The following is a 57,671-nucleotide window of genomic DNA, read 5'->3' as shown; positions in this document are numbered from 1 at the left end:
GCTGACCGCCTGTGCCGGAGAGTCTTTTGCTGCGCCTTAATTACGGCGTCATTAGCGTCCCGTCGGGTAATCTGGCCTGTGTCCATTCATGCATACGGTATTCCACCGGGAAGGCACCTGCCTGTTCCTCATTGAACGCCACGCCGATGCCCGGCAGATCAAGCGGATAAATATAGCCATCAATGGCGTCAATATTGTGCGAAAATACGCTGCGGGTGTTTGCTTTAATCGGAATATTCTCCTGAATCGCTGCATTATGCAGATGAATGTTGAGATGTGTATTGACGGCAATTCCAATTGGCGTAATATCGGATGGTGTATGCCAGGCGATACGAACCCCGAAAGCCTCGCATAATGCTCCAAGCTTCAGCGCAGGTGTAATTCCCCCGATTTGGGATACATGGCAGCGGATGAAATCAATCTGTCTACCCGCAATCAGGTTTCTCCATTCCAGCGGATTGTTGAACAGTTCGCCTGTGGCAATCGCCGTTGACGTTTGTGAGCGGATCTGCCCTAACCATTCATTCTGATCCGGCGGCAAAATATCCTCGATAAAGTAGGGTTTATACGGTTCGACCGCTTTGGCAAACTGCACGGCCTGATTGGGGAATAACCGCTCGTGAACATCATGAAGAATATGGAACCGGTTGTTATACTTTTCCCGCAAAAGAGCAAACATTCTGACCGTAGTCTCCATATACTCGTCCTGATCATAATAGGAGCCCGCTGTGGAAGTGGCCGGAGAGTGCAGCTGTGAAGGATTCCCTCCGTAGAAGCCAAGCTGGCAACGGATGTGCTTGTATCCTTGTTCAAGGAGTCCATCGATCTCGCTGTACAGATCTTCAATATTGTCAGCAACTGCATGAGTATATGCCGGAATGGCATCCCGTGATTTGCCGCCAAACAGCTGATACAATGGCATACCGGCGAGCTTGCCTTTAATATCCCATAGAGCCATATCAACACCGGAAACTGCATTATTCAGAATAGGTCCGTTGCGCCAGTATGAATTGACCATCATCATATGCCACAAGTCTTCAATATGGTTGGCGTCACGGCCAAGTAAAATCGGTCTGAGGTATTCCTCTATGACGAGCTGGACGGCTTTGGGCCGTTGTTGAAAAGTGGCGCAGCCATATCCAATGACTCCATTACCCGTAGTTACCCTGACAACCACCAGATTATGACGGTCAGGTTTTAGTATAAAGCTTTCCACATTAGTGATGATGGAAGGGTTCATGTTTCTCCTCTTTTCTACAATTTCTAAGAGTATTGAACCATAGTTTGAAAGGAAGAATCAATTTGGTTTGGTAAACCGGTTGAATAACGAAAGATATCAGTCCAATTATGATGAAAATTGAATAAAAACCCTTTGTTATAAAGGTTTTTTTGATAAAGGCGAACCATTTTGGACTGCTTTTATTAGAAGTTTCTTTATGATACTATTCAGTGTGTAAACGGAACCAATATCCATTAGGACAGGAGAATTCTTGATGAGCAAAGAGAAAGCGATTAAGGACATGATTGCAGGTATAGGCGGTGAGGAGAATATTGAAAACGCTTGGCATTGTATGACACGACTTAGATTTGAGCTGAAAGATAAAAATAAAGTGGATATTGCGAAAATCAAAGAGTTGGACCCAGTACTTGGTGCGCAGTTCAATCAAGACCAGTTTCAAATAATACTAGGTCCTAAAGTCGGAGAATATTACACCGTTCTGGCTAATGAGCTCAAGCTGAAGGATGCGCAGAGTCCTGAAGAGGAGAAGGGAAGCAAGCAAAAAGTAGGTTTTGTTACTCTCTTCATGAACATAGTATCTGGCGTATTCGGGCCCATTGTACCAGCAATTGCAGGTGCGGGATTAATCAAAGGACTTATTGCCGGTTTGACTGCACTTCATTACATCTCGGATAAAAGTGAGACCTTTCAAATAATAAATATGATGGCCAGCGGTGTGTTCACTTTCCTGCCATTCTTCCTGGCAGCCTCGGCGGCCAAGATTTTTAAGACCAATCAGTATTTGGCCATTGCCATAGCGGCAACTATTATGTTCCCAACGATGGTGGATGCGGCGAAAGCCGGTGAAATATCCTCCTTTCATTTCCTTAATCTGCTCCCGATTCCTGTTTTCAACTATAGCGGAACTGTCATCCCGATTATTTTTGCCGTTTGGGCGATGAGTTATATTTATGGCTGGGTTAACAAGATTGTTCCGGAAGTGCTCAGAACGGTAGTTACACCAACGTTGACTCTATTTATCTCTGGATTTATGGCTTTAGCTGTTATTGGTCCAATCGGTGTCTATTTAGGAAACGGACTGGCTTGGCTGGTTCAAGGCTTGTTTGACATCTCCCCTGTTCTGGCTGGTGTGGTTGTTGGTGCGATTCGTCCAATAGCTGTCTTTACGGGCATGCACCATGCCATGACCCCAATTGCGCTGCAGAACTTTGCAACACAAGGCTACGATATGTTAATGCCAATGATGTGTATGGCTAACTTCTCGATTGTAGGCGCAACCTTTGCCGTGTATTTTAAAGTGAAGACCCCGAAAGAAAAAACAATTATCGTCTCCGCTGCCGTCTCCGGCTTGCTGGGAATAACAGAGCCCGCTTTGTTCGGGGTGTTAGCAAAGTACAAAAAAGCCTTCTTGGCTGCCACGATTGCTAGTACGGTTGCTTCCGCCTACATTAGTTTCTTCGGTGTCCGTTTGTACGGATATGTACTGTCCAGTATTTTCAGTATTCCGGCATACATCGGCCCCTACTTTGTCTATGCAATTTCGGGAATGTTCATTGCGGTTGCGGTAGGTTTTACCGTTTGCAATCTACTTCTGAGTAAAAATGATGTTGAAAATGCCAATAAAGCCTCCCTGCAGTCTGCACAGTAATGCAGCAAATATGTTATTTGTGGGAAGCATTACAGGCCCGAACTTAATTTTCGCAGGTAGCCTTAAATTTTGCTGTATAACGTTTTCGAAAGATAATGAAAAGCCCGCACTCGGCCTAACTGGCTGACTGTGGGCTTTTGTCTTAGATAAGATCCTGTCCGACAGGAACAAGGCAAAGCAAGAAGGGAGGGGGAATTTATCCTATTGCAACGTTTGTGCCAAAATAACGTTACAGAATACCCTAAATAGGAACGCTTTTTGTGCCATAGTGAATTACAACTCACATTAGTGTCCACAAGAAGCCAAAAGACAGGGAGAAGATCGAGTCTGTCCCCGATCCAATCTCCAGCCTTTTTGTCGTTGCGGCAAATTCCCATCTTCTTACAGGGGTGACTGTTAACCTTGATTTGCAAACGGGAACCATCCTGGGGTATTGATAATTTTCTGCCATAATGGATCGGAAATCCCCAATTGTTCTTGATCATTTAAAGTTAACTCAGTACGAATTTCACTTTCCTTACCTTGAGTTATTTTTTCAACCCAATCTGGATCGATAATCAATTCTCGTCCAAGTGCTATAAAAGGGACCCCCGATTGTAACGCTCTAAGCGCATCATCAGGTGTATGGATTGAACCTACACCGATAACGGGAACTCTTTGCCCAACGAGCTCATAAATAATTTCCATTCTAGAGCGATTGTCCTCTACTCCACGTCTAGGCTTAGACCAGAAGTTCATTAAAGAGACATGCAAATAATCCAAGTTTTGGTTTGCCAGGGCATCTATCAATTTTAGCGTATCGGCCATTGTAATACCGGGTGTCATTTCTTCTTCTGGGGACAACCGATATCCCACTAGAAACGGCTGTTTGGCATGTTCAGCCACCACTTTTTTCACTTCATCTACAATAGCGAGCGGAAAAGCCATACGTTTGTCTACATTTCCTCCCCAGCGATCATCACGCCGGTTTGTGTATGGTGAGAAAAATTGTTGAATTAGAAATCGATTTGCCCCGTGAATCTCTACCCCGTCGAAACCAGCCTCGATCGCCCTACGGGTGCTAGCGCCAAACGCATGAATGATCTCTATAATTTCCTGCTCTTCGAGTGCTCGAGGGATCACACTTCCCCCTTCCTTAGCAACCGCACTCGCACTTACAATCTTACCATTGGGTACCACTTCGGGCAGACATTCGCGACCACCATGAAATATTTGTAGAATGGCTTTTGCCCCGTGTTTCTTAATTGCTGTTGCCAAACGTTGCAGGCTTGGGATCATATCATCACGATCAGCCCCCACCTCTCCACCAAACATCTTCCCATTTGGTGTCACCACGGTACTTCCAGTGACAGCTATTCCAACGCCGTTCGAACGACTTTCGTAATACGCGGTTATCTCATCAGATAGCGTACCGTCTTGCTGAGAATAAGAAATGGTCATTGGTGCAAGAACGACGCGGTTCTTTACTTCGACCCCATTCTTGAAACGAAACGGCTCCATTAAAGGTTGATATTTAGGGTTCATAGTTGTTCACTCCTGTTATCTTTTCTGTAATTACTAAACGTATTAGTGATATATTTTCACGTTGGTTCGTGTTTGTTGTAGACTTCCTCCTTCCCCGTATAACGGCTATGATATTTGTTGGAGTCGGCTTTAAGTCAAGACATAAATATAGAATTAGTTGTTCCAAGGTTAGAGACTTGACTTGGAGCCGACTCTAAGATGTATAATGCCCTAAGTTTCAATTTCCGGAGGTGCGGGATGATAACCGAGCAAACGTTCACGATAAAGCAAACTGCGGAGCTAACTGGACTTTCTGAGGACACGATCCGTTATTACGAAAAGATTAATTTGCTCCCTCAGGCGGACAGGAAGGACAATGGGCATCGAGTCTACCACCAGAAGGACATCAATACGATCCGATTGATAGTCTGTCTGAAAAAAACGGGGATTTCCCTGGAGGCAATGAAGCCATTTTTGAAGGTCTCCGCTGACGCTGATCCCGCTGAACATCTGGAGTTGGTTGAGGAATTAAGGAGCCAACGGGATAATATTGTCAGCCAAATCTCATCACTTCAGCAAATCGTTGATTTCATTGACATAAAGTTGGAAGAAGGGAGACCCCGAGGGGAATGCTCAGATCAAACTCCAGACGGCGTTCTAGAAGAATTTAAGGAGACAAAAACAAAGCCCATTTCCGTCGTAGAGATGAGTTATTTTTCCGCATCTGCGAAAACGGGCAAGTTACCAAATGCGATTAAATAAGCTTGTTAGCTCAATCAAACAGTGGCAGTCTAGGACTTTTTTCTTATCTAGGACTGCCACTTTTATGTGCCGGGGTCATTCTATATAGATTGAACTTAAAAACTTGAGATAAGGAAAAGGAGGAACGGAGGGGGATTTTGGAACTGGAGGAGCGGTGGTGTCCGCCTGAAAGCTTTCCGAAGGAAAGCTAGCATCGAAAGCATAAGCAGTCTTCGGATTTCTACCGCTAAGAGCGGTATTGATCAAGAAATTCTTACGACAACAACGCCGGAAGTCCAAATATTCACCGTAGTTGCGACTGATCCTGAACTCTAAAACCTTAAGTTCAACCTATATAATACTTTATTTTCTATAAATACTCTGAAGATATGATTGAGACTGAGCATATGAGATTTGCATGTGCCGAGCGGATTGCGGAATGTAATTAGTTCATGCGAAAGAATGCTTTCGCAGCCCAGCTGCTTGAGCAGGCCAAGGCTGCGGGGCGGGAGGTTCGTCAGGACGAAACTGTCTATCAGGGAGGATAAAAGCAGTAAAAAGGCTCCAAACGTCAATACCGCTTATCATCTACTCAATAATTCCGGCAAACTGCATGTAGTTTGCCGGAATTATTTGTGTCCCGGGCTATGCTCTCTGTGTTTTTGATCAGCGGCTGCTTGCTTGAGCAAATTAGGCGCAAGAGAAAGCTACCTGACCTCAAGCCTCACTTTCTCCATAAATTTAAATTTTAACTTTGACATTCCGGGAAATCGCATATAAGATAGCTAATATGAATAGAAATGATAATCATTATCAATATAACGATAACGATTATCATAGAAAACTTATATCTGAATATCAGGGGGATTTACAAAATGCACAAAAGGTTGTTGAGTTTAGTTCTGGTTATTGCTGTCATACTGGTTGTGGCAGGTTGTGGATCCAACAATACGAAAAGTCCGGCAGCTAACGAAAGCGCAACCGGCAATGCAACTGCAACTGCAACTGCAACGAATGCTGGCAGTGAAGCGGCGAGTGGCCCGATTGTGCTGAAGGATGCTAAAGGTGAGGTTAAGCTGGACAAGCCTGCACAAAAGGTCGTAGTGCTGGAGTGGACATTTACTGAAGATATTATTGCCCTCGGCATGCAGCCGGTAGGGAATGCCGATAACGAAAACTATAAGGTGTGGGTAACTGGCGAAGCGCCCCTGGATGCAGGCGTGACTGATGTCGGTACACGCGGTGAGCCGAATCTGGAGACGATTGCGGCGCTGAAGCCGGATTTGATTATTGCGAATACAGACAGCCATGAAGCTATCTATGAGCAATTGAAGGGCATTGCGCCAACGCTGATTTTCGGCCTGTATCCGCCTGAAGGCCAAGGCGATCAATACACGATGATGGAAGACATCTTCAAAACGATTGCAGCCGCTGTCGGCAAGACCGCGGAAGGTGATAAGGTCCTGGCAGATTTGGATGCGCATTATGCGGATGCCAAGACGAAGCTGGCCGCTGCAGGCAAGGAAGGCTTGAACTATGTACTGACGCAAGCCTACAGCTATCAGAATGCAGCGACGATGCGTCTATTTACGGATAATTCTCTGGCGGTACAGACGCTGGACCGGATCGGCTTGAAGAACGACTGGAAACCCGAAGCTTTTGAGGCTTACGGATTCAGCACATCGACAGTTGAAGCATTGCCTGCGGTTCAGGATACCAATCTGATCTATATCGTCCAGAAGGATGATGATATTTTCTCGAACGAACTGAAGGATAATTCCGTCTGGAAAGGCCTTACCTTCGTGAAGGAGAAACGCACCTTTGGATTAGGCAGCGCAACTTGGGTGTTCGGCGGTCCGGTCTCCTCCAAGGTTATCGTGGATGAAGTTGTAAATAGTTTAACGAAATGAGTACTTTGATGAACGAGAATAGTAGCAAGGCATCCCCAATCGGAATGACCTGGCGGCTAATTGGAATATTTGGGGGCGGCCTTGCCGTCCTCTTCGTTCTATTCCTCCTGAGCCTCGGCTTCGGAGAGGCCAAAATTCCGGCAGCCACCCTATTGGATGGATTGCTGAACCGCCAGGATGTGATGGAGCATAATCTGCTCTGGGATATCCGGATGCCGCGTACGGTTATCGGGATTCTGGCCGGGGCTGCTTTAGCTGCGGCTGGCGCATTACTGCAAACCATAACGAAGAACCCGCTCGCATCCTCGGATACGCTGGGGATTAATGCCGGGGCTTACTTTATGGTTGTCCTAGGTGTGGTTGCTTTCCCGGCTATGCAGCAGCAGTTCCCGTTTTTGCTGGCTGCGGGAGGGGGACTTCTGGCGGCAATGGCCGCCTATTTCCTGGGCGGAGGCAAGGCGGCTACGCCTGTCCGGCTGGCCTTATCGGGTATGATCGTATCTATGGTATTGGGTGCGTTCACATCTGCCTTACATATCTTCAAACAGACGGAAACACAAAATTTATTCTTATGGGGCGCAGGTTCCCTGATTCAACTGGACTGGGATGGTGTCCGGTACGCTTGGCCTTTCGTCCTTGCGCTGATTGGGGCGGCAGTATTCGCCGGCCGGCAATTCGATGCGCTTGAGCTTGATGAGTCAACCGCCCGCTCGCTGGGACAGCGTGTGGGGTTAACCCGGGCAGTGGGCCTGGGCATATCGGTGCTCATGGCTGCGATCGTGGTCAGTGTGGTCGGACCGATAGGTTTCGTCGGTCTGGTCGCTCCGCATCTGGTCCGGCTTAGCGGTATCCGCAAGCATCGCCTGCTTATTCCCGCGAGTGCCTTGTGGGGAGCATTGCTCATTACGGCAGCGGATACGCTTGCGCGTGTGGTGCGGAGCAATGTAGGTGAGATACCGGTCGGTGCGGTTATGGCGATTATTGGAGCGCCATGGCTCATTTGGCTGGTGCTTACCAAGATGAAGAATATTTCCGGTTCAGGCTCCGGACAGTCATCCATGAGCGTTGGGGGAGCCGCGCTGCGTATGCGTTTTGTTCCTACGGCGATATTCATGACCGCACTGCTCCTCGTTGTCATCCTTGTGAGCTTATCGCTTGGGGGAACGAGAATTCCGCTGGCTGATTTGCTGAGCAGTCTTATCCCCGGGGGAGATCAATCGTTTTCTGTGCTGCTGAATCTGCGGCTTCCGCGTACTCTCGTTGCAGCTTGCGGCGGTATCGCGCTGGCCGTCAGCGGTGTCTTAATTCAAAGCGCTGTCCGCAATCCGCTGGCCGACGCTTCGATTATCGGCGTGACCTCAGGCGCCGGGCTTGGTGCGATGATCGTACTGTTCGTATGGCCTGCATTGACGGTAGTTGTTTTACCTTTAGCCGCAATTGCAGGTGGGGTTGTCGCAGCAGCCCTTGTATTCTTTCTGGCCTGGCGCAAAGCCTTGAATCCGTCCGTGCTCATCCTGCTCGGAATCGCTGTATCGGCAGTCGGCTCTGCGGGCATACAGGTTATGATCGTTAAGGCAAGCCTGTGGAGCAGCAGTTCCTTTATTTGGCTGACGGGTTCGACCTATGGCCGGGGCTGGAATCAGTTTTACAGCCTGTTTATCTTTCTGATTGTCCTTGTGCCGGTTGCATATTATCTGGGCCGGAAATTTGATTTGCTGGCGTTTGGCGACGAGAGTTCAACAGGTTTTGGCTTGCCGGTTCGGGGAACTCGGCTGTGGGCTATGATTATCGGCGTTTTGCTTGCAGCGGGAGCCGTTGCCAGCGTAGGGACAATCGGATTTCTCGGGCTTATGGCGCCGCATGCAGTACGGATGATGATCGGGCATCACACGAGACGCTCCATTATTTTGTCGGGACTGCTGGGGGGATTAATGCTGGTCATTGCCGATACGATCGGAAGAACCATAATGGCCCCGATAGAAATACCGTCAGGCCTGATTATTATGATCATTGGAGCTCCATATTTCCTGTTTCTAATGTATCGTTCGCTTGTCAGCAAGAAGTAAAAGGGATGAAGAGAACTAGAATGACTTAAAACCGGTACCTTTTTAGGTATCGGTTTTTTGTTTGTACGCTCAGTCAATTGTATAAACCACCCAGTCTCCCTGATCGTTCTGACCGAGAGCGTACATCATTTTGACATCCTCAATCGTCTGAGTATTCGTATCCAAACGTTGTCCGGTAACGGTAATGTGTAAATTACCATTCATCGGATTTGGCTCAATGCTCTCGATCGCTGTAAACCGATACTGGAATTGTTCGCCGTAATAATACTTCATAGCGTCAACCAGCTTTTCATTCACAAAACCGGCATTATAATCCGTGTTGTTATGCTCAACCAACGCTACAAGATTCTTTTCGAGTGCGGTAAGCGCCGACACGTTTTCTTCAGTTAACTGATCTTCGTAGGATTTCAGGTCTATGAACATTCCCGAATCAAAATTAGATACATCCTCCAGATCTGTCTCGGTAATATCTTGTTCTTTTACCACACTATTACCGTTCAAAGGACGTTGGGATTCTGTCTGTGTAACATCGTTTCCGGGTGTGTTTACTGCTGTGTTGGATTGATTTGGACCTCCAGCGCACGCGGTTAAGAGGATGAAAGCCGTCAATAGGATGGAAACCAGGGTAGATTTAAGCATTGTATCCCACCTTTTTTGAATATGATAATAAGACGGCATTGCTTATGAAAAGTTGCATTTGGCTTCATACAGACATGTAGAATGTGCCGGAACAAGAATAAAGCCCTTCCGGCTTCCTATTGGGAAGCGAAAGGGCTGGAAAGTTTGCTTTCTCGTGATCTGGAACTTCGTTGTGGTGTATACTGGTTATTCTGTAATCTAGACTTCTTCCGCAGTGATCGTTTTCAGCTTCTGTCCGGATTCCTTCTCGGACGTTTGTCCCACTTGTTTGATGAAGAAGGAGAGCAGCAATCCGAGAATACCGATTCCCACAATTACGAGATAGGCGTCATTGATGCCCTGAATCGAAGCTTCCATTATCATGTGCTCCTGTGTTGCGCCCTTGGCGCCACCTGCAGCCATCATCTCCTGCATATGAGTCGTGGTACGGCTTGTCATCACGGTTACAAGCAGAGAAGTGCCTACGGCACCGGCCACTTGTCTAACGGTATTGGAGATGGCTGTACCGTGCGCATTAAGCTTGGCTGGCAATTGATTCAACCCTAAGGTTTGTATAGGCATGAGGAGCAGAGCCATCCCGATCCGCCGGCCTGTGGACATAAGTACCAGATAACTGTAGCTGGTCGAGTCTGTCAAGTTCACAAAGCTTAGCGTCGTCGCAATCGTGATCAGTAGACCGATGATGGCCAGCCATTTTGCGCCGAACCGGTCAAACAGCTTGCCGGTGACCGGCATGAGCAGTCCCATTATAAGTGCGCCGGGAAGCAGCAGCAGACCGGATTCCATGGCTGTATATCCGCGCGCATTCTGAAGATACAGAGGCAGCAGCATCATATCGGCGTACATCACGATCGTAACCGCGATACTTATGACAGTGGTTAAAGAGAACATATTGTATTTGAAGGCCCGGAGATCAAGAAGCGGGTTTTGGGAAGCCAACTGCCGCCAAGTAAACAAGGCAAGGGAAAGGATGCCTGCACCGAGAGACAAAAGCACCTCCGCGCTCGACCAGCCTGCGCTTGCAGCCCGGCTGAAGCCATACAGCAAAGTTCCGAAACCGATGGTGGAAAGGATGACGCTGACCATATCAATTTTGGGATAAGAACGTGTCGATACATTCCGCAAATAAATAAATCCGCAGATGATCACAATGACAGTAAGTGGGATCATCCCGTAAAACATCATTTCCCATGTGTAATGTTCCAAAATATATCCGGCCAGAGTTGGCCCTATCGCAGGTGCGAAAATAATCGCTAACCCGACCATACCCATGGCTGCTCCCCGCTTTTCACGAGGAAAGAGGGCTAATATGACATTGGTAAGCAGCGGCATAATAATCCCAGCGCCGGCTGCCTGAATCATGCGCCCGGTCAGCAGAAGGGGGAAGCTTGTGGCAAGGGCCGATACGATCGTTCCTGCCAGGAAAATAAACATGGAAGTCTGGAAAAGCTCGCGCGTAGTAAACCGTTGCATTAAATAAGCCGTAATCGGAATCAGCACTCCGTTAACGAGCATATAACCTGTTGTCAGCCACTGGGCCGTTGCCGCCGAGATGTTAAAATCAATCATTAATCCCGGCACGGCAACGCTCATCACTGTCTGATTCAACGTCGCAAGAAAGGCTCCCAAAATCATAATGAATAAGATGGGTCCCTTTTTTATGGAACTGCTCGTTGCTCCTATCTCTTTACTCACTCCACTCCATCCTTTCAAATCGTAGATCTTGGACTTAATATACAATGTGTTGTATAGTTTACAATGTATAAATCAGATTATAAATGAAATTTACATGTAAGCAAGCAACGTTTTCTGAAAAAGTGTTTATTAGTTTACAATTAACTCGAATTTGTAGTTTTACTGTATAAAAAGCTACAATTCTTTTAAAGATGTAGTTTACGATGTGAAAGTAGAAGAATGGAGCGAGAAGGATGAATAAAACAACGTCGCGAACAGATCCACGCATACTCCGCACGCGTCAATTGCTTAGAAATGCCGTGATTGAACTGCTAGAGGAAATGGATATCGAGAAAATTTCGGTAAACCGCATTGCAGAGCGGGCAAAAATCAATCGCGTTACGTTTTATCTGCATTACCGGGATCTCCCGGATATGCTGGAGAAGATGGCAGATGATATGGTCGAGGACATTCATCAGGTAGTAAACAATCATTCGGAGTTGGCAGACAAGGAGGATTGGCCACTGCTGGAGAACCTTCTCAAGCATATTGAGGAAAATGCAAGATTTTACAAAGTTATTCTTACGTCGAGACAAATTACGATCTTCACGGATCGTTTGTTCAAGCTGCTGTCGGAAATGATTGCTGAAAGACTGGAGCGAAAGCAAGGCGACCCGGGGGACTCGTCAGCAAACATACAAAGAGAGATCGCCATTTGGTACGGTTCCGCAGCCTTGATTGGTACGATTGTCGCCTGGCTTCGAAAGGACATGCCCTATACACCGTCCTATCTGGCCAGACAAATAACGTTGCTCCCCTCTCAATAACAGATCAATAGAATATAGGTGATTATTGACTTCGGTAGCACATTCAAATATAATCTAACCAGTTAGTTATAAAAAGAGGTGAAAACCATGACGCCAGCAGAGAGCGGGAGCAAGGGCAATGGTAAGCGAAGTTCAAGAACTTACGATGCAGCCCGAACCAAGGGGATGATTCTTGACGCAGCGGAGGAGACGTTTGCCGAGCTCGGTTATTCAGCAGCACGAATCGACGGGATTGCGAAGGCTTCGGGGTATAACAAAAGCCTGATCTATCAGTATTTCGGCGATAAGCTGGGACTTTACACTGAAGTAGTCAAACGTGCCGACCAGATTAGTGAACAGGTAACTGGGGCGGCAATCGCCGAGCTGTTGAAGAACCCAAGTCTCATGAGTGACCCTGTTGTATTCAAGAGTTTTCTGGAGAAGATTACCCGGCATATGTATGAGTTTCTCCTGGAGTACCCGCGATATTTGAAAATTCTATTCTGGGAGGCCGCTGAGGATTGGAAGACCTGGAATCAAATCACCTACCGCCCGGATGATATGACTCAGCTGCATGAGCTGGCCATAGCCGCGAAGCAGAATGGAATCCTCCGGCAGGATTTCGATCCGGCGATGTTTCCGATTCTGATTCTGAATGTGACGACAGCGACACTTCAGTCCTTTTCACGCTACAAGAAAGTGATGGGGAAGCTGGACTCCCCGGAGATGAAGGAGCACACCATGGATCAGATTGCGAAGTTTGTCATTTATGGTGTCATGGAGCCATCTTTACTGTAGAAGATGGCTTATATTTTCATCAAATATAACTAACTAGTTAGTTTATAAAGGAGGCGATAATGTGAATGCTATTATTCAGACTGAAGGCTTAACGAAACATTACGGAAGCCATCATGCTGTAGACGGAATATCACTGCATGTTGAGCAAGGGGAAATCTACGGATTTCTGGGACTGAATGGTGCGGGCAAAACGACGACGATACGCATGCTGCTGGGGATGATCCGGCCGGATTCCGGAGCTTCCTATTTGTTCGGACAACGTGTGGATGCCGGCAGTCACAAGCTGTGGGCGAACGTCGGATACATGGTGGAGACCCCTTATTCTTATCCTGAGCTAACGGTCCGTGAGAATCTGGAGATCATCCGCCGTCTGCGGGGCATACCGGAACACGATGCTATAGATGCCGTAATGGACAAGCTGCAGCTAACCGCCTACCGGGACCGCAAGGCCGGTAAGTTGTCACTCGGCAACGGGCAGCGGCTGGGCCTGGCCAAAGCAATGCTGCATAATCCAAAAGTGCTGATTCTGGATGAGCCGACGAACGGACTGGATCCCGCTGGAATTGTGGAGGTACGGCAGCTGCTTAACGAGCTTGCCCTGACTCACGGGGTGACAATATTTATCTCCAGCCATATCCTGGGAGAGGTCGCCAGACTGGCGACACGGATCGGTATTGTTCATCATGGCAAGCTGCTTCAGGAAACGGAGGTCAGGGAGCTGCAGCATGTTCTCCGGAAACATCTGCTTGTGCAGACCCGTAATCCTGAAGCTGCCCGGATAAAGCTGCTTCAGCACGGCTATAAGGTGAAATTCTCCGAGGAAGGGCTGCGGCTCTCCGACGATCATGCGATAGCTAGTCCGGAGCAGATCGCGAAGCTGCTGGTCCATGCAAATATGCCGCCCATTCAGTTGAGTGTAGAAGAAGAGGATCTGGAAGCTTATTTTCTTAGAAAAATTGAAACCGGAGGGGGAGCAACAGAATGAATCAATGGTTATCAGCCACAGGGGGAGAAATCTTGAAGCTTCGCCGGTCCAGGCTGCTATGGATATCACTCGGCACCAGCATCCTGCTGCCGGTTATGCTGGGGCTCGTATTTTCCGGATCGCTGGGTTCTCAGAACAACATAGAGAGTATATTGGATGTGCCGGGGTTTATGGATGAGCTTGGTTATGTGGTTTCGATCGGAGGCTTGATCGGATTCGGTTTTATATACAGTTGGATATTCGGCCGGGAATACTCTGACCGTACGGTTAAGGATTTACTGGCATTGCCGCGTTCCCGTTACAGTGTGGCAGCCGCTAAATTAATGGTTGCCACAGTTTGGTGTGAGGTCCTGGCACTCCTTATGTTTGCGATTGGAGGCCTTACCGCCTGGTTTGTCCAGTTGGATGGCTGGAGCCTTGAGATCATCGCGCAAAGCTTCAGGGAATATGTATTGCTCAGTCTTATGGTCATCTGCCTATGCATCCCGGTAGCCTGGATGGCCAGCGTTGGACGCGGGTATATGTCTGCGTTTGGGTTCATTGTGCTTACAATCGTGATTTCCCAGCTTGGCGGAGGCATTGGAATTACGGAATATATTCCATGGGCCATCCCCGGGCTCCTCAGCGGCGCTTCGGGGGAGGGAAATGCCCATTTGCAGGCTCTGAGTCTCAGCCTTCCGTATCTGACCGGTGGTATTGGCTTGATCGGCACACTCTCATGGTGGCGTTATGCTGACCAAGCATAATTGATAAAAGGGGCGTCTCACTCCACCGGGTAGCGCGGCAGCTCCACGATGACTGAGGTTCCCTTGGTGAATTCGCTCTCGATGCGCAGGCGGCCGCCATGCAGCTCGATAATTTCTTTGCAGATGGCAAGGCCCAGTCCGCTTCCGGACTGGCGTGATCTGCCTTTGAAGAATTTGGTCCCGAGCTTCGTGAGGTCGTCAGCTTCGATGCCTTCCCCGTTGTCCGCGACTGTGATGATAATTAGGGTTTCATTATAGTCCGCCGTGAGGCGGACCTCCCCCTGGGCGGGAGTGAATTTGAAAGCATTGTCCAGCAGATTTACAAAAACCTGCTTTAACCGGTTGAAATCCCCATCCACGGGCAGCGGCTGATCGGGAATATCGGCATAGAGCCGGATTTGTTTGGTCTGGCCCCGGTACCTGAACTGCAGCAGAAGATCCTCAAGCAGACCCCTGAGGTCATAAGGCTGGAGCGAGACCTTTATCTCCCCAGCCTGGAATTTGGAGAAATCCAGCAAATCCTCGACCAGACCAATCAGACGATCCGTTTCCCCGGTCATTACCTCAAGACCCTGCAGGGTCTCTTTTTTATCAGACAAATCACCCACAAGCAGCGTTTCACCCCAGCCTTTGATCGAGGTAAGGGGAGTGCGCAGCTCATGCGTGACGGAAGAGATGAAATCATATTTGATTTTTTCGCTTTTGACCATTTCCTCTGACATGTAATTCAGTGTGACCGCCAAGGTGCCGACCTCATCGTCATACCGTTTTTCCGCCCTTACGTCAAAGTTTCCGGTAGCCATCTCTTTGGCGACAGAGGTTAATTGCTGAATAGGTCCAACGATCCGTTTAGCGATAATCAGGCTGAGTACAAAGCCAAAAAGAATGACGAGCAGCCCGACCCAGGCGGCATTCAGGACAATGTTGATAATAACGTCGTAGAGGGGCTCTGCTGAAACAGAGTAGCGCAGTACCCCAATGTTCTCCCCGGATTCCCTCAAAGGAATGGAAACAGCCATTATCCGTTCACCGTTGAGAGGGGTAATACTCTGGTAGGTCCCCTTGCCGCTGATCAAAGCATCTTTGACGTCAGGGGTCTCAATATGCTCCGAGCTTGCGAAGCCGAATGAATTGATAATGACATCACCTGCCGGACTGAGCACTTCAACCTTACTGCTCTCTTCAGTCGAAAGGTTCTCCAGAATGTACCGGGCCCGTTCATTGATCGAGTAGCCCTCCAGATACTTGTTGAAAAAGGTGGCGGAGGTAACGGCCCGGGAAGACAGGGTCTCCATCGCGCTGCCCAGGTAGTAGTAATGGACTGCTACAATAAATACCCCCTCCAGCAGCAGGACGATCAGGAGCAGAACAATGGTGATGTAGACGATAAGCCTAGACCTGATTCCCTTCAGCAATGTTAGACCCTCCATAGATAGCCGAATCCCCAGACCGTTTCGAGGTATTGTGGTCCGGAAGAGCCCTGCCCGATTTTTTGGCGGATTCGGCTGATATTAACATCTACTATCTTAAGCTCTCCCATAAAATATTGCCCCCATACGGAGGTGAGAATATCGTCACGGTTCATAGCCTTGTTAGGCTGCTCCATAAGCAGTTTGACGATGGAAAATTCCGTGGGCGTCAGGGGAATCTCGAGCTTGTCTTTCAGTAATTTGCGTTCATCCAGCATCAGTGTAAATGGAGGAAGCTCAATATGGTTCTCTTGTGCGGACACTTCTCCCGGATACATCCGCCGGTAGAGCGACCGGACCCGGGCAACCAGCTCAACCGGACTGAAGGGCTTAACCACATAGTCGTCTGCACCGGATTCCAGCCCCATCACCTTATCGACTTCCTGGCTTTTGGCAGTCAGCATAATAATGCCAAGCCGGGGGAACATGCCCCGCAGGCGTTCACACACCTCGAAGCCGCTGACACCGGGAAGCATCAGGTCCAGAATAGCAATATCAAAATCCTTCTGATCCCGGGCGGCAGCCAGAGCCTCTTCGCCTGTGGAGGCCTCGACAACCTCGAAGCCCGCACGCTTAAGATTGATAAGCAGAAAATCGCGTATGGGCTTCTCATCTTCCAGTACCAGCACTTTCATGGGTGCCCTCCTTGTTCTAGCTATTGCTGGGGCTTCTGCGGCGTGCCGGCCAGCTGCTGCACTTCGTCAAGCGTCAGCTTTAGCTGCTCATACTCCTGAAGGGAGGAGCCGGTCAGCTTGCCGGCTGCATCTGCGGATGGAAGAACAGCAACAAGCACGGTTGGCGCTGTACTATCCTCCGTATTTTGCAGCTCATACAGCAGTTTATAGGTTGCGTTCTTCGCCAGCAGTGCCGCTTCGGCAGTCTGCCAATCCTTTTTGGAGAACTGGCGCAGCTCCAGAAGCGGGGCCTGCTCAGCAGAGTCTGCATTGGTGTAGTTAAAGCGGATATGATCAAACGGCGTAGGGGACTCCTCCGGGGCCACAAGCTTGTATTTGCCGGTCCAGGATTGCGGAATGTGGAAATTGAAGCCCCATCTGTCGAAATGCTCCTCCACAAACTTCAGTCCCGATTGCCCATCCCACTGATAATATTTAGTAATAAAGGGAGTGGCCAGCGGGGCAAAGCTCTCTGTACCCGAAGGAGGGACAAGGAACCCGATCTCGACAATGCCATCACCGTTAATATCTGAGCTATACAGCGGGTAATCCTTGATCGCCATATTGTTCTCACCCAGCAAACCGTTTGCTTCCGAAACAAGTGGCCCCAGCACAATATCCCTGCTGTCTGCCAATTCGTCACGCTGATAATCCTCTGTTGCAAGTATATCAATAAATTTGCCATTTTCCCAAGTCAGCAGAGAAGTGTAGGAGGAATGTGCACCAACCGCCGCATCAATGAACAGGGCGTTTTTGGATGGTGCTGCTTTTGTAAACAAGGCTTGAAACACATACCCGTCGATGGTCTGGTCAGACAAGGTCTGCAGCTTGCCGTCATGAAGCCGGATTACCTGCAGGTGGGATTGCGGCTGGGTATCCGTGGTGAACGTTCCCTGGATCAGGGCGATATCCGTCTGACCTTCATTGGTCAGATTGCCGACAACCAGCTGGTCGTAAGGCTGCTTGAGCTTTTCGGTCAGCTCACCACCACTCAGACTGTAGACGGACAGCTCCTTGCTCAAGCCTTCGCCGCCGCTGAACCCTAGCAGCATATCCGCGGCTCCGTCTGCGGTAACATCTATAAACTGTACGTAATCCAGCTCACTGCCGACTCCCGTAATCGTAGTCAGCTTTTTCCAGTCGGCGCCGGGTTTGGACAATACGAGGGTATTGATTTCATAATCCGTTTTGTCCGTCTTATAGAAGGCCAGAATTTCATCCTGACCATCCTTGTCGAGATCCTGCAATTGAATGGCACTGCCGGATTCGGAATTGACGGGCACCGTCAGGTGGGCATTCGCCGGAAGAAAAGACTTCACAATACTTGTAATAGTGCCATCGGCACTGCCCTGCGAAGGGGCTCGGAGTAAATCACTGGGAGTCTTGGGTGCACCGCAGCCTGCGGCAATAATAGATAATAAGAGAAGGGCGCTTAGGCCAGATTTATTCATAAGATATAATCTCCTTTAGTTCATCTGTGGCTAGTATATCCCAACCCTTCGGCAAAGTAGTTTCAAAATGGTAAAGGCTAAACGGAAGCCTGGCTGCGGCGGGGGTTCCAATACTTATTAGTCTTGATGTAACCCCTCATAAAACGCTCTGACATCCATCTGCTCGGGCAGCCCCGAAACTCCGCCGTCTCCCAGCTCTACAATAATCCAGCTTCCCTCTGCAGTTTTGGCGATGTCCATGGTGAAGAAGCGGCTTGTAATCGTGCGGGCAATCTCCATAAAAGGGGTCAGATCCGGCTGATCCTCATCGTAGGTAACATCATCCCAGTAATTCAGAAAAGCTATGATTTGATGATCCAGAAAAAATATTCGGTATTCCTTGGAAAGCGGCATGCCGCTCTTATCGTGTGACTGCAGGTACTCCAGAGGAACGAATTCACGGATAACGATTCCTTCGCTCAGTCCAGCCCCGGTAAATTGCAGATTCCCTAGAGAGCGCGGGTGGAATCTGCCGGATGGACCGGGCAGCCTGGCCTTCCATTAAGGATCCAATGAAACGAGCTCCGTCTTGAAGCCGGCAGCTTGAGCTGCGTCCCACTCTGTTTCATAATCTATATCAACCCTCTTGGCATCCAGCGGATCCTGGCAGAAAATAATTCTCATAATACTCTCCCTCATCCCTTAAGCTTGTTTACCTTCCATTATACTCTCTTTGGTAGCTCAGCGAATTCAGCATGCTCAGCGATTACGGAAATCAGGGAACCGGGAAATATTGGTGTCCAATAAAAATAAAGTTAGACTCACGATGCTGATTTGACGCACTTTTTATGCGAGGAAATCGTTTGCCTTTGAAAAATAAGTATTAGACTATTGACCAGCGCTTTTAACTGGCGTTTATGCTACTTATAATTCATTCTCTACTGTTTTCAAAAAAGAAAGCACAGCAGCATTCATCTGCTCCAGCCCCCGTTGTTCAATCGGAAAATGACCAGCACCCTCTAAAATTACATATTCTTTTCTACATTTTATATTGTCAAAAAACGGTTTACTGAAGCTATAAGGAGTCATAGGGTCTAATTGAGGATGAACGAGTAATACCGGACAAACATCAAAATTCTCAGGTTTTATTACCGGTTTCATATTTAAGAACGTTCTTAATAAGCGTAAAGGGATTTTCGTGCCTGCCGCATGAGCATCGTTCATAATGAGCTTGGTCATTTCGACATTGTTCGTAATCAATTTCATCCGAGATACGTTATTAACAGAGATATGCAAGGAATCTAATAAAAAAGGGAATTTGTCCATAAAAAATTTACCTAACCGACTAATGAGTTTGTTAGGAGCTAACTGATCACGAACTTTCGAATCACTCGTATCAACAAATGTCGTTGCAATTAACCCTTTGACTCGCTTACTTTGTGCAGCGGTGTGATAAGCTAACATGCCTCCAATACTGGTGCCTAGTAAGATAATAGGCTTGCCATCCCGTTTCAACTCCCGATCGATCAATTCAATAAGTATGTCAATCCAAAGCTGATAATCCAATAATTTTACCGAATTTGTATAACTTAAACCATAAGGCGGCAGATCCGGCGACACTACTTCATAACCGTATTTTTGCAGTATTCGTGCATAAGGAGCCAACAATCTGCCATTGCCACCAGCACCATGAATGAAAACAATTTTTAATTTTGCATGCGGAACAGGCATACGATCCAGATGAATATGAAGATTGTTCCAAGTCATCCATTCTTCTGTTGGTAAATGGTTTTCATTTACCTGCATTTCTTCAGGAAAAAACTTTTGATATTGTTTCCAATAGGTCACCGATTGATTATATGTTGAAAACTTATTCATGAATTTGCAGTTCCTTTCTCCAAGCTTACATAGGACTCGCCGAAAACATTCTACATGCAGTCTAATCTTTATTTCCTTAGTCTACAACTTTATTTTCATCGGACAATTGGCGGGATAAATGCCCGCAGCTCATGTGCAGCTAGTAGCATTCAGTGTGTGACACATGTTAATTACAGATTTTTTTTGCAAACTTATAATTACTTGGCATTAGTAAAATAAGGGGATGAAAAGCAGAAAATGAAGAGGGACGCCGTGTTTTACATTGTAGCAGGAATGATTGCAATTACTCTGCTGTCTAATTTAATTGCGTATCGTTCATTACCGGACCAGATGGGAATACAGGTGAAATCATTCCAGTTCAAGGCTGATGATTTCACTAACTATATTCCCAAGCTGGGATTCCTTTTCTTGATACCGGGTATTCAAATTGTTGCATCTATTTTTAGGGGGGGAGGAAAATCTAAGACCTCTCTGTTAGTGTTAAACACAGTTTTAGTAATTGTGAACAGCTTCACCATTTATATAAATCTTTAGCTATATAAGTTGAACTTTAGACTTACCGATCCGGCATAGAACGCAACTACGGTGAATATTTGGACTTCCGCCGCTGTTGTCTTCAGATTTCTTGGTTTTAACCGCAATTAGCGGTAGAAATCCGAAGACAAAGGTGGTCGCTATCGCTCCTACAGTTCCAAAATTCCAGAACAAAAGCATCCCTTTACGTGTAAGGGATGCTTTTGTTGAATGTAAGCGTTTATAGGTTCCACAATCAGCTAATATTCGGGGTGGAATCTCTAATGATTGGTTTCGTGTAGATATGAGAGACCTGATAAGGCTGCTCTGGATGGGTGATGCGTGACAGCAGTATTTCGGCTGCTTTGACACCCATTTCATTACTGTAGATATGAACGGTGGTAAGATGAGGCTCAATAATTTTTGATTCCGGGCCGTTATCAAAACCGCAGATGACAATGTCACCGGGAATGGAATGATTCAGATTCTTCAGTGATTTCATAAAGTTTACGGCGATGTAATCGTTCGCACATACAAAAGCGGACGGGAGTTCGGCAATGCTATTTAATCTTTCATCCGCCCAGCCGGGGCTGGAGAAAAAGAGATTATCCTCATCGAGAACGCACTGGCCGAGATCAAGCGGGATGCCAGCCTCAGTCAGAGCACGATTAAAACCTACCCATCTTTCATTAAAGCTCCGGCAATGATTATAATCTCCGACAAAGCCCAAGGTTTTGTAACCGCCCTCAATCAACTTTTTGGTAAGCTGATAGGTACTGTGTTCGTTCTCCATTAATAACACGTCCGCCCGGAATTCAGGGTAGCAGACATGTGCGGAACAGTCGATGAAAATGGTTGGAATCTCAAGGCTTGTAATCAGGTTGCTGTATTCCAAGTTAAACAGCTCAATACATATGATTCCGTCCACATTGGATACATCGAAATTGTTAGGGAGGGACAGAGATTTCTGTTCAATCTCCCGGATGATGTGAATGGATAAATTATATCCTTCCGCGCTGATCCGCTTTTCCAGACCGCTGATCAAAGTCGATCCAAAATGCGAAGTATTCGGCAAATTCTCCGTTAACAAAGCAATGTTTCTCGAGCTCTTTGGCAGGACACTTTCGGTTTCCATTAAAGAAAACTGCTTGTATTTCAACTCAATCGCCTTTTTGATAACTTTGTTTCTGGTCTCTTCGGGCAATCCTTCGGTTCCGTTCAAGGCTTTGGAGGCCGTGTTTCTGGAGATTCCCAGAGCATCAGCGATGTCCTGTATAGTTACTTTTCCCCGTGCCATATATGTAAGTTCACCTCTATATTATTGTTTTCTTTCACTCTGCAAATAGCGGCCTAATACGCCTCGCTTTACTCCCTTAAATGTATAATAGTTTTCTCAAAATAGCAATGTTAATTTTACAAATGCACAATCAATTTTACATTATGTAATAATATTGTTTGGTAAATATTTCTGTAGTGGCGTTTAAAATGAATGTATTAAGTTGAATGAATGCTCTTTTTCTAAGAAAAACCTCCTAATTAATCAATTTTGACAATATTTTCAGGGTTTTAGATGCGAAATAATTGTCAAATGAACAAATATATTTTTACATAATGTATTGACTCGTGGTGAAGTCTTTGATAAATTGTAAATGAAGAAGGGCATGAACGTCAAAATGTAAGCCTTTCACTAATGAAAAACATTGTATAAGAATGGAGGTAAAGGCATTGCATAACTCAATTGAAGTGGATCACAGAAAACTGGTGACAGGGCGGAAGATGTCCCTGTTTGAATACTTGAAGAAACATTACTTCCTTTATTTAATGCTTGCACCGGCACTGATTCTGACCCTTATTTTTAAATACGGTCCAATGTATGGTGCGATTATTGCCTTTAAGGATTTCAGCCCAATCAAGGGAATTATGGGAAGCGAGTGGGTAGGTTTTTACAACTTCGAGAAATTCCTGTCTTCCCCAAACTTCGAAGTGATTTTTATGAATACGCTTAAATTAAGTTTTTTCGGTCTAATCTTGAGCTTCCCTGTTCCCATCCTGCTGGCCTTGATGCTCAATCAGGTTCGCCGGGCAGGAGTCAAAAAGAACATACAGTTATTCTTGTATGCCCCTAACTTCATATCCGTAGTTGTCGTGGTCGGTATGTTGTTTATCTTCCTGTCCCCGACAGGACCTATCAACCAGCTTTTTAGCTGGGTTACCGGTGAACCGGTGATGTTCATGTCCCGTCCGGAGTACTTCCGCTGGATCTATATTCTTTCGGATATATGGACAGGTGCGGGATGGGCCTCCATTATCTACGTTGCGGCTCTTGCCAATGTGGACCCTGAGTTACATAACGCAGCCAATCTGGACGGTGCTAATCTTCTTCAAAGAATACGTCATATTGACCTTCCGACCATTCGTCCGATTATGGCCATTGTATTTATCCTTGCCGCGGGCGGCATCATGTCGATTGGGTTTGAAAAGGCTTATCTCATGCAAACAGCAACGAACATGCCAACCTCTGAGATTATTCCGACGTACGTTTATAAAATTGGTTTACAGTCAGGTGACTATGCATACTCAGCCGCTGTAGGACTATTCAACTCTATCATCAACGTCATTCTGCTCATTACGGTGAACTTCACAGTGAAGAAACTAAATGAGGGCGAAGGTCTTTTATAGAAAGGAGCAACAAGTCATGTTCATTAAACATTCCCGGCTGGATCGCTTTATTCTTGTGCTGAACGCCACCTTTTTGACCCTTGCTGTATTGATTGTGGTGCTTCCGCTCATTTATGTGGTGATTGCATCCTTCATGGATCCGTCAATCCTGCTTAGCCAAGGGCTGTCGTTCAAAATTTCAGATTGGTCATTGGATGGCTACAAGATGATTCTTACCAATTCGGCAATGATCCGAGGATTCGGAAACGCTGTTTTTTACGCCTCTTCCTTTGCCATTCTTACCGTTCTGGTCTCAATCTGTGCGGGGTATGCCTTATCGGATGACCGGATGAAGGGTAGAGGTTTTTTTATGACAGTGTTCCTCTTTACGATGTTCTTTGGAGGAGGACTGGTCCCGACTTATCTGCTAGTTAAGAATCTGGGGCTGCTGGATACGGTCTGGGCTGTCATCATTCCCGGGGCGGTCAATGTATGGAATATTATTTTGTCCAGAACATTCTTCAAAGGCGTGCCGAATGAACTGAAGGAGGCGTCCAATGTGGACGGGGCTTCAGAGATGAGGATTTTCTTCAGCATTGTATTGCCGCTCTCTAAACCGATCATCTTCGTGCTTGCGCTGTATGCCTTTGTCGGCCAGTGGAATTCCTACTTTGATGCCATGATTTATCTGGATAATCCGAAGCTCCACCCGCTGCAGCTTGTGCTTCGTTCCATCCTGATTCAGAATCAGGTAGATCCCGGCATGATCGCTGACCAGATGGCCATGGCGGAAATGAAACGATTGTCTGAAATCATCAAATATGCCGCGATCGTTGTTTCCAGCTTGCCGCTCATTATTATGTATCCGTTCTTCCAGAAGTACTTTGAAAAAGGTGTCATGGTCGGTTCCATCAAATAGGACACGGCTGCACATAGATAAAGTTCTTTCATTCCTATTTACTTTGGAGGTCATATTCTATGAAAAGATCAAAAAGATCAAAAGTGTTGTCAAAAGCAGCTTCTGCGTCTGTACTTGCTTCATTTATGTTCCTTGCCGCATGCGGCGGCGGGGGAGGAAATGCTGCCGGTGAAAAACAGGATCCTAGCGGCAAAGTCACCTTAAACTTCATTACCCAAAGCTCCCCGCTGGCACCGGCCGATCCGAACGAAAAGCTGATTAATAAACGTCTGGAAGAAAAAACGAATGTGCATATCAACTGGAAAAACTTCACCAGAGACGTGTTTGTGGAAAAAAGAAACCTGGCTGTCGCAAGTGGTGATCTCCCTGATGCTATTTTTAATGCCGACTACAGTGATTATGAGTTGCTGAAGCTTGCTAAAGATGGTGCTATCGTTCCACTGAACGATCTGATCGAGCAGAATATGCCCAATTTTAAAAAAGTGCTGGAAGAAGCCCCTGAATACAAGAGTATGATTACAGCGCCTGATGGTAAAATTTATGCATTTCCTTGGATTGAAGAGCTTGGGAACGGAAAAGAAAGAATTCAGGCGGTAGACAGCATGCCTTGGATCAATGTGGAATGGCTTAAGAAGCTGGGCCTCGACATGCCGACAACCACGGAAGAATTGAAAAAGGTGTTGATTGCCTTCAAGACCCAAGATCCGAACGGCAACGGTCAGGCAGATGAAATCCCCTTATCCTTTATCAACAAGCCGGGTGCGGAAGATCTGGCATTCCTCTTCGGTTCATTCGGATTGGGCGAGAATCCCGACCATGCGGTCGTAAGCAATGAAGGCAAAGTGATATTTACAGCTAAGGAAGAAGGTTATAAAAAGGCGGTGTCTTTTATCAATGACCTTTATAAAGAAAAACTCATTGATATCGAAGCCTATACCCAAGACTGGAGTACTTACCTGGCGAAAGGCAAAGATCAGAAGTACGGCCTCTACTTCTCTTGGGATAAAGCCAATATCTCCGGAGCAAACGATGCTTATGAAGTAATGCCGCCGCTCGCAGGTCCGGATGGGGAAGTCAACGTAACCAGAACCAATGGTCTCGGCCTAGGCCGCGGCAAGATGGTTGTGACAAGCGCCAATAAAAACCTGGAAACGACAGCAAAATGGGTGGATCAGCTGTATGATCCTGTTCAATCCGTACAGAACAACTGGGGAACCTACGGGGACGACACACAGCAGAACATCTTCGAATTTGATGAAGCAAAAGGAATGCTGAAGCATTTGCCTCTGGAAGGCGCTGCTCCTGTGGAGCTACGCGAGAAAACAAGTATCGGCGGACCGCTGGCTATTCTTGATTCCTACTATGGCAAATATACGACCATGCCGGATGATGCCAAAGGCCGTATGGACATCATCAAGAATATCATGGCTCCAAAGATGAAAGCAGAGAACGTAATGCCGAGCGTATTTCATTCGATTGATGAGCTTGACCGTCTGACGACGATTGAAACCGACTTGTTCGCCTATGTACTCAGAATGCGTACAGAATGGTACCAGAACGGAAAAGTCGATGCACAGTGGAATGATTATTTGAAGGAGCTGGACCGTCTTGGCCTGCAGGAATGGCTTGAAATTAAACAGGCAGGCTACGACAGAGCGACAACTAATAAATAAATATATTTATAGATTGAACTTGAAACTTGAGGAAAGGGAGTGGAGCGACGGAGGGGGATTTTGGAACTGTAGGAGCGATAGCGACCGCCTTTGTCTTCGGATTTCAACCGCGAACAGCGGTCATAATCAAGAAATCTGAAGACAACAGCGGCCGGAAGTCCAAATATTCACCGTAGTTGCGACTGAACCTTTACTCTAAACTTTTCAGTTCAAGCTATATAGGAGCAAAGGAGAAATCATAATGTCAGTTATTACAAAACAAAATTACCGGGGTGCCTATCATTTTTCACCCAAAGAAAAGTGGATGAACGATCCGAACGGTTTGGTATATTTCGAGGGAGAATATCATTTGTTCTTTCAGCATCATCCCGGTGGAATGACCATGGGGGACATGCATTGGGGCCATGCGGTCAGTAAGGATCTGGTGACCTGGGAAGAGCTGCCGATCGCGCTGGTGCCGGATGAACTGGGCATGATTTTCTCGGGAAGCGCCGTTGTTGACTGGAATAACACGACAGGATTTTTTGAGGATCAGCCAGGGCTGGTAGCCATTTTCACCCATCACTTGGACATGCCGGAAGGACAACCTGCCGTTCAGCGTCAAAGTCTGGCCTATAGCAAGGATAAAGGCAGAACCTGGACCAAATACGAAGGAAATCCGGTGCTTGAACAGGATAACTTCATTGATTTCCGTGATCCCAAGGTGTTCTGGAACAAAGAGAAGAGCAGGTGGGTGATGATCGTAGCCTGTGGTCAAACGGTAGGTCTGTATCATTCCCCTGATCTGATCAACTGGACCTTTGCCAGCGAATTCGGCGAGGGCATCGGATCGCATGACGGTGTGTGGGAGTGCCCGGATTTGTTCCAGCTGGCCGTTGACGGAAAGAAATCGGATACCAAATGGGTAATGCTCGTGAGTATTGGTGCAGATCCCGCTTTTGAGGAAGGCTCAAGAACGCAGTATTTCACGGGTGACTTTGACGGAGCGGTATTTACTCCTGACGAAGAGTCCCGGAGCATCCGCTGGCTGGATCACGGCAGAGATAATTATGCCGGGGTAAGCTGGTCCGATCTTCCCGAGGAAGACGGAAGACGCCTGTTTATCGGCTGGATGAGCAACTGGATGTATGCACCCCAGACGCCGGCGGAAGGGTTCCGCGGAGCAATGACGATTCCACGGGAGCTTTATCTGGAATTAAGAAACGGGCAAACAGCGCTCATTCAGAAGCCTGCAAAAGAACTGGAAGCAGCACGTACCCCGGTCCTTTCCCTGAAAAATGTCTCTGTTCAAGAAATTAATGCAGCCTGTGCCAAGCTTCATCTTGAGGCTTACGTCATTGAGGCGGAGGTCGCTCATGGGACATCTGCCGGCTTTAAAGTAAAGGTAGGTGCAAAGCAGCAAACTGTGGTCGGGATTGATGCGCAGACGGAAGAAATGTATGTAGACCGGACAGCTTCCGGAAAGCACGATTTCCACAAGTTCTTCCCGGGACGCCATTCAGTGAAGCTTGCAGCACCGGGTACAGCCTATGATCTGCATATTTATGTGGACCGCTCTTCCATTGAAGTGTTCAGTGGCGGAGGCCAGGCGGTCATTACGGATCTCATTTTCCCTGAGCCTGAATCTGCCGGTCTTGCTGCGTTTGCCGACAATGAAGAGGACTTGTTCCTTTCGCTGGATATCTACAATCTGGCTTCATCTACCGCAAACGGCAGCAACCAGTAACCGGGAGGGTTAGTGACATGCGTATAGGAGCAATTGAAGCAGGCGGGACGAAATTCGTATGCGGGATCGGGGATGAAAACGGGAAATTTGAACACCGGATCAGCTTCCCGACCGAACATCCGGATCAGACCTTGCCCAGAGTCATAGAGTATTTTCAAGACAAAGGGGTAGAAGCGATTGGTGTTGGATCATTTGGTCCAATTGACATCCGCCAAGACAGCCCGACCTACGGTTACGTTACGACAACACCTAAGCCGGGGTGGGGGAATTACGATCTGCTCGGGACTTTAAAGCAAGCCTTTCCGGTCCCGTTCGGCTTCGACACTGACGTGAATGCGGCGGTATATGGCGAGGTAAGATGGGGGGCTGCTCAAGGCCTGTCAAGCTGCTTGTACATTACTGTAGGCACAGGCGTTGGCATCGGCGTTTATTCGGAAGGCCAATTAGTTCATGGTCTTGTACATCCTGAGGGCGGGCATTTGTTGACGAGGCGCCATCCTGAAGATGATTTTGTTGGCAGTTGTCCTTACCATGGGGACTGCCTCGAAGGGATGGCGGCAGGTCCTGCCATTGAAGCCAGATGGGGGAAGAAAGGCCATGAGCTTCCGGTGGATCATAGAGCCTGGAAGATGGAAGCCTTCTACATCGCCCAGTCCATAACGGATGCTATTCTACTGCTCTCTCCGCAAAAAATAATTTTGGGCGGCGGGGTTATGCAGCAGCCGCAGCTCTATCCGCTCATCCGGGAGGCTGTGCTCCTGAACCTGAACGGATATGTTAGTTCAAGTGCCATTCTGGAGCACATGGAGGAGTACATTGTTGCACCGGGCCTTGGCCAGCAGGCGGGATTAAGCGGCGCTTTGGCATTGGGACTCACAGCATGGAATAATCGAGTTTCTTCTATATAATACAGCAATAACCAAGGCCGGCCAGTTATGTTGTGTAATTGACCGGCCTTGCTCTTAGTAAAGGCGGCATAGAATTTACAGGAAAAGAGGGTAAAGGATGAACCGGAAATCAAAATATGCACTAACCATTCTGTTGGCTGCGGGATTCATGATGACTTCAACAGGGATTGTTGCCGTTAATGAGGATACAGGCTGGGCCGCACCGGCAGAGCAGAGGTCCGGCAGACTGACAAAGGAGGGTCTTTCTATTTCTGAAACCGTTACCAAAGCTGCTACAAATTTGACGGGATGGCGAATAGCCGGAAAAGGCAAGCTGGAGGATACGTCCGAAGGGCTTTTGCTGACATCCGATTCCGAAGAAAAAGTGCTGGCGATTTCCGAAACGTCGTCAGATGATTTTATATATGAAGCTGATGTAATGATCAAGGACCGGCAGCCAGATGCTGCGCTGCTGTTCCGTTCCAGTGAGGATGGTCAGCATTCATACCTGCTGCAAATCGTACCGGATGCCGGACTTATCCGCTTAACAGACGGGAGCAGTGGAGAAGGAAAATTGCATGAGGAGCATAAGGTTTCCCTGCTACAAGGTGAAATCTACCATCTTAAAGTGAAAGCGGAGGGTCCTCGACTGAAAGTGTATTGGGGGAATCAATACAAGCCCGTGATTGATATCCAGGACAATGCCCATCTCTCAGGACGGCTTGGACTCCACGTCTCGGATGGAGCGGCCTTGTTCCAAAACATTAACGTAAGCGACCTGAAGGGGAATCTGGATACGGTGCTGGCAAGTCAGGGACAGTGGCAGCCGGATATCGGCGGTAAAAAAGGGGCCTCTGTAAATCAGAACAAGGCACAGCAGATCTATAGCAGGCAAGCTGCTGATCTGGTGTATGAAGGAGTGATCTCATTTCGTTCCGCTGCTGTTGCAGGCCTGGCCTTCCGTTCCTCTTCTGACGGTGCGAAGGGATATGAAGCCTCTCTTGCGAAAGAAGGAAATCAGGTACATGTCACTTTAACAAAAGCAAACGGCACGGTAATTGCCAGTTCCAAGCAGACTTATCCGAGTCCAGCGGGGGCAAAACATGCGGTGGAAGTGCAGGCGAAGGGGAACCGGATTCAGATTTTCATGGATGGGTATACTCCGGCAGCAATAGATGTTAAGGACAGTTCTTATACTACCGGATACGCCGGACTTGTCGTAAATCATGGAACCGCTTACTTCCAGGATGCCTATGTTACGGACGCTGGCAGTTACAATAATGAAAAATACCGGCCCCAGTATCATTATACGCCGATCCGCGGTGCCGTTAGTGATCCGAACGGGCTTGTCTATTTCGAAGGAGAATATCATCTCTTTCATCAGGATGGAGGCACATGGGCTCATGCTGTCAGCAAAGATATGCTGAACTGGAAACGCCTGCCGATTGCCCTTCCATGGAATGATTACGGACATGTCTGGTCCGGGTCTGCTGTGGCGGATTTGAAGAATGCCTCCGGTATGTTCTCGGATTCAGGCGGCAAAGGCCTTCTTGCCTACTACACCTCCTTTAATCCGGATGCCTCTAACGGCAACCAGCGTATAGGTCTGGCCTACAGCAAGGATCAGGGGCGGACATGGGAATATGCCAAAGATCGACCAATTGTCATTGAGAACCCCGGAAAGAACGGAGAAGAACCCGGGGGATGGGACTTCCGTGATCCCAAGGTGATCCGTGATGAGGAGAATAATCGCTGGGTCATGGTGGTGTCGGGTGGTGATCATATCCGCTTTTTCACATCAACTAATTTGCTCGACTGGACGTTGACCGATAATTGGGGTTATGGGGATTATGTCCGTGGCGGGGTGTGGGAATGCCCCGACTTGTTTCCTCTTACCGTACAGGGAACGACAGAGAAGAAATGGGTTCTAATGATCAGTACAGGAGCAAATCCGGCAACAGGTGGTTCAGATGCAGAATATTTTGTAGGGAGCCTGACTAAGGAAGGTAAATTCGTGAACGACAACCCGGCAGGAACCGTATTGAGGACAGACGCCGGCAAGGAGTTTTATGCATCCATGTCCTTCTCTGATATGCAAGACGGGCGCAGAGTGATGCTGGCCTGGATGTCCAACTGGGATTATCCCTTCGCCTTTCCGACATCTAACTGGAAGGGAGAGCTGACGATCCCGAGAGAAGTTACCCTAATCAACACCCAAGACGGAATTCGTCTTGCCCAGAGTCCGGTAAAGGAGCTGGAGTCCCTGCGCAGTGAACTCTATTCCGCAGCTAACAAGGTGGTCAGTCCTTCTTCTCCTAATCTGCTGAAAGGCATGACCTCAGGTGCCTATGAAATTGAAGCTACCCTGGAGATTCCCGCCGGCAGCAGTGTATCGGAGTTCGGCTTCAATGTACGTGAGGGAGCCGATCAAAAGACAGTTGTAGGCTATAAGCCGGGCGGGAGCACTATGTTTGTGGACCGCTCTCTTTCCGGGGAAACAGATTTCTCCAGCCTGTTCAGTACGAGACATGAAACGAAAATGCCGACAGAGAACGGCCAAATCAAGCTGCGGATTCTGGTGGATGAATCTTCGGTTGAGGTTTTTGTAAATGGAGGGAAGTCCGTGTTCTCCGAGGTCATTTTTCCGGACCCGGCCAGCAGGGCAATGAGTTTCTATAGCAAGGGCGGCAATGTGAAGGTTGTTTCTCTGAAAGTCTATAAGCTTGGATCGGTATGGAATCCTGAGTCGGGTTCGGCAACCCGGATTGTGTTGGATACCAGTGACCGTGAACTGGGGGTTGGGCAAATCGAAACAGTGCAGGTGATCGTAGAAAACGGACCCGGCAACGGCGCCCAGCCGCTGAAGTGGAAGTCCAGCAATGAAGATGCCGTAATCATAAAGGTGGCAGGCAATTCCCGTACAACCCTTGAGGCGAAAAAAGCAGGGGAGTCCATCATTACAGTATCCACACCGAATGGAAAGGCATCCGCAAGTTTTCGTGTGAAAGTGTTCGGCGGAGCATTTCATACCAACCTCAGCGGCTGGACGCAAGACGTGTCCAAGGCTTCTTGGCTAGTTAGCGGGGATGGAATTCGCGGAAATCACTCCAGCGACGCAAATTATGTTGCTGAGGAGAGGGCGGGAAACTTCTCGTATGAAGCCGAGATGAAACTTGGCAAGTCCGGCGGCGCAGGTTCCCTTCTGTTCCGTGCAAGTCCGGACGGACGCAGCGGCTATTACTTGAATCTGGATCCTAATATGAAGGCAATCCGTTTGTTTTACAAAATGGATGGACGTTTTGAAGAACGGCAGGTTCTGGCGAAAGTTCCAGCCTTCATTCTGCCGGACCGGACGTATAGTTTAAAGATACAAGCGAATGGACCTCATATTGTAGTGTATCTGGGCGGGCAGAAAATAATGGATCTGCAGGACGGAACCTTTGCGGCAGGACATTTCGGACTTCATGTATTCGGCGGATTCGTCTCCTACCAGAATGTAAATGTGAACGGGGCAGCACCGGAGAACTTGATAACATCAAGCCTGGTGAACGAAACGTTCCGGAAATCGATTTATACAGCAAATCCGGTGAAGGGTGAAGCGGTAACGGTCCAGGATGCAAATGAAATATCCGATCAGAAGTGGGTATTGGTGCCGACAGGAGATAACGCAGATTCCTACTCGATCCGTACGGTCTCGGGTCAAGCCCTTGATCTGAACACAGAACACAATACAATTCAGCTTTATGATTATCTGGGTTACAATAATCAGCGCTGGATCATCCATAAGAATGGGGATGGTTCAGCGGCCATCCTCTCTGTCCATAATCAGTTGGCGCTGGCTGTTTCTGAGGATGGATCGAAGCTGACGTTAGAGGCTCCTCAAACCGGTGAAGCCCGTCAAAAATGGCATATAAAATTTTGATTGTATTTTCAGCGCAGTAGAAATTACTTGTAATACGTTAACAGTCCCGATGCAGATCAAAGGCATCGGGACTGTTTTTATTGCTGGAAAGCAGGAATAGGAAATTTAAATTTGCTTGCCGTTCTCGCCCTTTATCTCCTTGCGCAGCAGGAGGGATTCGGCATAGGTAATCATGGCCTGAAGGAAAAGGATGAGCACAAGCGCCACGACTAGAATAACAAGAGAGACACCGTCCTTTTTGTTAAGCATGGCGGACATCCTTTCTTGAAATGCTCTGAATATATACCCATTATTACCCAAGGTGCCGGGCGATCAAGCAAAGCCTATGCGCTTTGCACAGCACTGTTTACCGGGTAGATCCGGGTGAACAGGAAGCGGGTCAGCGGCCCTACAACAATCAGCTGCAGCGGCAGGGCGCAAATGATGTTCAGTCCGGCAGTGGACAGATAGTGACGGAGGAAGTTGTCTCCAAATCCGTAGTGTGCTAGTGTGCCATATAGGGACATGCAGAGCACCATACCGCAGACCATGAAGAAGGAAATGAACAGCACCTTTTTAATCATAGGATCGGCCGGTTTAACCAATCTAAAGGCCAGACCTTTGGCCGCTTTACTGACGATGACAACATCACAGAATAAGGCGACGACGAGTGCCGGAAGTAAACCGATCGCAACATCACGGAATAAGGTATGGGTTAAGCCAGTATTTAACATCACGTTGTAAAAGCTCATTCCTACGACCATCAACACGCACATCATACAGGTGAATACTAAAGCTTCTTTCTTGTTTCTGCCCATTGTTCAAACTCCCTTAACATTTAAGTTTTTCAAACTTCACTCATAGTATCAGGGGGCAAGAACATTGTCAACTAAGTTGACAAAAATGCAATCTGATTGTTTATTCTAATTGTATTATTTTTATATTGGGGGCCTTTTTTATGAAAGACTATATCCTTGACTTGAACTTGATTGATCTGATCAGTGAGAAGCATAAGGCTCTGCGTGAAAAAGTAAATGAAACCAGCGGTGAGCAGCTGAACAAGACTGAAACGCATATTCTGGCGAAGCTGGAGCTGCATGGCATGCTCACGATTTCGGAGATCAGCAGGCAGATCAGCATTTCCCGCCAGGGTGCGCAAAAAACGATTAACGTTCTGCTGGCTGAAGGATATGTGGAAACCGCCGTGGTAGAAGGGAACTCCCGTGACAAGCATATTGTGCTAACTCCCAAAGGTATTGCGGTCTGCCGGAGCATGCTGGAGATCAAGCAGAGCATCGAGGCGGAGATCGCCGCCAAAATTGGCAGGGACCAGGTGGAAACGTTGAGAAAGCTGCTTACGGAGGATTGGCTCTGAGACTGTACGGGTCTGCTGAGGAGCTGAGGAGCTGAGGTTCTGAGGCAGGAACTGAGGAACTGGGGAACTGAGGAACTGGGGAACTGAGGAACTGGGGAACTGAGGAACTGAGGAACTGAGGAACTGAGGAACTGAGGAACTGAGGAACTGAGGAACTGAGGAATTGAGGAACTGAGGAACTGAGGAACTGAGGAACTGAGGAACTAAGGAACTGAGGAACTGAGGAACTGAGGAACTGAGGAACTGAGGAACTGAGGAACTGAGGAACTGAGGAACTGAGGAACTGAGGAACTGGGGTTCTGAGGTTCTAAGACTCTGAGGTTCTAAGCACTCAGGCTTCTAGTTTCTAAAGCGCAAATTAGTTCTAGATGAAACGTTGCTTTGGGAGACGCTGTAAGTTGTAACGGACTGAGGAGACGCTATTGTCCCGAAAAACGCAAATTATTGATGCAAGCGGACCGCAGAGACGTTATTTCAGCAAAAATGCAGCTGCCGCGCAGTAAAAAAGCACATTAGGTCGCTGGGGTCCGCAAGACTCCGCCACTAGCCCGATTTCAGCATATAACATCTCTGGAGTCCGTTACGAGGAGAAGGGTGGCGGGGAGGGCTTTGGTCACCAGCAGAGTAAGAGCAGTTGTCAGGATTTCAAAAGAAACCTTGCCCGGGAGCCTATGGAGATTTCGGATTCAAACGCACAACGCTGCGCATCAAGGATATGAGTGTTCCGATCCAATCCTCAACTGCTCGCGAAGCCGGATGTGTGAATCTGATAAATATTTTTTTTCGGATTAGATGAGTTCAATAAATCAAGGTTCCCGGTGGCTTACGGTGAGCCTTTTTGTTTTGGGCGGGATGTTTCCTTTTCCTGTCTAGGCAGGCAAGAAGCTTGCAGGTTTCAGCGGGCGTTATGCACACGTTAAAAATCCTTGGATTTCGATTCATGAAAACGCTATAATTGAAAATGATTACTTATTGAAGGAGCCTATCTATGAAAAAAGGCAGGATGTTTTATAAGATTTTTATTCCGATTCTGGTATTGGGCATCGGCCTCGTCATCAGCTTCGGCAGCTATATTTATTTGACGACGATTCATTCGGTTATTGATAGTGTTGGAAGCGGCAAGCAAAGCCTGATTACCCAAATCAAAAATACGCTGGAGCAGAAAATTAAAACCATAGAGTATGCCTTCAATACTTACAGTACGACCAGTTCCTTCAGCGAGGTCGTCAACAATCCGATGACAGAGGAGGACTTTCAGGCGTACCGGGATATCAATTCCCAGCTCAACTATATCGCTACGATGGGGATGGATGTCGGCGTAAAATATTCGCTGATCAGTCTGGTGCAAGACTGGAAAATTTCTGATGGAAGCCTTTCTCTTCTAACAGAGGAAAATCGGAAGAACCTGTACGAAAGTTATATCAACAATCAGAACAAGGGATTGTTCTGGATCAAGACGGATAAAGGAATCCGTTTTGTGAATACGCTTCCTGTATTCTCTCAGAACAAGCAGGCGATTGGCCTAGCCGATATTTCGCTGCAGACACTGCGGAATATCCTGCAGACGGAGGACAACACCACAGTGTTCATTCTGAACCGGCAGGGTGATCTGCTGTATGAATCGGCAACCGGGAAGAACCTGTTGACCAGCGGGCAAATGCAACGCATCACCAATATTGCCGAGAATGAGAGCCAGACGGGGACAGTAGCCCTGGAGAAGGCCAATTATCAAAAGGTTGAAGCCATTTATGCCAAATCTTCTTATAATAATTGGATTTATGTCACGCTTCTGGACCAGCAGGAAATCTCCGATGCCCTGGCCACGACCCGTTTCGGCTTAATCATCCTGGGAGTGGTGATCACCCTGCTAATTGTTGTGGTGGCCTATGTAATCTCCGTGCATTTCACCAAGCCGATCCGCCAGATTCAGCGCAGGCTGGCGGTCAGCACCCAGCCGGAGGACAAGAATGAGATCGACTGGATTATCAATTCGATTGATACGATTCTGTCGGAGAAGGAAAGTCTGGAGGGACTCTTGGAGTCGGAATTGCCGCAGCTGGAAACGCAGTTTATGCTGAACCTGTTCCGCAGCCGGATTACCGCTGAAGAGCTGGAGCTCAATATGTCCCGCTTCGGTTATTCCCCCACGGAGGATTCAGTGTATTCCACCATGCTGATCCAGCTTGATAATTACGGGGAACGGCAGGCCAGCGACAAGGATCTGCTGCTTGTCGCAGTCAACAAGCTGGTGGAGGAATTGATTCCGAAAGCGCGGAGAATGATTCCGATTTTGCTGAATGACCGGACGCAGGCAACCATTCTGATCTATGAGGGAATGAATGAGCAGGAACACCGGAAGCAAGCGCTCGAGGACGCGAAGAAAATTATCAAAACAGTCAGGGATATCCTGAAGCTGTCAGTCAGTGTCGGCATTAGTAATCTCTATCAGGATTTGGCCTCCAGCAAGGAAGCCTGCGAAATGAGCAAGCAGGCGCTGCATCATCGTCTGAATCTGGGCAAAGAGTCGATTATTTTTTATGAAGATATAGCAACGGTTATTTCAGGTCCTGTCCTGCTGCATTATCCGGTAGAACTGGAATCACAGCTGTTTGACGCCATCCGGCTCGGGGATGAGGAGCTGGTATCGCGATCCTTGTACCCGCTTCTCGGCGAAATGATGAAGCATAGCAAGAACCCGCTCAATTTCGAAGTTACCCTGATCCGGTTCGTGAACAATCTGATTCAGCTGGAACAACTGATCGGCGTAGAGGTGCTGCTTACCCAGGACAATTATGCTTTGTATCATCGGCTGCTGGATATCCGCAATCCGGAGGAGATTGAACGCATTCTGGTGAAGGAAGTCATCCAGCCGATGGTAACCAGCATGAAGGAGAAGACGACCCGCCAATTCCGCAGCCTCTCCGACCAGATTGCGGCCATTGTGCGCGCTGAATTTGATCAGGAGCTGTCTCTGGAGATTATCGGCGAACGTCTGCATTACAGTCCGAACTATTTGAGCAGCATCTTCAAGAAGGAATTTGGTGTGACTTTCAGTGAATATGTCATGAGCTACCGGCTGGAAATGGCCAAGAAATGGCTGGTGGAGAGCGAGATGACCATTAAGGAAATTGCCGAGCGGTTGCAGTATCATAATCCGCAGAACTTCATCCGCTCCTTCCGCAAGAAGGAGCATGTGACACCCGGTGCATACCGCGCAATGAAACAGGACAAGTAGGCGGTGGAATAGACGAAAACAGCCAGTCTCCGGGTTGCCGGAGACTGGCTGTTTTCGTTGCTTGTAGGTTGTGAGAAGGCGAAGCTTATAGCATATCAGCCTTTTACCGCGCCCAGCAGTGCACCTTTCGTGAAGTGCTTCTGCACAAACGGATAAGCAATCAGCATCGGGACGGTGGCAACAACGATAACTGCCATCTTGATCGTTTGTGGAGGAGGAATGACATCGACTGAAGTATTCTCTCCCTGCATCCCGCTGGAGACGATAACAATCTGGCGCAGCAGCACCTGAATCGGCCATTTCACAGAGTCTGTGATATAGAGAAGGGCGGTAGTGTAAGTATTCCAGTAAGCCACCCCGTAGAACAGGGAGAGGGTCGCAATCGAAGGCATCGCAAGCGGCAGCATGATTTTGAGGAATACGCCAAAATCATTAGAGCCGTCGATCTTGGCTGACTCCTCCAGACTGTCCGGAAGCGCCTGGAAGAAGTTGCGCATGATGATCAGGTTAAAGGCATTGATGGCCACGGGAAAAATCAGCGACCAGTAAGAATCAATGAGTCCGAAATATTTAACAACGAGGAAGGTAGGGATCATACCGCCGCTGAACAGCATGGAGAACACCACAACAAAATTGATGAAGTTTCTTCCATATAAATATCTGCGGGATAATCCGTAGGCCATCAGAGCTGTAAGAACCATACTTACCACCGTACCTACCAGAGTGACTCCAATGGATACGGACAGGCCTTTAAAGATCGTAGGAGTTGACAGGATATAGCGGTAAGCGTCCAGGGAGAAGGTGGTCGGGAACAGAATGAATCTCTTCTCCACTACTTCCTGTGTTGAGGCAAAGGAGCTGGCAAATACATTGATAAAGGGTAAAAGACAGATGAGTGAAATGAGTGACAGCAGGGTGGTGTTTACTATGGTAAACAGCCGGTTGCCCAGAGATTCTTTTTTGAATGATGATTGCGCCATACGGTTTTCCTCCTTGTAATCGTTTCAATGAAACTTTATCAGGGGCGCTGTATTCCGTATATAATCATTAGCAATGGCTTTATTTAGGTTAGAAAAACGGGTTGATAGGGGGCATGATCTTTATGTATTATAGTAATCCCATTAAGGGGTAGAAGCTAAAAAAACAGCATGACAGCGCGGTTCACGCCTCCTTCGTAACTAATGATTATATACGTAATCGGCAAATGACCGTAATCTGGGAATCGTAAAGAAACGCGATCAAGGAGGCCGAACATTGAAAGAGGCAAATGTCACCATGGAGTTGAACGCTGCGCCGGTGAGGAGAAAGCGAACCCCGCACAGCCTGCTGAGTTTAAAAAGACACAAGTTATTGTATCTGATGATACTGCCGGGATTTTTGTATTTTGTAATTTTTAAGTACCTGCCTATGGGCGGAATGATTATCGCTTTTCAGGATTATCAGCCGTATCTGGGCATCACGGGAAGTCCTTGGGTGGGGCTCAAGCATTTCGTCCGTTTGTTTACGGAACCTACCTTCTTTATGCTGCTGCGCAATACACTCATCTTGTTTGCGCTAAATATTGTAATCTTTTTCCCGCTGCCGATTATTCTGGCGCTGATGCTGAATGAGGTCCGGAACAAAATGTTCAAGAGTGTGGTTCAGACCATCATTTATATCCCGCATTTCCTGTCATGGGTTATCATTGTCTCCATTACTTATGTATTCATGAATGTGGACGGCGGGGTACTGAATGAGATGATTGCCGCGATGGGCGGACAGAAGATCAGCTTCCTGACTTCGCCAGAGTGGCTGCGCACCGTGTATATCGGACAGATCATCTGGAAAGAGCTTGGCTGGTCGACCATTATCTATCTGGCAGCCATTACTGTAGTAGATACCCAATTATATGAGGCTGCGGAGATGGATGGTGCAGGGAGATTGCGCAAAACCTGGCATATCACGTTGCCGGCGATTCGCCCGGTAATCATCACCTTGCTGATTCTGAAAATCGGACATACGCTGGATCTTGGATTTGAGCACATGTATCTCTTAATCAACTCCCTGAACCGCGAAGCTGGCGAAATCTTCGATACTTATATATACACCGCCGGTCTCAAGAATGGCCAATTGAGCTTCAGTACTACTGTCGGCCTGTTCAAAGGCGTGGTTGGTCTCGTCCTTGTCATGCTGTCAAACAAGCTGGCTAAGAAGGTCGGAGAAGACGGCGTATATTAAACAATACACACTGAATTCAACCTCCGCCTTCTTGGCGGGGGTGGAAGATACAGCAACACCATTATGTATAAAAGGGGTAGTGTACATGAATCGCAATTACAAGAAGCTGGCAGCTTTGATGCTATGCAGCGGGCTTGTGCTCACAGCTTGCGGAGGTAACAACAATAACGCTAATAACGGCCAGGCTGAAGCTACGAATGCAGGAGCAAATTCATCCGGAGCAGCCGAAACGACTGCCAAAGCCAAGATTAGCTGGATGAACATGCTGCATACGGCATCACCGCCAACAGACACTGTACTGAACAAAATTGAAGAATTGACGAATACGGAAATTGAATTCTCCTGGGTTCCGGATCCATCCAAAGAAGAACGCATCAATACCGCACTCGCTTCTGATTCCCTCGCGGATATGGTCACCCTGACGATCCTCGATAACTCTTCGGTCCGCAATGCCTTGAAAGCGGGCGTGTTCTGGGAAGTGAGTCCTTATCTAGACGAATTCCCGAATCTTGCGGCGATCTCCCAGGAAACCCGGACTTCGGCCTCGATCGAAGGAAAGCTATATGGCATCCCATTCCAGAAAGCGGTAGCCAGAAATGGTGTCGTTATCCGCAAGGACTGGCTGGATAAGCTGGGTCTAGCAGTGCCGAAGACTACAGACGAACTGATGGAAGTTGCGAAAGCGTTTACGGAGAAGGACCCTGACGGCAACGGCAAAAAGGATACAACCGGCTTTATGGACCGCAGCGACCTCGTCTACGGAGCGTTCAAAACATTAGGCTCTTACTTCGGAACACCAAACATCTGGGCTGTGGATGATGCGGGCAAGATGACACCGGAGTTTGATACGGAATCTTACATTAAAACCATGGATTATATGAAAGCTTTGTATGAAGGCGGCTATATCAACCAAGACTTTGCCGTAACGGCCAAAACCGACCAGCAGCAGAATTTTGCACAAGGTAGAGCCGGAATTTATGTAGGTGCTCTGTTTGACAGCAAAAACCTGATGAAAATGTCCAAGGGTATCCAGGATAACATGGAACTGGTTATGGTCAATGACATCACCTCAACGGGCAATGAAGCGGACCGTGCGATTTGGGCGGGCGCCAACGGCATCGGCGGCTTGCTGTCCTTCCCGAAATCGGAAGTTAAGGATGAGAAAGAGCTGAAGCGTATTCTGCAATTTGTGAACGATACCATGAGCGATGAAATCTACGCCCTCATGACTTACGGTATTCAGGATGTTCATTATACGGTGGATGCCGATATGGCTGTTACTATTAAAGATGCCGATCTTTGGCAGCAGGAAGTGCAGCCGTTCGCGTCCTCCCGTGTGAAAGAAACCGGATATAAGATTCATGATTCCGATCCGCTCAAGGTTGAAGCCGAGCGGCTGATCGAAGAAAATGCCAAGTATGGGGTACTTAATCCTGCCTTTTCGCTGGAATCCGAGACCCACACAACCCAAGGCTCTGAGCTGACAAAGATTGTTACGGATGCCACCTATAAATATATTCTCGGTAAAATCGACTTGAACGGCTATAAGTCCGAGATTGAAAAGTGGAAGAAATCAGGCGGCAGCAAGATTATTACCGAATACGAAGCTGCTTACAAAGCAGTTAACCCTTAATGCAGCGAAAGCTGCCGGAACTATGAATTAAGCATAGCAAAGAGGTCCTATCCGCCGATGATGGCGGATAGGACCGTATTTTATCCAACCAAGGAGGAACACATGGCAAACACGAATAAATCTTCAGCAAACTTGAACTGGGCAGTAAAGATGGCGGATTCCATCATGGAACGGACGCCTAGATTATATGAGGACAAAGGGTATCAGGGCAAGTGGTCTTATGATTACGGTGTTATTCTGAAGGGCTTCGAACTGCTGTGGAAACAGACCGGTGAAGCGAAGTATTACCATTATATTCAGGAAAACATGGACTATTTCATCGGGGAAGACGGTTCAGTGAAGGGCTACCGGCTCGAAGAATACAATATTGATCATCTCAATAACGGAAAGCTGCTGTTCGTTCTTCACCGGGAAACAGGCCAGGAGAAATACAAAAAGGCAGCCGCATTGTTAAGAAAGCAAATCACAGCGCATCCCCGGACCTCGGAAGGTGCATTTTGGCATAAAAAAATTTATCCCTACCAAATCTGGCTTGATGGCTTGTATATGGGATCACCCTTCTATCTGGAACATTTGCTCGCCTTCGAAGAAGGGAAAGGTCTGGATGATGTAACCCGCCAGTTCATCCTTTGTGCGCGCCATACCAAGGACGAACACACGGGACTCTTGTATCATGCCTGGGATGAACAGCGTGTTCAGCCGTGGTGCGATCCTGAAACCGGACTGTCACCGAACTTCTGGGGGCGCTCCCTGGGCTGGTATGTGATGGCGCTGGCCGATGTGCTTGAGATGCTTCCTGCCGAACATGCCGATTACGGCAAGCTGGTGAGTATTCTTCAAGATACGCTCTCCACTTTGCGCAAGTATCAGGATCAAGACAGCGGGGTATGGTATCAGGTTGTCAATGAGGGTGGACGCAAAGGCAATTATTTGGAGGCCTCCGCTTCCAGCATGATTACCTATGCGATCGCCAAGGGCATCCGGCTTGGTCTGCTGGATAACAGCTGGCTCGAAACGCTGGACCGCGCCTATCAGGGGCTGATCGCGGAATTCGTGCTTGTGACGAACAGCGGCTGGGTTAACCTGAACAAAAACTGCCAAGTCGCCGGACTCGGCGGGGATGACCGGAGAGACGGCAGCTACGCCTACTATATCAGTGAGCCGATCATCACCAATGATCAAAAAGGGCTTGGCGCATTCCTGCTCGCTTGCGGGGAGTACGAATTCCTGCAGCGTCCGGCCGCCGGGAAGGAATAGGTGAAGCCATATGTCATTTTATAGCATTGATGATTTTGGAGCACATAAGAACAGCACGGAGCTGTCGACGGCTGCTATTGCCGGGGCGATTCAAGCGGCGAGCGAAGCCGGGGGCGGTACTGTTTATATTCCTTCCGGCACCTATCGTACAGGCGCGGTCATTCTTAGCAGCAATATCGAACTGCGTCTAAGCCCCGGTGCTGTCCTCTCCTTCAGCTCGGACCCTGAGGATTATCCAGTAGTGGAGTCCCGCTGGGAGGGAGTGAAGCGTGGGGTTCATGCTTCCTGCATCTTCGGCATGAACTTGGTCAACGTTTCAGTGACCGGCGGCAAACTGGATGGTAACGGCGGGCCGTGGTGGGAGAAGCAGCGCAATTCCCCCGAAGAGCTGCAGTATCCCCGGCCGAAGCTGATCAGCTTCGACGGCTGCAACAGGGTTACGCTTAAAGATTTGACCTTGGTAAACTCTCCAAGCTGGACGGTCAATCCCATCCGCTGCCAGGATGTAACCATTGATAATCTGTCGATCCACAACCCGGCCGATTCACCCAACACGGATGGCATTGATCCGGAATCCTGCGTTAATGTACGGATCAGCAACTGCCATATCGACGTGGGCGATGACTGCATCGCCATTAAGGCGGGAACGGAGGACACGAAGGAACGGATTGCTTGCGAGAATATTGCAATTACGAACTGCACCATGATTCACGGTCACGGCGGTGTGGTGCTGGGCAGTGAAATGAGCGGCGATATCCGCAATGTCGTCATCAGCAACTGCGTGTTCAAGCAGACGGACCGCGGCATCCGGCTGAAGTCCAGACGCGGGCGCGGGGGTGTGGTCGAAGACATCCGTGTCAGCAACATTGTGATGGAGGACGTGATCTGTCCGTTTATCCTGAACCTCTATTACTTCTGCGGTCCACGCGGCAAGGACAAATATGTCTGGGACAAAAATCCCTATCCGGTGACGGAGGAAACTCCAAACTTCAGAAGGATTCATTTTGCCAATATTACCGCACGGCAGGTTCATGCGGCAGCAGGTTTTCTCTACGGTTTGGCAGAGCAATATATTTCGGAAATTACCTTCTCCGATATCGATATCTCCATGGCGGAGAATGCCGTTCCGGGGCGTCCGGCAATGATGTCCGGGATTCAGGAGATGAATAACCGCGGCTTCTATCTCGGCAATGTCAGGGATATCCGCTTCCGGCAGGTAACGGTAGAGAATCATGAAGGGCCGGCGTTTTATATTGAGAACGGGGAAGAGGTGGAAATCACCGGCTGCCAGTCCAGAAACACGCGTCAAGCGGAGGATCTGGTGCAGCAGGTGACGGTAGCCCCTTCACAGGAGGATCTCAGCGGTCTGGAAGAATGATATTGGAACATGACAAACGGAAGGAGCCAGGGAATGATTTCAGAGCACACGAAGACCGGCATTATACAGAATCCAATACTAAGGGGCTTTAACCCGGATCCTTGCCTGGTACGGGCAGGAGAAATGTATTATATCGCGGTATCCTCGTTTGAATGGCTGCCCGGTGTGCGGGTGTACCAGTCCGCAGATCTGGCCGAATGGGAGCATTGTACGGATATTCTGACCCATCAGGTGGATCTGAGGGGAAATCCGAAGAACTGCAGCATCTGGGCGCCGCAGCTCAGCTATCAGGATGGATTGTTTTATCTGATCTATACAGATGTGAAGAGCACGAAACGGCCGTTCAAGGACTGCCATAACTACCTGATCACCGCCCCGGACATCGAAGGACCCTGGAGTGAGCCGGTGTATCTGAACAGCAGCGGCTTTGATCCGTCGCTGTATCATGATGAGGACGGGCGGAAATGGCTGCTGAATGAACTATGGGATTACCGCATCACCGAAGGCAATAAATCCTCCGGCATCGTCATTCAGGAATACGCTCCGGAGCAGCGCCGGTTAATCGGTGAACCGGTCAAAATCTTCGACTGCACCGACCTCAAGAAGACCGAAGCGCCGCATATTTACAAGCGCGGCGGCTATTACTACCTGATTACCGCGGAGGGCGGGACCGGCTCCGGCCATGCTGTAACTGTGGCGCGTTCCACTTCACTGCTTGGACCATATGAAGTAGATCCGCTCAATCCGATGCTGACCTCCCGCAATAATCCTGAGCTGCCGCTGCAATGCGCCGGTCACGGCAGTCTGGTCGAGACACCGGACGGGGAATGGTATATGGCACATTTATGCACACGTCCGCTGGAGGGTGAATATGCCATTCTCGGGCGTGAAACCGCCCTGCAGCAGGTATATTGGACCGAAGACGGCTGGCTGCGGCTGACCTCCGGGGGCAGCACGCCTCTGCTGGAGGTGCAGGCACCGAAAGGAACGAAGGTCGGGAAGCAGAACCGCGCCTTGGATTTCGAGGATGATTTCAGCGGCCCGGCGCTGAAGAAGAACTGGAATACGCTACGGATAACGGCAGATGAAAGCTGGTGTTCTCTGGCGGAAAGACCGGGATGGCTGCGGATCAGGGCCGGGGAATCGGTGCAAAGCCTGTTCCGGCACCATATCCTGGCCATCCGCCAGACGGACAGCAGCTTCCGCGCAGAGACAGCGCTTGAAGCGGAGCCAGCCAGCTATCTGCAGATGGCCGGTCTCCTGCTGTACCTCAATGAAGATAATTATCTGTACGCCTATATCAGCCATGAAGAAGGGCACGGTAAAGTACTGCGGCTGATGCGCTGCGCGGCTGATGAATTTACTGCCGAGCCTGTAATTATTGATCTGAATGCAGGTGAAACTGTGCAGATTGCAGTGGAAGTGAACGAAGTGAACGCGCAGTTTATGTATCTCGCCGGTGAAGCAGCGGCGTGGAAGCCGCTGGGCGGAGAATATAATATAAGCTTCCTGTCTGGAGGCTTCACAGGCAACTTCGTAGGTATTGCTGCGCATGATATGGGGCAGTTCGGAGGCAGCAGCGCCGATTTCTCGTATTTCCGCTATCAAGGGAGGGCATAAAGAAGGCTTCACTTTCGGAGAGTTCCGGCAACTGCCGGAGCTCTCCGCATTCTCATATAACCTAGGAGGTTTTGTATGAAGAAAAAATGGTTGGCGGAGCTGCTGATAGCCGGTCTCCTTGCGACAAGTGTTCCATTTGGCACTGCTGAGGCCGCACTTTTGGAAGCGCTTCCCGCTTTCCCTAGTGCAGAGGGCGGCGGCAAATATGTAACCGGCGGCAGGGCACAGGCTGTGTATGAGGTTACAACGTTGGCTGATTACGGGCGCAACGAAACGCCGATCCCCGGTTCTCTCCGCGATGCGGTAAGCGGGAGCAACCGGACGATCGTATTCCGTGTGGGAGGAACGATCCGTCTGAAGGAGTCGCTGAAGATCACCGGCTCCAATCTGACGATTGCCGGCCAGACCGCACCGGGCGATGGCATTACCGTAGCCGATTATACGACATCCATAGAAGCCGACAATATCATTATGCGTTATATGCGCTTTAGACTTGGAGACCGGGTCGTCAGTGAAGATGATGCCTTCGGCTCGCGGTATCACAAGAACATCATCATTGACCACAGCTCGTTCAGCTGGTCGGTCGATGAAGTGGTCAGCCTGTACGACAACGAGAATACTACGGTGCAATGGTCGATCTCCGCAGAAAGCATGCTGATGACCAGCCATCATAAAGGGCGGCACGGCTACGGCGGCATTTGGGGCGGCAAAAATGCCAGCTATCATCATAACCTCATTGCCCATAGTACCAGCCGCAATCCCCGACTGCCCACGATAACGAGGCTGGTCGATCTGACGGAAATGACGAACAATATTATTTACAACTGGGGTTTCGCATCGACCTATGGCGGCGGAGCTGAAGGTTATTTGTACAATATCAGCAACAACTATTATAAAAATGGCCCCAATACTTACAGCAGCGTGAAAAAGCAGTTATTCGGGGAAGTAGCGCCGGTTACGAAGCTGTATCTGGCAGGAAATGTGATGGACGGCAGTCCGGAGGTCACAGCGGATAACTGGAAAGGCGTTCAGAGCTACTCGGACAGTTCAAAGCTGGCGGAGCCGGCAGTGATGCCGAACCCTTATGTGGAAGAGTCGGCCAGCGATGCGTATGCGAATGTTCTAGCCGATGCCGGAGCCACTTTGCCGAGACGGGATGCCTACGATGCGCGTGTGATGAATGATGTAAAGAACCGTACCGGACAGCATATCAATTCTCCATTGGAAATTGGCGGGTATCCCGACTACCCGGAGACTGCCTCAAAGGTGGTCGACCAGGATCATGACGGAATGGACGACGCCTGGGAAACAGCAAGAGGCCTGTCGCCGTCCGATCCTGCCGACCGCAACGGAACGTCGCTGTCAAGTGAAGGCTACACCAATCTTGAAGTTTATCTGAATGATCTGATTGTTCAGGCCACAGCAAGCGGAGAACATACCGACAATCCTGTAACCGCTATCAGTTATCCAACCAACAATCAGATTCTGGAGGCGGGCAGTGATGTAACCTTAACGGCTTCTGCGAGCGACAAAGACGGGATAGCCAAGGTTGAATTTATCGTAAATGGTGTGAAGCAGGGAGAAGCTGCCACAGCGCCTTACCGCTTCGAATGGAAAAATGTGCAGGACGGAACTTATTATCTCGTTGTTCAGGCCACCGACAACAAAGGCCTTAAGACGCAGTCAGACAATGTTGCAGTTCATGTTAATGCCTCAGGCAGTACCGGTCCATGGACCTCAGCGGATATCGGAAATCCGGGCATTGCCGGACATACCTCGGTTAATGCAGAGACCGGGCAGGTCACCGTTAAATCGGCGGGGCTGGTTGGTGCCACCTCGGAGAGTGTTAAAACGGAGGATAACTTCCACTTTGCCTATCAGACCCTGGAGGGCAACGGAGAACTGATTGCCAAGATTGATTCCGTAACGGCGACAGATGACGATGCGAAAGCGGGAGTGATGATCCGCGACAGCCTGCAGCCTGATGCCAAGATGGCTATGATGGCGATTCCTTATGTGAAATATGGCAAAAAAGGAGTTCTGATTACCCGCTCCGTTACAGGGGCCAAGGTAGTTAGGACGGAACCTGATAGTTTTATCACCACCCCTTATTGGGTGAAGCTGGTCCGGCTTGGCGACGAAGTGACAGGGCTGGTCTCGCCGGATAAGGTGGCATGGAGCAAGGTGGGCACAGTGAACCTTGGGCTGAAAGAGACGGTTTATATGGGTCTTGCCGCCGATGCTGCCAAGGCGGATAACGAAGTCAACCGCTATAATATCTCTCGCTTCAGCGGTGTGGAACTGAAAACCCTTGACGATAAGTACCCGGCAACACCCCTCGGACTTACAGCTGCGGGAGGCAGCAAGAAGGTGGATCTGAAATGGGAGACGGTGCCCTTTGCCAAGACCTACAGCATTAAACGAAGTGAGGTTTCGGGCGGGCCCTATACGCTGGTAAACAAAGACAACACAGGCAACCTCTATACCGATCTTGATGTAAGTCCGGGAAAAACCTACTATTACACGGTCAGTGCCGTGAACGAATTCGGTGAAAGCTTCGATTCGGACGAGGCGAATGCCGAGCCTAAGGCTGAAGCGGGCAATATCTATTATGTGGATGAGGATTTCGAGCGGGTGGCTGCGGGCACCACGCCCGAGTATTATGAGGTATCTCCGAATCCACAGACCGATGCGCAAAAAGTGGTTGTGTCTGCCACACCATCCGGAAGCAAGGGAAACACGTCGGCACAAGTGCTGAATGTGTATGATTCCGCGAACGGCAATGTGCAGTTTATCCGCAAGTTCACGCCAATGACAGGTGCGCTGGTGATTGATACCGATTTTATGTTCGCTGCGGAATCGGGCACTTCAGTGTTCCTGCAGGCCCAGAGTGCGGATGGAAGCAAAACCGCGTTCTCCATTGAGAGCCGCAAACCGACGCTTCCGGCCGCAGCGGGCAAATACACACTGACGATGAGCAGGGGGAGCAGCCAATACCATCAGCTGATGAGCGCCTACGCACTGAACCAGTGGTATAACCTGAAGCTGAAGGTGGATGTGCAGGGTGATGAAGTCGAGGTCTATATCGACAACCAGCTTGCAGGCTCTTTTCCGTTTACCACCACAAATTTTGCGGGATATGGTATCGGACGGATCCTGTCCAAAACACCGGGCGGCGGGTCCGGCAATTATTATCTGGATAATCTGAAAGTTTACGTGGAGCCAGTCGCAACGCCGCTCGGGTTAACCGGTCTTCCCGGCAACGGAGCAGCGCAGCTGAAATGGCCTGCACTAGAAGGGGCGGCTTCCTATAATGTTAAACGGGCACTTGCGGCCGGCGGCCCCTATGATACGGTTGCCAGTGCCATTACGGATACTTCCTATGTGGATAAGGAGCTCACCAATGAAACCACGTATTATTACGTTATTACTGCCGTGGCTCTATCCGGTGAATCGGGCAACTCCAATGAAATCAGCATAACCCCTTCCGCTTCGGCAGTGAAATTGCCCGCACCGGAGCAGCTTGCGGCGGTAAGCCGGAATGCCCAGCTAGAGCTGAGCTGGAATGCGGTGAAATATGCGGAAAGCTATACCGTCAAGCAATGGAATGCAGCAGCGGACCGCTATGAACCGGTGGCGGAGGGCCTCACGGATACCGCTTACCGCATCGGCGGGTTAACCAACGGGCAAACTTACCGTTTCGTCATCTCGGCGGTCAATGTTGCCGGGGAGGGTGAGGACTCACTGCCTGTGGAAGCACAGCCGCTCCCGGCCTTGGCAACGCCTGAAGTAATCGTCCAGGCCGGTGATAGTGCCGTTAAGGTGAACTGGACGGCCGTCGGGGACGCGCAGAGCTATAGAGTAACACGGGCATTGTCGCCGGAAGGCCCGTATGAGTTGCTCGCTGCCGAGGTCAGCGGCACCAGCTATGCCGATACCGGACTGGCGAATGGTACGCCATATTATTACAAGGTGGCCGCCGCCGCAGGCACCCGCAGCGGGCTGGCATCGGATGCAGCCGGAACGGTTCCGTTCCAGAACGCCGGCCAGCCCGGAATTCCTCAAGGGGTTACGGCTGAACCTGGCAACGGGGAAGTGAAGCTGAGCTGGACTGCATCTGCAGGCAACAGCAGCTACCGGATTATCCGTTCGGAGACTGGCGGCGAGTATAGGGTCGTTGCTGAAGGGATCGGTGAAGCAGCGTATACTGATAGCGGACTGGCAAATGGAACCGCTTATGATTATGCGGTAATCGCCGTTGACGGCAGCGGAGGCGTGGCAAGTCTTCCGTCCATGGCAGTCAGCGCGGTTCCGGCCCCGGTTATGGTAGTCGATCAGAGCGGAGCGGGAGATTACAAGACCCTCAACGAAGCAATCCTGGCTTCACCCGATAACAGCACGCTCACGACGATCATCAAGGTGAAGAACGGAACGTATCCAGAGAAGGTGCTGGTGCCGGCAGGCAAGAAGAATCTGCGCATCATCGGCGAAAGCCGGGAAGGCACCTTGCTCGTCAACGCAGACTCGGCCAAGACGATAGGGCCGGACGGCAAAGAAATGGGCACCAGCGGCAGTTATACGCTTAAAGTGGCGGCAACAGATTTCACGCTGGAGAATATGACGGTTCAGAACAGTGCTGGCCGGACTGCCGGGCAGGCTGTAGCCCTATATGCCGAAGGGGACCGGGGCGTATACCGCAACGTCAAGCTGCTCGGCTATCAGGATACGCTGTTCGCAGATAAAGGAAGAGCTTATTTCGTGGACAGCCATATTGAAGGGACTGTGGATTTCATCTTCGGCAACGCCGCTGCAGTGTTCGAGAACAATGTCATTCAAAGCGCGGGCGCCGGCTATGTAACTGCTCCTTCCACGGAAGCAGGTAAACCGGGATATGTATTCCTGAATAACCGCCTGACTGCCGGTGAAGGGGTAGCCGCGGGAAGCGTGGATTTGGGCAGACCGTGGAGAGACTATGGCAGCTCCACCTTCATCAATACGGATATGGGAGTCCACATCAAGCCAAGCGGCTGGCATGAATGGTATGAAGGCCGTTCCCGGACGGCACGTTTCTCCGAGTATATGAGCTATGGCGAGGGGGCCAACGCAGCCGCACGCTACAGCTGGTCCAAGCAATTAACGGCAGAAGAGGCGCAGGCCATTACCGTTCAGGCTGTGCTGGCCGGCAGCGACGGCTGGAATCCGCAGCCGCCGATGCGCCTCTTGAGCCAATCTCACGTGCCAGGGGAGAAGGTCTCTTCCATTACTGTAAGTGGTAAAGAGGGCAGGAAGACGATCGAAACGGATAAAGGCGTTCTTCAGCTCCAGGCAGTTGTGCTTCCAGAGAATGCGGCCAACCGCAACGTGCACTGGACCGTGACGGAGGCTGACGGAATGACTTCTACCCCTAAGGCCTCCATTCATGAGAACGGGATGCTTGCGGCAAAAGCAAACGGGACCGTTCTAGTGACCGCGGCTGCGCTCGACGGCAGCAAAATCAGCGGCAGTTTGGAGATTGTAATCAGCGGCCAGGAGGAGGTTGCGGCCGGGTTGCCTTCGGCGACGCTGAACGGGCCTGTCACCGTGTCGCCCGGGCAGGAATTTGCCTATCGGGTCGGAATTGCCAATGTTACTGATTCCGTCTACAAGTCGGTATACTCCGCGAACTTTATGCTGGATTATGCTGCGGCTGGGATAGAATTCATCTCCGCCCGGAGTCTCGTTGAGGGGATTACGCTTAGTCCTATCTCCGCAGATCATCCGGGGCAACTCAGTGTCAGTGCAGCAGCGGCGGAGGGAGTTGCTCTGACCGACGCCAAGGAATTTATCGAAATCAGCTTCCGGGCCAAGGAGACGGCAGCTGAAATTTCAGTGCCACTGAAATTCGCTTCTTTCAGCGGATCGAATGGGTTCCTGAATTTCCCGATTAAGCACGAAGTGCAGGCTTTTGTCCGGGTCATTCCTATACTTGCTACCCGGATACACGTCACCTCTGCAGGCAATGTGAGTGTACTGCAGACCGGGCAAAAGCTGCAAATGCATGCGGCTGTCCTACCCGTAGGCACCTCCGGTACTACGGTTACTTGGTCCGTGTATAATGCCGACGGTTCCTCTACGGTCAGGGCAACCATTACGGAAACGGGGCTGGTCACTGCAATAGCTGACGGAAAGATCACCGTGAAGGCAGCTTCCAGTGATAGTCCGGGTGTGGCGGGGACGATGAATCTGGACATCAAGGATGGTAGTCAGACCCCGCAGCCGGGTGGAAATCTGCCGTCTACCGTGACAACCGACAAACAGCCGCAAATTGCAGCGGGTGTCAATGGAATTACAGTCTCCTTGGCAGCAAATGTGAATGGAAAAGCCACGGCAGAGCTATCCGCAATAACGATCACAAAGGCGGTGGAAGCCGTTCAGACGGATACACTCCGGATTGAAGTGCGCTCCCCTGCGGATACCACTGCCGTTCAGCTGACGCTGCCGGCGCAGGCAATGGTTCAAGCCGTCTCCGGGAGAATCCGGACGGTGGAGATAGACTTGGGACTGTCCAGCTTCCGGCTGGATGCGGAACTTATTCGACAGGCAGCCGGATCGGCTTCCTCAAGCCTTACATTTACTGTTGCCAAATCAGGCAGTGAACAGATTACGGTTCAGGGTAACCTTGGAAATATCTATGAACTGGGCTTCTCCGTTGACGGGCAGCCGGTGAAGCAATTTGACGGCGGCCTGAAGGTATCGCTGAACTACGACCGTCCGGATGCAGCTGCAGCCGAGAGAATAGTCATTTATCATATCCTTGATAAGGGTCAGGCGGAGGTCATCAGAAATTCCAAATACAATCTGCTGACCGGGAAAGTGGACTTCAGTCCGGCGCATTTCAGTAAATATGCTGCAGGTTTTGCAGAGAGTACCTTCGGCGATATTGCCGGACTGGAATGGGCGAAGGGTAGTATTGAAGCACTTGCCGCCAGGGGAATCCTTGAGGGGACGGATACACATACTTTCGGGCCGAGCTTGAAGGTAACCCGGGCAGAGTTCCTGAAGATGCTGATGCTGGCGTTAGATTTGGACGATAGCGAAGCGGCAAGCACCTTCACCGATGCTGCACCGGAGGACTGGTTTTACAGTTTCGTTGCGGCAGCCCAGCAGCTGGGTATCGTACTGGGCAGACCGGACGGAACCTTTGGTGCTAACGCACCCATCACCCGTGAGGAAATGGCGCTGATTGCATTCCGCGCAGCCCGGCAGGCCCATCTGCCGCTTCAGGGTTCGGGCCAATCCGCTGCATACAAGGATACGTCCAACATTTCCGAATACGCACTGGCAGCTGTTCAAGCCATGAGCGGAGCGGGGATCATTCAAGGCGTAGGCAATAACAGCTATGCGCCTAAAGCGCAGGCTTCCCGGGCGCAGGCGGCAGTTATTGTACAGCATTTGTTCCTGTTAAGACCGTAATTTCTTAAGCAATCCGTTGTCATCCACCAGTCAGCCTGAACCGCAGCTCATAACGAGCAGCCGGTTCAGGCTGATTGTTTTTGGGTGTCCAGAGATAGTCATAATTAAATCTATTGCGCAATCCGTCGCTGAAATGTATATTTATGGGATGAATTGTACCGATCAAGATTCCTTTAAGCAATAAGGCAATTTATACTCCGGTCGGACTCAGATTATTATTTACTTCCAAGGGTAATATAACATTAAAAAAGTGTGGGTGAGGCTGATGATGTCTTCGGTAAAAAGATTGTTGATTGGACGTCCGCTTAAATCGGATCAACTGGGCGACCAAAAACTGAACAAAACCAAAGCGCTGGCTATTTTATCTTCGGATGCTTTATCCTCTGTCGCTTATGGTCCTGAACAAATCCTGCTGGTTCTGATCACCATTAGTGCAGCAGCCTTCTGGTATTCCATCCCGATTGCCATCGGTGTTTTGGTGCTGCTGACGGCCCTGATTTTATCTTACCGGCAAATTATTTATGCTTATCCTCACGGCGGCGGAGCCTACGTCGTTTCCAAGGAAAACCTCGGGAAGTATCCCGGCCTGATCGCCGGCGGCTCGCTATTGGTCGACTATATATTGACGGTTGCGGTGAGTGTATCCGCCGGTACTGACGCGATTACTTCGGCTTTTCCAAGCTTGCATCCGTATAATGTAATTATTGCCGTTGTATTTGTCCTGCTGATTACGACGCTGAATTTGCGGGGGGTTACAGAATCGGCCTCCTTCCTTGCTTATCCGGTCTACTTATTTGTTCTTGCATTGTTTATTATGATCGGACTTGGTCTGTTCAACGTTTTAACAGGTCGAGTGCCTGCTGAACTGCATACCCCCATCGGTACACCGGTAGCCGGGATCAGCCTGTTTCTGCTCCTGAAGGCATTTTCCTCCGGGAGCTCGGCGCTGACGGGAGTGGAGGCCATTTCCAATGCCATTCCTAACTTCAAGGCTCCGGCACCGAACAATGCGGCCAAAACCTTGGCGGCGATGGGGATCTTACTTGCGGTCCTGTTTTCCGGAATTGTGCTCTTGGCTTATTATTACGGGATCATCCCTAGTGAAGAGGTTACGGTGGTCTCGCAAATTGCCGAGCAGGTCTTTGGCCGGAACTTTATGTATTTCTTTGTGCAAGGCACAACGGCTTTGATTCTGGTTCTGGCGGCCAATACCGGATATTCGGCTTTTCCGCTGCTTGCGGTCAATCTGGCCAAGGATAAATTCATTCCAAGAATGTTCACGGTCCGCGGCGACCGGCTGGGGTATTCCAACGGGATTGTCAGTCTTGGCGTATTGTCCATTATTCTGATCATTGCTTTTGAAGGCCGGACTGAACATTTGATTCCGCTGTATGCGGTGGGGGTATTTATTCCCTTTACCCTCTCACAGACCGGAATGATGATCAAATGGATCCGCCAGAAGCCGGAAGGCTGGGTCCCTAAGCTGATTATCAACACAACCGGGGCAGTCATCAGCTTCGTCGTCACGATGATGTTTTTCATGACTAAATTTACGCAGGTGTGGCCAGTGCTGATCTTTTTGCCGCTGATTATCCTGCTCTTTTACCGAATCCATAAGCACTATGAAGCGGTGGCCGATCAGCTGCGGATTACGACCTGCGAACCACCTCTGGCGATTGAGGGGAATATTATCATCCTTCCGGTTGCCGGAATTACGCATGTGGTGGAGAATTCGCTGCGTTATGCCAAGTCACTGTCCGCCGAACAGATTATTGCCGTCCACGTTCCTTTCGAGCGGGAGGATGATGCGATATTCGAAGAGAAGTGGAAGAAATTCCATCCCGAAGTGAGGCTGGTGACGCTGTATTCGCCTTACCGCAGCATCATTCATCCGCTGACCAAATTTATCGACACCGTGCAGCGTAAGGCGAGTGAATCGAACTACCAGGTGACCGTGATTGTACCGCAGTTTATTCCGAAGAAGGGCTGGCACAACATCCTGCATAATCAGTCCAGCCTGCTGATCCGCGCACATCTGCTTTACCGCAGAAACGTTATCATAACTACAGTCCCTTATCATTTGAAAAAATAGCATTCCGAAAAAAGGGATTTAAAGAAACAAATTCCGGGTATGCCCGTATAATTTTAAAAGGGGCTGATCATATGATTACCGGAATTGTCATCATGATACTCGGACTCACCACTGTAGCGTTCGGGATATATATCCGTAAGAATCCGGCAAGTGGATGGCGGATGAATGTGGGATGGAAGGTGAAAGGGGATTCCGATCCCAGCGACTACTATCTGGAATCGGTTAAATTTTCCGGAACAATTGCCATATGTGCGGGTGCGCTTTTTACGATATTAGGAATCTTACCGATGCTTTAATTACAGTAAACCTTGATTGGCGAAATGCCTTTCAAGGTTTTTTTGTCGTTGTAGGGTCTGCTGCCTGTCTCTTATTTATCCTTCTTAAAGGTTGAGAATTTATAAAAACAGATTCAATATCCTGGTATTAATAGCAGTGGAAGTGCAAGTAAAATAGAAAAGGAGACGCTTACTTCATAAGTTGAAAATATTGAAATAGGGGAGGAAATCTACAAGATGGAAATTCAGCAAAAAGCCAAAATGACTATTGATAAAGCATATATTCTAGCCGAGGCCGATCCCCGGCTGTACAGCTCGTTTATCGAGCATTTAGGGAGGGCTGTATATAGGGGAATCTACGAGCCGGGGCATCCGCAGGCTGACGAAAGAGGATTCCGCCAGGATGTGGCCGGTCTGATCCGGGAAATTGGTGTGCCGATGATCCGTTATCCCGGGGGTAATTTTGTATCCGGTTACAATTGGGAGGACGGTGTCGGTCCTGCTGCTTCGCGTCCGCGGAGGCTGGATCTGGCCTGGAGAACAGTGGAGACCAATGAAGTGGGGACCAATGAATTTATCCGCTGGGCAAAAGAATTAAATGCCGAGGTGATGATGGCCGTCAACCTCGGAACCAGAGGGGTCGACGCCGCCCGCAACCTGCTGGAATACTGTAATCATCCTTCCGGCAGCTACTATAGCGATCTGCGCATTTCGCATGGCTATCAGCAGCCCCACGGCATCAAGACCTGGTGCCTCGGCAATGAAATGGACGGCCCGTGGCAGATCGGGCAGAAGACGGCAGAGGAATACGGACGGCTTGCCGCCGAGACAGCCAAAGCAATGCGGCTGGTTGATCCTTCGATTGAACTTGTCGCTTGCGGAAGTTCGTTCCGGTCCATGCCCACCTATGCGCAGTGGGAAGCTGCTGTACTGGATCATACCTATGAGCAGGTAGATTATCTGTCACTGCATACCTATTACGGCAATGCGGAGAATGATACAGCGAACTATCTGGCCAAATCACTGGATATGGACTTGTTCATCAAGGAAATTGTCGCTGTGTGCGACTACATCAAGGCGAAGAAGCGCAGCAAGAAGACGTTGAACCTTTCTTTCGATGAATGGAATGTATGGTTTCATACTCTGGAAACCGACAAGGAAATCACACCGTGGCAGGTGGCTCCGGCACAGCTTGAAGACTGCTACACTTTCGAGGATGCACTGATGGTCGGCAGCATGCTGATTACGCTGTTAAATCATGCTGACCGCGTTAAGATTGCCTGTTTGGCCCAGTTGGTTAACGCCATCGCGCCGATCATGACCGAAACCGGGGGCGCAGCCTGGAGGCAGAGTATATTCTATCCCTACATGCACACTTCCCTGTACGGCAGGGGGACCGTATTGCGGCCAGTGATCATTTCCCCGCTGTACGACAGCAAGGATTACACTGATGTGCCGCTGCTTGACTCCGCCGTGGTATGGAATGAGGCGGAAGGGGAGCTGGTAATCTTCGCTCTGAACAGAAGTCTGCAGGAGAGTCTGCTGCTGGAATGCGATGTGCGCGGATTCTTGAATTACCGGGTAGAAGAGCATCTCGTGCTTGAGCATGACGATGTGAAAGCAGTCAATATCGTATCTGATCCTTACGCCGTGGCACCGCACAGCCGGGGGGAATCGTCGGTGTCGGAAGGCAGGCTGACAGCTGTTTTGTCGAGGCTGTCGTGGAATGTCATCCGGCTGCGTCAAAAGGATTAGCGTTCCCGGATGAACTTTCTGCGGAAGCCGGATGGAGAGAGCCCCTCTTTCTTGGAGAAGCAGGAGGAATAGTGGGAGACATGGTGAAATCCGACCTCTTCGGCGATGCGGGCAACAGACCAGGAAGTTTGCAGCAGCAGACGCTTGGACTGCTCCAGGCGATAGTTCTGCAGATAAGCCATCGGGGTCATTCCATAGACCTTCAGCATGCTTTTGGCCAAGTAGTTGGGATGATAATTCAGTTCCTTCTGCAGCATGGAGTTGGTGATGCCGGACGTGTAATTGTGGCGGATGAACAGCTCAATTTTCTCCGCGAGCTGAATGGCGGTCGCATCGGAGGGAGAGGCCAGATCGCGGTCCAGATGCTGCAGGAACAGCTGGAAGGAAGCCTGGCGCTTCCAGTTGCGCATGGACTGCGGCTCATGCTCCTGCTCAAAGAACATGTCCAGCACCTCCATCGCTTTTCCGGTGATCTTCATCGTCTTGGGAATAAAGATGGAACAGACATCGGCATGATTCAGGTAGGCCTTCTGCTTGTGGCTTTCGATCAGCTCTGCCTGATTGTCCAGACATTCATCCATGCTGAGGCATTCCTTCCAGCTGCCGAAGGTCTGGAAATGAATCCAGATAATCTTGGTATCACCGGTACAGGGAGCGGAGCCGTAATGATAGCCGTCCGGCCGGAGAATAAGAATTTCTCCTTCCCGCAGTTCCCAGGTTGTGTCGTCTTCACCTATTGGAAGAATCCCTTTCAGAACGACGATCAGGTCGAATACGCCGATACAGTTGCGGTTGATGTGAACATCTCCGGCGGTGTAGGTGGCATGTCCGCAGTCCACGAAATAAGGAATGGGCGGCGAGATAAAATGAAGAATGGGTGAATTCATATAAAATTCCT

Annotated in this window: 40 protein-coding genes; 25 read left to right on the top strand and 15 right to left on the bottom strand. The window is 49.3% G+C overall.

Annotated elements, in window-relative coordinates:
• Window positions 1-40 precede the first annotated feature (40 nt).
• Window positions 41-1,240 carry an enolase C-terminal domain-like protein gene (locus tag ACQ76X_RS14730; protein ID WP_438494813.1) on the bottom strand — a complete coding sequence of 400 codons (1,200 nt, stop codon included), beginning with the start codon at window positions 1,238-1,240 and terminating at the stop codon, window positions 41-43.
• A gap of 253 nt (window positions 1,241-1,493) precedes the next feature.
• Between ACQ76X_RS14730 and ACQ76X_RS14725 the strand changes: the two genes are divergently transcribed.
• Window positions 1,494-2,888 (top strand): PTS transporter subunit EIIC, encoded by a 1,395-nt coding sequence (locus ACQ76X_RS14725; protein ID WP_340896589.1) that lies wholly within the window; start codon window positions 1,494-1,496, stop codon window positions 2,886-2,888.
• A gap of 396 nt (window positions 2,889-3,284) precedes the next feature.
• Here ACQ76X_RS14725 and ACQ76X_RS14720 read toward each other — a convergent pair whose 3' ends face one another.
• Complete coding sequence (locus ACQ76X_RS14720) at window positions 3,285-4,412, bottom strand: NADH-dependent flavin oxidoreductase (protein WP_438494812.1); 1,128 nt, start codon at window positions 4,410-4,412, stop codon at window positions 3,285-3,287.
• A gap of 237 nt (window positions 4,413-4,649) precedes the next feature.
• Here ACQ76X_RS14720 and ACQ76X_RS14715 point away from each other — a divergent pair, with 237 nt between their 5' ends.
• The 3 genes from ACQ76X_RS14715 to ACQ76X_RS14705 all read left to right on the top strand — a co-directional run bounded on the left by ACQ76X_RS14715 (window position 4,650) and on the right by ACQ76X_RS14705 (window position 9,108).
• Window positions 4,650-5,153 carry a MerR family transcriptional regulator gene (locus tag ACQ76X_RS14715; RefSeq protein ID WP_340896593.1) on the top strand — a complete coding sequence of 168 codons (504 nt, stop codon included), beginning with the start codon at window positions 4,650-4,652 and terminating at the stop codon, window positions 5,151-5,153.
• An 854-nt stretch (window positions 5,154-6,007) separates the two neighbouring features.
• Window positions 6,008-7,042, top strand: coding sequence for an ABC transporter substrate-binding protein (locus tag ACQ76X_RS14710; RefSeq protein ID WP_438494811.1), 1,035 nt, complete (start codon window positions 6,008-6,010; stop codon window positions 7,040-7,042).
• Between the two features lie 8 nt (window positions 7,043-7,050).
• On the top strand, window positions 7,051-9,108 hold the full coding sequence (locus ACQ76X_RS14705) for an iron ABC transporter permease (protein ID WP_438494810.1): 2,058 nt from the start codon (window positions 7,051-7,053) through the stop codon (window positions 9,106-9,108).
• Window positions 9,109-9,177: 69 nt separating this feature from the next.
• On the opposite strand, the gene ACQ76X_RS14700 is transcribed toward ACQ76X_RS14705, so the two are convergent.
• The gene (locus tag ACQ76X_RS14700) at window positions 9,178-9,747 is read right to left on the bottom strand and encodes a hypothetical protein (protein ID WP_438494809.1); all 570 of its coding nucleotides are present in this window, start codon (window positions 9,745-9,747) and stop codon (window positions 9,178-9,180) included.
• A gap of 198 nt (window positions 9,748-9,945) precedes the next feature.
• Window positions 9,946-11,382, bottom strand: coding sequence for a DHA2 family efflux MFS transporter permease subunit (locus ACQ76X_RS14695; RefSeq protein WP_438494866.1), 1,437 nt, complete (start codon window positions 11,380-11,382; stop codon window positions 9,946-9,948).
• Window positions 11,383-11,675: 293 nt separating this feature from the next.
• Between ACQ76X_RS14695 and ACQ76X_RS14690 the strand changes: the two genes are divergently transcribed.
• From ACQ76X_RS14690 to ACQ76X_RS14675, 4 genes are all read left to right on the top strand, one after another.
• Complete coding sequence (locus tag ACQ76X_RS14690) at window positions 11,676-12,248, top strand: TetR-like C-terminal domain-containing protein (protein WP_438494808.1); 573 nt, start codon at window positions 11,676-11,678, stop codon at window positions 12,246-12,248.
• Window positions 12,249-12,335: 87 nt separating this feature from the next.
• Window positions 12,336-13,025: a TetR/AcrR family transcriptional regulator gene (locus ACQ76X_RS14685; RefSeq protein ID WP_438494807.1), complete on the top strand. Its 690-nt coding sequence runs from the start codon at window positions 12,336-12,338 to the stop codon at window positions 13,023-13,025.
• A 61-nt stretch (window positions 13,026-13,086) separates the two neighbouring features.
• Window positions 13,087-14,010 (top strand): ABC transporter ATP-binding protein, encoded by a 924-nt coding sequence (locus ACQ76X_RS14680; protein ID WP_438494806.1) that lies wholly within the window; start codon window positions 13,087-13,089, stop codon window positions 14,008-14,010.
• Window positions 14,007-14,756, top strand: a complete 750-nt coding sequence (locus ACQ76X_RS14675; protein ID WP_438494805.1) for an ABC transporter permease — start codon at window positions 14,007-14,009, stop codon at window positions 14,754-14,756. The genes ACQ76X_RS14680 and ACQ76X_RS14675 overlap by 4 nt, the downstream gene beginning before the upstream one ends.
• A 17-nt stretch (window positions 14,757-14,773) precedes the next feature.
• Here the strand turns inward: ACQ76X_RS14675 and ACQ76X_RS14670 are convergent, their stop codons facing one another.
• From ACQ76X_RS14670 to ACQ76X_RS14640, 7 genes are all read right to left on the bottom strand, one after another.
• Window positions 14,774-16,171, bottom strand: coding sequence for an ATP-binding protein (locus ACQ76X_RS14670; RefSeq protein WP_340896611.1), 1,398 nt, complete (start codon window positions 16,169-16,171; stop codon window positions 14,774-14,776).
• A gap of 2 nt (window positions 16,172-16,173) precedes the next feature.
• Complete coding sequence (locus ACQ76X_RS14665) at window positions 16,174-16,860, bottom strand: response regulator transcription factor (protein WP_438494804.1); 687 nt, start codon at window positions 16,858-16,860, stop codon at window positions 16,174-16,176.
• A 20-nt stretch (window positions 16,861-16,880) separates the two neighbouring features.
• Complete coding sequence (locus tag ACQ76X_RS14660) at window positions 16,881-18,350, bottom strand: VCBS repeat-containing protein (RefSeq protein WP_438494803.1); 1,470 nt, start codon at window positions 18,348-18,350, stop codon at window positions 16,881-16,883.
• 117 nt (window positions 18,351-18,467) lie between these two features.
• Window positions 18,468-18,800 (bottom strand): ATP-grasp domain-containing protein, encoded by a 333-nt coding sequence (locus ACQ76X_RS14655; RefSeq protein ID WP_438494865.1) that lies wholly within the window; start codon window positions 18,798-18,800, stop codon window positions 18,468-18,470.
• A gap of 90 nt (window positions 18,801-18,890) precedes the next feature.
• Window positions 18,891-19,013 carry a hypothetical protein gene (locus ACQ76X_RS14650; RefSeq protein WP_438494802.1) on the bottom strand — a complete coding sequence of 41 codons (123 nt, stop codon included), beginning with the start codon at window positions 19,011-19,013 and terminating at the stop codon, window positions 18,891-18,893.
• A 240-nt stretch (window positions 19,014-19,253) separates the two neighbouring features.
• Window positions 19,254-20,207, bottom strand: coding sequence for an alpha/beta hydrolase (locus tag ACQ76X_RS14645; protein ID WP_438494801.1), 954 nt, complete (start codon window positions 20,205-20,207; stop codon window positions 19,254-19,256).
• Window positions 20,208-20,976: 769 nt separating this feature from the next.
• Window positions 20,977-22,017: a LacI family DNA-binding transcriptional regulator gene (locus ACQ76X_RS14640; RefSeq protein WP_438494800.1), complete on the bottom strand. Its 1,041-nt coding sequence runs from the start codon at window positions 22,015-22,017 to the stop codon at window positions 20,977-20,979.
• A gap of 479 nt (window positions 22,018-22,496) precedes the next feature.
• Between ACQ76X_RS14640 and ACQ76X_RS14635 the strand changes: the two genes are divergently transcribed.
• The 6 genes from ACQ76X_RS14635 to ACQ76X_RS14610 all read left to right on the top strand — a co-directional run bounded on the left by ACQ76X_RS14635 (window position 22,497) and on the right by ACQ76X_RS14610 (window position 32,505).
• Window positions 22,497-23,399 (top strand): ABC transporter permease, encoded by a 903-nt coding sequence (locus tag ACQ76X_RS14635; RefSeq protein WP_438494864.1) that lies wholly within the window; start codon window positions 22,497-22,499, stop codon window positions 23,397-23,399.
• 16 nt (window positions 23,400-23,415) lie between these two features.
• A complete protein-coding gene (locus ACQ76X_RS14630) occupies window positions 23,416-24,297 on the top strand; it encodes a carbohydrate ABC transporter permease (protein WP_340896615.1) in 882 nt (293 codons plus the stop codon).
• Window positions 24,298-24,356: 59 nt separating this feature from the next.
• Window positions 24,357-25,970, top strand: coding sequence for an ABC transporter substrate-binding protein (locus ACQ76X_RS14625; protein WP_438494799.1), 1,614 nt, complete (start codon window positions 24,357-24,359; stop codon window positions 25,968-25,970).
• Between the two features lie 241 nt (window positions 25,971-26,211).
• Window positions 26,212-27,696, top strand: coding sequence for a glycoside hydrolase family 32 protein (locus ACQ76X_RS14620; RefSeq protein WP_438494798.1), 1,485 nt, complete (start codon window positions 26,212-26,214; stop codon window positions 27,694-27,696).
• 17 nt (window positions 27,697-27,713) lie between these two features.
• Entirely contained in the window at window positions 27,714-28,604 is an 891-nt protein-coding gene (locus ACQ76X_RS14615; RefSeq protein WP_438494797.1) for an ROK family protein, read from the top strand.
• Between the two features lie 97 nt (window positions 28,605-28,701).
• Window positions 28,702-32,505: a GH32 C-terminal domain-containing protein gene (locus ACQ76X_RS14610; protein WP_438494796.1), complete on the top strand. Its 3,804-nt coding sequence runs from the start codon at window positions 28,702-28,704 to the stop codon at window positions 32,503-32,505.
• A 105-nt stretch (window positions 32,506-32,610) separates the two neighbouring features.
• Here ACQ76X_RS14610 and ACQ76X_RS14605 read toward each other — a convergent pair whose 3' ends face one another.
• Both ACQ76X_RS14605 and ACQ76X_RS14600 read right to left on the bottom strand, forming a co-directional pair.
• Window positions 32,611-32,754 (bottom strand): hypothetical protein, encoded by a 144-nt coding sequence (locus ACQ76X_RS14605; RefSeq protein WP_438494794.1) that lies wholly within the window; start codon window positions 32,752-32,754, stop codon window positions 32,611-32,613.
• 74 nt (window positions 32,755-32,828) lie between these two features.
• A complete protein-coding gene (locus ACQ76X_RS14600) occupies window positions 32,829-33,302 on the bottom strand; it encodes a DUF2798 domain-containing protein (protein ID WP_038596296.1) in 474 nt (157 codons plus the stop codon).
• Window positions 33,303-33,442: 140 nt separating this feature from the next.
• Here ACQ76X_RS14600 and ACQ76X_RS14595 point away from each other — a divergent pair, with 140 nt between their 5' ends.
• Both ACQ76X_RS14595 and ACQ76X_RS14590 read left to right on the top strand, forming a co-directional pair.
• On the top strand, window positions 33,443-33,859 hold the full coding sequence (locus ACQ76X_RS14595) for a MarR family winged helix-turn-helix transcriptional regulator (protein ID WP_438494792.1): 417 nt from the start codon (window positions 33,443-33,445) through the stop codon (window positions 33,857-33,859).
• 988 nt (window positions 33,860-34,847) lie between these two features.
• Window positions 34,848-37,094: an AraC family transcriptional regulator gene (locus ACQ76X_RS14590; protein ID WP_438494790.1), complete on the top strand. Its 2,247-nt coding sequence runs from the start codon at window positions 34,848-34,850 to the stop codon at window positions 37,092-37,094.
• A gap of 95 nt (window positions 37,095-37,189) precedes the next feature.
• Here the strand turns inward: ACQ76X_RS14590 and ACQ76X_RS14585 are convergent, their stop codons facing one another.
• Window positions 37,190-38,074, bottom strand: a complete 885-nt coding sequence (locus ACQ76X_RS14585; RefSeq protein ID WP_438494788.1) for a carbohydrate ABC transporter permease — start codon at window positions 38,072-38,074, stop codon at window positions 37,190-37,192.
• A 295-nt stretch (window positions 38,075-38,369) separates the two neighbouring features.
• On the opposite strand from ACQ76X_RS14585, the gene ACQ76X_RS14580 reads away from it, so the two are divergent.
• The 9 genes from ACQ76X_RS14580 to arfA all read left to right on the top strand — a co-directional run bounded on the left by ACQ76X_RS14580 (window position 38,370) and on the right by arfA (window position 56,773).
• The gene (locus ACQ76X_RS14580; RefSeq protein WP_438494863.1) at window positions 38,370-39,311 is read left to right on the top strand and encodes an ABC transporter permease; all 942 of its coding nucleotides are present in this window, start codon (window positions 38,370-38,372) and stop codon (window positions 39,309-39,311) included.
• An 85-nt stretch (window positions 39,312-39,396) separates the two neighbouring features.
• Window positions 39,397-40,944: an extracellular solute-binding protein gene (locus ACQ76X_RS14575; RefSeq protein ID WP_076113187.1), complete on the top strand. Its 1,548-nt coding sequence runs from the start codon at window positions 39,397-39,399 to the stop codon at window positions 40,942-40,944.
• 102 nt (window positions 40,945-41,046) lie between these two features.
• Window positions 41,047-42,201: a glycoside hydrolase family 88/105 protein gene (locus tag ACQ76X_RS14570; RefSeq protein ID WP_438494785.1), complete on the top strand. Its 1,155-nt coding sequence runs from the start codon at window positions 41,047-41,049 to the stop codon at window positions 42,199-42,201.
• Window positions 42,202-42,211: 10 nt separating this feature from the next.
• The gene (locus ACQ76X_RS14565) at window positions 42,212-43,579 is read left to right on the top strand and encodes a glycoside hydrolase family 28 protein (RefSeq protein WP_438494783.1); all 1,368 of its coding nucleotides are present in this window, start codon (window positions 42,212-42,214) and stop codon (window positions 43,577-43,579) included.
• 33 nt (window positions 43,580-43,612) lie between these two features.
• Window positions 43,613-45,199 (top strand): glycoside hydrolase family 43 protein, encoded by a 1,587-nt coding sequence (locus ACQ76X_RS14560; protein ID WP_438494781.1) that lies wholly within the window; start codon window positions 43,613-43,615, stop codon window positions 45,197-45,199.
• 75 nt (window positions 45,200-45,274) lie between these two features.
• Complete coding sequence (locus ACQ76X_RS14555; RefSeq protein ID WP_438494779.1) at window positions 45,275-52,651, top strand: pectinesterase family protein; 7,377 nt, start codon at window positions 45,275-45,277, stop codon at window positions 52,649-52,651.
• A gap of 265 nt (window positions 52,652-52,916) precedes the next feature.
• A complete protein-coding gene (locus ACQ76X_RS14550) occupies window positions 52,917-54,743 on the top strand; it encodes an APC family permease (RefSeq protein ID WP_438494777.1) in 1,827 nt (608 codons plus the stop codon).
• Between the two features lie 71 nt (window positions 54,744-54,814).
• Window positions 54,815-55,039 (top strand): DUF6199 family natural product biosynthesis protein, encoded by a 225-nt coding sequence (locus tag ACQ76X_RS14545; protein WP_438494775.1) that lies wholly within the window; start codon window positions 54,815-54,817, stop codon window positions 55,037-55,039.
• A 216-nt stretch (window positions 55,040-55,255) separates the two neighbouring features.
• Complete coding sequence (arfA, locus tag ACQ76X_RS14540) at window positions 55,256-56,773, top strand: arabinosylfuranosidase ArfA (protein ID WP_438494773.1); 1,518 nt, start codon at window positions 55,256-55,258, stop codon at window positions 56,771-56,773.
• Here arfA and ACQ76X_RS14535 read toward each other — a convergent pair.
• Window positions 56,770-57,660: a helix-turn-helix transcriptional regulator gene (locus ACQ76X_RS14535; protein WP_076113180.1), complete on the bottom strand. Its 891-nt coding sequence runs from the start codon at window positions 57,658-57,660 to the stop codon at window positions 56,770-56,772. The two genes, arfA and ACQ76X_RS14535, sit on opposite strands and share 4 nt — an antisense overlap.
• Window positions 57,661-57,671: the final 11 nt, after the last annotated feature.

This window comes from Paenibacillus sp. IHBB 3054, from assembly GCF_051594305.1.
Lineage (GTDB): Bacteria > Bacillota > Bacilli > Paenibacillales > Paenibacillaceae > Paenibacillus_AQ.
The sequence above is the reverse complement of the archived record's forward strand: the minus strand, read 5'-3'. Positions and strand labels throughout refer to the sequence as shown.

What these genes read in the sequence shown, in the direction of transcription:
- ACQ76X_RS14730 (WP_438494813.1), bottom strand. Translation starts at nt 1,240, where the DNA reads ATGAACCCTTCCATCATCACTAATGTGGAAAGCTTTATACTAAAACCT.
- ACQ76X_RS14725 (WP_340896589.1), top strand. Translation starts at nt 1,494, where the DNA reads ATGAGCAAAGAGAAAGCGATTAAGGACATGATTGCAGGTATAGGCGGT.
- ACQ76X_RS14720 (WP_438494812.1), bottom strand. Translation starts at nt 4,412, where the DNA reads ATGAACCCTAAATATCAACCTTTAATGGAGCCGTTTCGTTTCAAGAAT.
- ACQ76X_RS14715 (WP_340896593.1), top strand. Translation starts at nt 4,650, where the DNA reads ATGATAACCGAGCAAACGTTCACGATAAAGCAAACTGCGGAGCTAACT.
- ACQ76X_RS14710 (WP_438494811.1), top strand. Translation starts at nt 6,008, where the DNA reads ATGCACAAAAGGTTGTTGAGTTTAGTTCTGGTTATTGCTGTCATACTG.
- ACQ76X_RS14705 (WP_438494810.1), top strand. Translation starts at nt 7,051, where the DNA reads ATGAACGAGAATAGTAGCAAGGCATCCCCAATCGGAATGACCTGGCGG.
- ACQ76X_RS14700 (WP_438494809.1), bottom strand. Translation starts at nt 9,747, where the DNA reads ATGCTTAAATCTACCCTGGTTTCCATCCTATTGACGGCTTTCATCCTC.
- ACQ76X_RS14695 (WP_438494866.1), bottom strand. Translation starts at nt 11,382, where the DNA reads ATGATTTTGGGAGCCTTTCTTGCGACGTTGAATCAGACAGTGATGAGC.
- ACQ76X_RS14690 (WP_438494808.1), top strand. Translation starts at nt 11,676, where the DNA reads ATGAATAAAACAACGTCGCGAACAGATCCACGCATACTCCGCACGCGT.
- ACQ76X_RS14685 (WP_438494807.1), top strand. Translation starts at nt 12,336, where the DNA reads ATGACGCCAGCAGAGAGCGGGAGCAAGGGCAATGGTAAGCGAAGTTCA.
- ACQ76X_RS14675 (WP_438494805.1), top strand. Translation starts at nt 14,007, where the DNA reads ATGAATCAATGGTTATCAGCCACAGGGGGAGAAATCTTGAAGCTTCGC.
- ACQ76X_RS14665 (WP_438494804.1), bottom strand. Translation starts at nt 16,860, where the DNA reads ATGAAAGTGCTGGTACTGGAAGATGAGAAGCCCATACGCGATTTTCTG.
- ACQ76X_RS14660 (WP_438494803.1), bottom strand. Translation starts at nt 18,350, where the DNA reads ATGAATAAATCTGGCCTAAGCGCCCTTCTCTTATTATCTATTATTGCC.
- ACQ76X_RS14650 (WP_438494802.1), bottom strand. Translation starts at nt 19,013, where the DNA reads ATGAGAATTATTTTCTGCCAGGATCCGCTGGATGCCAAGAGGGTTGAT.
- ACQ76X_RS14645 (WP_438494801.1), bottom strand. Translation starts at nt 20,207, where the DNA reads ATGAATAAGTTTTCAACATATAATCAATCGGTGACCTATTGGAAACAA.
- ACQ76X_RS14640 (WP_438494800.1), bottom strand. Translation starts at nt 22,017, where the DNA reads ATGGCACGGGGAAAAGTAACTATACAGGACATCGCTGATGCTCTGGGA.
- ACQ76X_RS14635 (WP_438494864.1), top strand. Translation starts at nt 22,497, where the DNA reads ATGTCCCTGTTTGAATACTTGAAGAAACATTACTTCCTTTATTTAATG.
- ACQ76X_RS14630 (WP_340896615.1), top strand. Translation starts at nt 23,416, where the DNA reads ATGTTCATTAAACATTCCCGGCTGGATCGCTTTATTCTTGTGCTGAAC.
- ACQ76X_RS14625 (WP_438494799.1), top strand. Translation starts at nt 24,357, where the DNA reads ATGAAAAGATCAAAAAGATCAAAAGTGTTGTCAAAAGCAGCTTCTGCG.
- ACQ76X_RS14620 (WP_438494798.1), top strand. Translation starts at nt 26,212, where the DNA reads ATGTCAGTTATTACAAAACAAAATTACCGGGGTGCCTATCATTTTTCA.
- ACQ76X_RS14615 (WP_438494797.1), top strand. Translation starts at nt 27,714, where the DNA reads ATGCGTATAGGAGCAATTGAAGCAGGCGGGACGAAATTCGTATGCGGG.
- ACQ76X_RS14610 (WP_438494796.1), top strand. Translation starts at nt 28,702, where the DNA reads ATGAACCGGAAATCAAAATATGCACTAACCATTCTGTTGGCTGCGGGA.
- ACQ76X_RS14605 (WP_438494794.1), bottom strand. Translation starts at nt 32,754, where the DNA reads ATGCTTAACAAAAAGGACGGTGTCTCTCTTGTTATTCTAGTCGTGGCG.
- ACQ76X_RS14600 (WP_038596296.1), bottom strand. Translation starts at nt 33,302, where the DNA reads ATGGGCAGAAACAAGAAAGAAGCTTTAGTATTCACCTGTATGATGTGC.
- ACQ76X_RS14595 (WP_438494792.1), top strand. Translation starts at nt 33,443, where the DNA reads ATGAAAGACTATATCCTTGACTTGAACTTGATTGATCTGATCAGTGAG.
- ACQ76X_RS14590 (WP_438494790.1), top strand. Translation starts at nt 34,848, where the DNA reads ATGAAAAAAGGCAGGATGTTTTATAAGATTTTTATTCCGATTCTGGTA.
- ACQ76X_RS14585 (WP_438494788.1), bottom strand. Translation starts at nt 38,074, where the DNA reads ATGGCGCAATCATCATTCAAAAAAGAATCTCTGGGCAACCGGCTGTTT.
- ACQ76X_RS14580 (WP_438494863.1), top strand. Translation starts at nt 38,370, where the DNA reads ATGGAGTTGAACGCTGCGCCGGTGAGGAGAAAGCGAACCCCGCACAGC.
- ACQ76X_RS14575 (WP_076113187.1), top strand. Translation starts at nt 39,397, where the DNA reads ATGAATCGCAATTACAAGAAGCTGGCAGCTTTGATGCTATGCAGCGGG.
- ACQ76X_RS14570 (WP_438494785.1), top strand. Translation starts at nt 41,047, where the DNA reads ATGGCAAACACGAATAAATCTTCAGCAAACTTGAACTGGGCAGTAAAG.
- ACQ76X_RS14565 (WP_438494783.1), top strand. Translation starts at nt 42,212, where the DNA reads ATGTCATTTTATAGCATTGATGATTTTGGAGCACATAAGAACAGCACG.
- ACQ76X_RS14560 (WP_438494781.1), top strand. Translation starts at nt 43,613, where the DNA reads ATGATTTCAGAGCACACGAAGACCGGCATTATACAGAATCCAATACTA.
- ACQ76X_RS14555 (WP_438494779.1), top strand. Translation starts at nt 45,275, where the DNA reads ATGAAGAAAAAATGGTTGGCGGAGCTGCTGATAGCCGGTCTCCTTGCG.
- ACQ76X_RS14550 (WP_438494777.1), top strand. Translation starts at nt 52,917, where the DNA reads ATGATGTCTTCGGTAAAAAGATTGTTGATTGGACGTCCGCTTAAATCG.
- ACQ76X_RS14545 (WP_438494775.1), top strand. Translation starts at nt 54,815, where the DNA reads ATGATTACCGGAATTGTCATCATGATACTCGGACTCACCACTGTAGCG.
- arfA (WP_438494773.1), top strand. Translation starts at nt 55,256, where the DNA reads ATGGAAATTCAGCAAAAAGCCAAAATGACTATTGATAAAGCATATATT.
- ACQ76X_RS14535 (WP_076113180.1), bottom strand. Translation starts at nt 57,660, where the DNA reads ATGAATTCACCCATTCTTCATTTTATCTCGCCGCCCATTCCTTATTTC.